General features: G+C 50.8%; 51 protein-coding genes, 1 tRNA gene and 1 other RNA gene. 48 read left to right on the top strand and 5 right to left on the bottom strand.

Annotated elements, in window-relative coordinates; all coding sequences use genetic code 11:
- Positions 1–92: 92 nt before the first annotated feature.
- The 35 genes from OLM33_05575 (at position 93) to OLM33_05745 (ending at position 36,019) form a co-directional block, all read left to right on the top strand.
- Positions 93–383 (top strand): RNA-binding S4 domain-containing protein, encoded by a 291-nt coding sequence (locus tag OLM33_05575; GenBank protein MCW1713140.1) that lies wholly within the window; start codon positions 93–95, stop codon positions 381–383.
- A 26-nt stretch (positions 384–409) separates the two neighbouring features.
- The gene (gene eno, locus OLM33_05580; GenBank protein MCW1713141.1) at positions 410–1,693 is read left to right on the top strand and encodes a phosphopyruvate hydratase; all 1,284 of its coding nucleotides are present in this window, start codon (positions 410–412) and stop codon (positions 1,691–1,693) included.
- Between the two features lie 94 nt (positions 1,694–1,787).
- Complete coding sequence (locus OLM33_05585) at positions 1,788–2,420, top strand: redox-sensing transcriptional repressor Rex (protein ID MCW1713142.1); 633 nt, start codon at positions 1,788–1,790, stop codon at positions 2,418–2,420.
- 109 nt (positions 2,421–2,529) lie between these two features.
- A complete protein-coding gene (yajC, locus tag OLM33_05590; GenBank protein MCW1713143.1) occupies positions 2,530–2,946 on the top strand; it encodes a preprotein translocase subunit YajC in 417 nt (138 codons plus the stop codon).
- 88 nt (positions 2,947–3,034) lie between these two features.
- Positions 3,035–4,417 (top strand): protein translocase subunit SecD, encoded by a 1,383-nt coding sequence (gene secD / locus OLM33_05595; GenBank protein ID MCW1713144.1) that lies wholly within the window; start codon positions 3,035–3,037, stop codon positions 4,415–4,417.
- Between the two features lie 16 nt (positions 4,418–4,433).
- Positions 4,434–5,315 carry a protein translocase subunit SecF gene (secF, locus tag OLM33_05600; protein ID MCW1713145.1) on the top strand — a complete coding sequence of 294 codons (882 nt, stop codon included), beginning with the start codon at positions 4,434–4,436 and terminating at the stop codon, positions 5,313–5,315.
- A gap of 126 nt (positions 5,316–5,441) precedes the next feature.
- Positions 5,442–5,813 carry a LapA family protein gene (locus OLM33_05605; GenBank protein ID MCW1713146.1) on the top strand — a complete coding sequence of 124 codons (372 nt, stop codon included), beginning with the start codon at positions 5,442–5,444 and terminating at the stop codon, positions 5,811–5,813.
- Position 5,814: 1 nt separating this feature from the next.
- Entirely contained in the window at positions 5,815–7,473 is a 1,659-nt protein-coding gene (locus tag OLM33_05610; protein MCW1713147.1) for a DHH family phosphoesterase, read from the top strand.
- A 29-nt stretch (positions 7,474–7,502) separates the two neighbouring features.
- A complete protein-coding gene (locus OLM33_05615) occupies positions 7,503–9,815 on the top strand; it encodes a bifunctional (p)ppGpp synthetase/guanosine-3',5'-bis(diphosphate) 3'-pyrophosphohydrolase (GenBank protein ID MCW1713148.1) in 2,313 nt (770 codons plus the stop codon).
- A gap of 6 nt (positions 9,816–9,821) precedes the next feature.
- On the top strand, positions 9,822–10,265 hold the full coding sequence (gene dtd / locus OLM33_05620; protein ID MCW1713149.1) for a D-aminoacyl-tRNA deacylase: 444 nt from the start codon (positions 9,822–9,824) through the stop codon (positions 10,263–10,265).
- A 7-nt stretch (positions 10,266–10,272) separates the two neighbouring features.
- Complete coding sequence (locus OLM33_05625) at positions 10,273–10,902, top strand: MBL fold metallo-hydrolase (protein ID MCW1713150.1); 630 nt, start codon at positions 10,273–10,275, stop codon at positions 10,900–10,902.
- Positions 10,903–10,908: 6 nt separating this feature from the next.
- Entirely contained in the window at positions 10,909–11,559 is a 651-nt protein-coding gene (gene radC, locus OLM33_05630; GenBank protein ID MCW1713151.1) for a DNA repair protein RadC, read from the top strand.
- 75 nt (positions 11,560–11,634) lie between these two features.
- Complete coding sequence (locus tag OLM33_05635) at positions 11,635–12,690, top strand: rod shape-determining protein (GenBank protein ID MCW1713152.1); 1,056 nt, start codon at positions 11,635–11,637, stop codon at positions 12,688–12,690.
- A gap of 46 nt (positions 12,691–12,736) precedes the next feature.
- Positions 12,737–13,522: a rod shape-determining protein MreC gene (locus OLM33_05640; protein ID MCW1713153.1), complete on the top strand. Its 786-nt coding sequence runs from the start codon at positions 12,737–12,739 to the stop codon at positions 13,520–13,522.
- The gene (locus OLM33_05645; protein ID MCW1713154.1) at positions 13,519–13,986 is read left to right on the top strand and encodes a hypothetical protein; all 468 of its coding nucleotides are present in this window, start codon (positions 13,519–13,521) and stop codon (positions 13,984–13,986) included. The genes OLM33_05640 and OLM33_05645 overlap by 4 nt, the downstream gene beginning before the upstream one ends.
- On the top strand, positions 13,979–15,751 hold the full coding sequence (gene mrdA / locus OLM33_05650; protein ID MCW1713155.1) for a penicillin-binding protein 2: 1,773 nt from the start codon (positions 13,979–13,981) through the stop codon (positions 15,749–15,751). Before OLM33_05645 ends, mrdA begins: the two co-directional genes overlap by 8 nt.
- Positions 15,752–15,765: 14 nt before the next feature.
- On the top strand, positions 15,766–16,434 hold the full coding sequence (gene minC / locus OLM33_05655) for a septum site-determining protein MinC (protein MCW1713156.1): 669 nt from the start codon (positions 15,766–15,768) through the stop codon (positions 16,432–16,434).
- Between the two features lie 12 nt (positions 16,435–16,446).
- The gene (minD, locus tag OLM33_05660) at positions 16,447–17,244 is read left to right on the top strand and encodes a septum site-determining protein MinD (GenBank protein ID MCW1713157.1); all 798 of its coding nucleotides are present in this window, start codon (positions 16,447–16,449) and stop codon (positions 17,242–17,244) included.
- Positions 17,245–17,256: 12 nt separating this feature from the next.
- Positions 17,257–17,538: a cell division topological specificity factor MinE gene (gene minE / locus OLM33_05665; GenBank protein ID MCW1713158.1), complete on the top strand. Its 282-nt coding sequence runs from the start codon at positions 17,257–17,259 to the stop codon at positions 17,536–17,538.
- Entirely contained in the window at positions 17,531–18,643 is a 1,113-nt protein-coding gene (gene rodA / locus OLM33_05670) for a rod shape-determining protein RodA (protein ID MCW1713159.1), read from the top strand. Before minE ends, rodA begins: the two co-directional genes overlap by 8 nt.
- Before the next feature lie 105 nt (positions 18,644–18,748).
- Positions 18,749–20,533: a TIGR03960 family B12-binding radical SAM protein gene (locus OLM33_05675; protein MCW1713160.1), complete on the top strand. Its 1,785-nt coding sequence runs from the start codon at positions 18,749–18,751 to the stop codon at positions 20,531–20,533.
- A complete protein-coding gene (locus tag OLM33_05680) occupies positions 20,526–21,143 on the top strand; it encodes a TIGR03936 family radical SAM-associated protein (GenBank protein ID MCW1713161.1) in 618 nt (205 codons plus the stop codon). The genes OLM33_05675 and OLM33_05680 overlap by 8 nt, the downstream gene beginning before the upstream one ends.
- A gap of 3 nt (positions 21,144–21,146) precedes the next feature.
- A complete protein-coding gene (locus OLM33_05685; GenBank protein ID MCW1713162.1) occupies positions 21,147–22,655 on the top strand; it encodes an Rne/Rng family ribonuclease in 1,509 nt (502 codons plus the stop codon).
- Complete coding sequence (gene smc, locus OLM33_05690) at positions 22,630–26,049, top strand: chromosome segregation protein SMC (protein MCW1713163.1); 3,420 nt, start codon at positions 22,630–22,632, stop codon at positions 26,047–26,049. The genes OLM33_05685 and smc overlap by 26 nt, the downstream gene beginning before the upstream one ends.
- The gene (locus OLM33_05695; GenBank protein ID MCW1713164.1) at positions 26,049–26,777 is read left to right on the top strand and encodes a methyltransferase; all 729 of its coding nucleotides are present in this window, start codon (positions 26,049–26,051) and stop codon (positions 26,775–26,777) included. Before smc ends, OLM33_05695 begins: the two co-directional genes overlap by 1 nt.
- 1 nt (position 26,778) lies before the next feature.
- Positions 26,779–27,615, top strand: a complete 837-nt coding sequence (gene rsmI, locus OLM33_05700; GenBank protein MCW1713165.1) for a 16S rRNA (cytidine(1402)-2'-O)-methyltransferase — start codon at positions 26,779–26,781, stop codon at positions 27,613–27,615.
- Positions 27,616–29,574: a methionine--tRNA ligase gene (metG, locus tag OLM33_05705; GenBank protein ID MCW1713166.1), complete on the top strand. Its 1,959-nt coding sequence runs from the start codon at positions 27,616–27,618 to the stop codon at positions 29,572–29,574.
- A 194-nt stretch (positions 29,575–29,768) separates the two neighbouring features.
- A complete protein-coding gene (locus OLM33_05710) occupies positions 29,769–30,590 on the top strand; it encodes a TatD family hydrolase (GenBank protein MCW1713167.1) in 822 nt (273 codons plus the stop codon).
- Positions 30,583–31,704 (top strand): tRNA guanosine(34) transglycosylase Tgt, encoded by a 1,122-nt coding sequence (tgt, locus tag OLM33_05715; protein MCW1713168.1) that lies wholly within the window; start codon positions 30,583–30,585, stop codon positions 31,702–31,704. Before OLM33_05710 ends, tgt begins: the two co-directional genes overlap by 8 nt.
- Positions 31,701–32,687: an L-threonylcarbamoyladenylate synthase gene (locus OLM33_05720; protein MCW1713169.1), complete on the top strand. Its 987-nt coding sequence runs from the start codon at positions 31,701–31,703 to the stop codon at positions 32,685–32,687. Before tgt ends, OLM33_05720 begins: the two co-directional genes overlap by 4 nt.
- A gap of 37 nt (positions 32,688–32,724) precedes the next feature.
- Positions 32,725–32,802 (top strand) — tRNA-Pro (locus OLM33_05725).
- A 109-nt stretch (positions 32,803–32,911) separates the two neighbouring features.
- The gene (gene smpB / locus OLM33_05730; GenBank protein MCW1713170.1) at positions 32,912–33,379 is read left to right on the top strand and encodes an SsrA-binding protein SmpB; all 468 of its coding nucleotides are present in this window, start codon (positions 32,912–32,914) and stop codon (positions 33,377–33,379) included.
- Positions 33,380–33,427: 48 nt separating this feature from the next.
- Positions 33,428–33,782: a transfer-messenger RNA gene (ssrA, locus tag OLM33_05735) on the top strand.
- A gap of 274 nt (positions 33,783–34,056) precedes the next feature.
- Entirely contained in the window at positions 34,057–35,682 is a 1,626-nt protein-coding gene (locus OLM33_05740; GenBank protein MCW1713171.1) for a sensor domain-containing diguanylate cyclase, read from the top strand.
- Positions 35,683–35,743: 61 nt separating this feature from the next.
- Entirely contained in the window at positions 35,744–36,019 is a 276-nt protein-coding gene (locus tag OLM33_05745; protein ID MCW1713172.1) for a hypothetical protein, read from the top strand.
- Between the two features lie 271 nt (positions 36,020–36,290).
- Here the strand turns inward: OLM33_05745 and OLM33_05750 are convergent, their stop codons facing one another.
- Positions 36,291–36,752 carry a RidA family protein gene (locus tag OLM33_05750; protein MCW1713173.1) on the bottom strand — a complete coding sequence of 154 codons (462 nt, stop codon included), beginning with the start codon at positions 36,750–36,752 and terminating at the stop codon, positions 36,291–36,293.
- Between the two features lie 336 nt (positions 36,753–37,088).
- On the opposite strand from OLM33_05750, the gene metA reads away from it, so the two are divergent.
- Complete coding sequence (metA, locus tag OLM33_05755; GenBank protein MCW1713174.1) at positions 37,089–38,036, top strand: homoserine O-succinyltransferase; 948 nt, start codon at positions 37,089–37,091, stop codon at positions 38,034–38,036.
- 123 nt (positions 38,037–38,159) lie between these two features.
- On the opposite strand, the gene OLM33_05760 is transcribed toward metA, so the two are convergent.
- Positions 38,160–38,864, bottom strand: coding sequence for a CDGSH iron-sulfur domain-containing protein (locus OLM33_05760; GenBank protein MCW1713175.1), 705 nt, complete (start codon positions 38,862–38,864; stop codon positions 38,160–38,162).
- Entirely contained in the window at positions 38,861–39,361 is a 501-nt protein-coding gene (locus OLM33_05765; GenBank protein MCW1713176.1) for a hypothetical protein, read from the bottom strand. Before OLM33_05765 ends, OLM33_05760 begins: the two co-directional genes overlap by 4 nt.
- 106 nt (positions 39,362–39,467) lie before the next feature.
- On the opposite strand from OLM33_05765, the gene miaB reads away from it, so the two are divergent.
- The 12 genes from miaB to OLM33_05825 all read left to right on the top strand — a co-directional run bounded on the left by miaB (position 39,468) and on the right by OLM33_05825 (position 55,360).
- Positions 39,468–40,781 carry a tRNA (N6-isopentenyl adenosine(37)-C2)-methylthiotransferase MiaB gene (gene miaB, locus OLM33_05770; protein MCW1713177.1) on the top strand — a complete coding sequence of 438 codons (1,314 nt, stop codon included), beginning with the start codon at positions 39,468–39,470 and terminating at the stop codon, positions 40,779–40,781.
- A 66-nt stretch (positions 40,782–40,847) separates the two neighbouring features.
- The gene (locus OLM33_05775; protein ID MCW1713178.1) at positions 40,848–41,507 is read left to right on the top strand and encodes a helix-hairpin-helix domain-containing protein; all 660 of its coding nucleotides are present in this window, start codon (positions 40,848–40,850) and stop codon (positions 41,505–41,507) included.
- Positions 41,497–42,927, top strand: a complete 1,431-nt coding sequence (locus tag OLM33_05780) for a ComEC/Rec2 family competence protein (protein MCW1713179.1) — start codon at positions 41,497–41,499, stop codon at positions 42,925–42,927. The genes OLM33_05775 and OLM33_05780 overlap by 11 nt, the downstream gene beginning before the upstream one ends.
- Before the next feature lie 95 nt (positions 42,928–43,022).
- On the top strand, positions 43,023–43,790 hold the full coding sequence (locus OLM33_05785; protein MCW1713180.1) for a type III pantothenate kinase: 768 nt from the start codon (positions 43,023–43,025) through the stop codon (positions 43,788–43,790).
- A complete protein-coding gene (locus tag OLM33_05790; protein ID MCW1713181.1) occupies positions 43,768–44,850 on the top strand; it encodes a tRNA-dihydrouridine synthase in 1,083 nt (360 codons plus the stop codon). The genes OLM33_05785 and OLM33_05790 overlap by 23 nt, the downstream gene beginning before the upstream one ends.
- Positions 44,851–44,871: 21 nt before the next feature.
- Positions 44,872–46,443, top strand: coding sequence for a lysine--tRNA ligase (lysS, locus tag OLM33_05795; protein ID MCW1713182.1), 1,572 nt, complete (start codon positions 44,872–44,874; stop codon positions 46,441–46,443).
- Between the two features lie 5 nt (positions 46,444–46,448).
- On the top strand, positions 46,449–48,473 hold the full coding sequence (ligA, locus tag OLM33_05800; GenBank protein MCW1713183.1) for an NAD-dependent DNA ligase LigA: 2,025 nt from the start codon (positions 46,449–46,451) through the stop codon (positions 48,471–48,473).
- 33 nt (positions 48,474–48,506) lie between these two features.
- The gene (locus tag OLM33_05805) at positions 48,507–48,836 is read left to right on the top strand and encodes an aspartyl/glutamyl-tRNA amidotransferase subunit C (GenBank protein MCW1713184.1); all 330 of its coding nucleotides are present in this window, start codon (positions 48,507–48,509) and stop codon (positions 48,834–48,836) included.
- Positions 48,837–48,840: 4 nt separating this feature from the next.
- On the top strand, positions 48,841–50,322 hold the full coding sequence (gene gatA, locus OLM33_05810; protein ID MCW1713185.1) for an Asp-tRNA(Asn)/Glu-tRNA(Gln) amidotransferase subunit GatA: 1,482 nt from the start codon (positions 48,841–48,843) through the stop codon (positions 50,320–50,322).
- Positions 50,319–51,773: an Asp-tRNA(Asn)/Glu-tRNA(Gln) amidotransferase subunit GatB gene (gene gatB / locus OLM33_05815; protein MCW1713186.1), complete on the top strand. Its 1,455-nt coding sequence runs from the start codon at positions 50,319–50,321 to the stop codon at positions 51,771–51,773. Before gatA ends, gatB begins: the two co-directional genes overlap by 4 nt.
- Positions 51,774–51,940: 167 nt before the next feature.
- Positions 51,941–54,028, top strand: a complete 2,088-nt coding sequence (fusA, locus tag OLM33_05820; GenBank protein ID MCW1713187.1) for an elongation factor G — start codon at positions 51,941–51,943, stop codon at positions 54,026–54,028.
- Positions 54,029–54,202: 174 nt separating this feature from the next.
- A complete protein-coding gene (locus tag OLM33_05825; GenBank protein ID MCW1713188.1) occupies positions 54,203–55,360 on the top strand; it encodes an MFS transporter in 1,158 nt (385 codons plus the stop codon).
- A 64-nt stretch (positions 55,361–55,424) separates the two neighbouring features.
- On the opposite strand, the gene gltA is transcribed toward OLM33_05825, so the two are convergent.
- Positions 55,425–56,834 (bottom strand): NADPH-dependent glutamate synthase, encoded by a 1,410-nt coding sequence (gene gltA / locus OLM33_05830; GenBank protein MCW1713189.1) that lies wholly within the window; start codon positions 56,832–56,834, stop codon positions 55,425–55,427.
- Positions 56,825–57,670: a sulfide/dihydroorotate dehydrogenase-like FAD/NAD-binding protein gene (locus tag OLM33_05835; protein ID MCW1713190.1), complete on the bottom strand. Its 846-nt coding sequence runs from the start codon at positions 57,668–57,670 to the stop codon at positions 56,825–56,827. Before OLM33_05835 ends, gltA begins: the two co-directional genes overlap by 10 nt.
- Position 57,671 lies beyond the last annotated feature (1 nt).

Genomic DNA, 57,671 nt, shown 5'->3' on the forward strand with positions numbered 1-57,671 from the left:
TAGTTTTGGGTTTCATTTCTGCAAGGTTTCTCCTCGTTTTATATAGATTTCTTGCAGATATTATATCTTATAATTACTCATAAATATAGTCTGTGACTGTATTATCCACGTTATTCAGTGACGACTATCTTAAGCTTTCAAGGCTGATAAAACGCAGGACTCTTGCACAGGAGATGGTGGAGATAGGTGCTGTCAGAATAAACGGCAGGACCTGCAAACCGGCTGCAGAGGTCAGGTCCGGCGACATTATTGAGATTGCCTACCCCGGCAGGATAGTGAAGGTAAAGGTGCTGATTTCGGACGAGGTGCAGCTCAAGAGGAACGCCCCGGCTTATGAAATGCTCGAAGAGAAAAAAGTTGACAGGGAAGAACGTCCCTGGTGAATTACCTAAGAAGGGGGTAAGCTTGTATGTCATACATAACCAACGTGCATGGCAGAGAAGTGCTGGATTCAAGAGGATTTCCCACAGTTGAGGTGGAGGTGACCCTTGATTCAGGCATCGTAGGAAAAGCGAGCGTCCCGTCAGGCGCCTCAACAGGAACATATGAGGCACATGAACTGAGAGACGGAGACAGCGGAAGATATATGGGCAAAGGAGTACTTAAGGCTGTACAGAATATAAAAGAGATAATATCTCCGGCATTGAAGGGGATGGATCCGCTAAAGCAGGATCATATTGACAAAGCCCTTATTGAACTGGACGGGACAATGCACAAAAAGAAACTGGGAGCCAATGCGATACTGGGAGTCTCTCTGGCCACGGCAAGAACAGCAGCTTACTCGAAAAACCTGCCGCTTTGGAGGTATCTCGGCGGACTCAACGCCAACCTCCTGCCTGTTCCTCTGATGAACGTGATCAACGGAGGGACCCACGCCAACAACAACCTCAATATTCAGGAATTTCTGATCATACCCCATGGCGCCCCATCTTTTACGGAAGCTCTGCGGATGGGTGCTGAGACCTACCATGCACTGAACCGCATCCTTGCCAAGTACAGCAAATCTACCGGTACAGGAGACGAGGGCGGCTTTGCATCAGACTTCAGGGATCAGGAAGAAGTTCTGGACTTTCTGCTCATGGCGATACGAAGCGCAGGTTATCAGCCCGGCAAGGAAATTTCGATAGGTCTTGACATAGCGGCAAACCAGTTCTACAACAAAGGCGCTTATCAGTTTCACGGCAGTGACTACAAGTATACTGCGAGCGAGCTTATTGACATTTACGAGCTGATATGTGAGAAGTATCCGATAATCTCGATAGAAGACGGACTTGCCGAAGATGACTGGCAGGGCTGGATAGACATGACCAAAAGATTGTCGAACAAGATACAACTGATCGGCGACGACATATTCGTCACTCATACAGACAGGCTCCAGCTTGGCATAGACAGGGGCGCGGCAAATGCTGTGCTTGTAAAGCCCAATCAGATAGGTACATTGACTGAGACCCTCAAGCTTGTTGAAATGGGCCGACGCGGCGGATACAGGACCATAGTATCCCACAGGTCGGGAGAGACTGCAGACAGTTTTATAGCGGATCTTGCTGTAGCCACGGGAGCCGGACAGATCAAAGCAGGAGCGCCGAGAGGCATAGAACGTCTCAGGAAGTACAACCGGCTGATACGAATAGAGGAATCTCTCGAAGGACGGTCGCATTTTGCCGGGACAGATTTCCCCATTTGTAGAAAATGACAGGGACAAAGGGAAAAGGCAGCAACAGGCAGGGACAGTTTCTGTTTTGATCATTCTATAATTTTTTACCAGCATAAACCAGGAGGTGCGTTGTATGAAGGTGGCAGAACCGACCGTCGAGAGGCTTATCCAGTATTATCGGCTGCTGATCCAGATGAAGGAAGAGGAACGGAAGGTCGTATCATCGCTTCAAATAGGTGAGATCCTTGGAATAAAGGCAAGCCAGGTGCGCAAGGACCTCTCATATTTTGGAGAGATCGGCAAAAGAGGTGTCGGGTATCATGTCAACCGCCTCTGCCTCCATATAGAAAATATACTCGCCTCTCCAAAGGTATGGAAAGTAGCTCTCGCCGGAGTAGGAAACCTTGGTACAGCGCTTATGGGACACGCTGCATTCCAAAGCTACAAGTTTGAAGTTGACGCTCTTTTCGACGTAGACCCAGAAAAGGTCGGGCACGAGATAATGGGTGTCCGCTGCTGGCATGTAGATGAGATAGCAAAGGTGATGGAAGAGCGTGGTATTGAAGTTCTGATCCTCGCAGTCCCGGCCTCCGCCGCCCAGAATTGTGTTGATAAGGCCGTGCTGTCCTCATCCCTTAAAGGGATACTTGCCTTTACGCCTGCAACAGTGGTCGTGCCGGAAAAGATCCTCTTTTACAGGGTGGACATTTTCGTGGAGCTTGAGAAACTCCTCTTCTTCCTTAAAGAAAGAGAAGAAAAGCATTAGTGCATTTTATTACACAAAGGGCTTAAGTCATGTTAAAATAACCAACGTTACTTTTGACCCAAAAATTCGATTTATATAAAAATAAAATATATGTTAAGGAGGAATTGATTTGGGCGGACAGCAGGGCGGACTTGTAGGCATGATGCTTCCTCTCGCAATGTTTGCGGCGATTTTTTATTTCATGATTATTCGTCCGCAGAAGAAAAAACAGAAGGCGCATGAAGAAATGCTCGCAAGCATCAGCAGAGGTTCTACGATTATCACGGCAGGCGGTTTTTTTGGAATAGTAAGAGAGATCCTTGATGACAGCTATATCATTGAGCTTGACGAGGGAGTAAAGGCAAGGATACTCAAGAGCTCTGTATCAATGAAGAAGACAGACGGTTCATCAGATGCCAGGCCAAAGAAAAAGAAAGTCAAAAAGGATGAGATCCCGGCTGAAACAGCTGAAGAGCCGGTAAAAGAGACCGCAGTGGTCGAGGCGGAAGCTGAAGAATCAAAAGATACAGAAAAGGAAGAGGCCTAGAATCTAGTCTCAAATGTAGCAGTATGTTTATACGGAGAGGACGACCAGCTTGTCCACTCCGTTTTCTTTGCAAGGAGGCGCTTTCTCTATGGTAAAAAGAGACAAATGGCGGTTGGGTTTTATTCTGACAGTGATACTCATTGCCGCATACATAGTTTTCCCCATACAGGGCAAAGTCCGTTTGGGACTGGACCTCAGGGGTGGTGTTCACATAGTTTTGCAGGCGAAAGGTACACCTGGAAATCCCGTAACGCCGGACAGCATCGATCGACTCCTTGCAGTGCTCAGGAGCCGTATCGACCAGTATGGGATCGCTGAACCTGTGATCCAGAAACAGGGAGATGACCGCATTGCGGTAGACCTGCCAGGCATAGAAGATCCGGAAGCGGCCCTTGACCTTATAGGAAGGACCGCTGTACTGGAGTTCAGGCAGGTACTTGGAGAATCTCCGAGAGTTCCCGCTGAACCTGTACGCTCTAACTATGACAGTGACGAACAGTTCCGGTCGGCGCAGGATCGCTGGCAGCAGGCAAAGAACGAGGTCGATGGATATGTCAAACAAATGGAGGAAGCTGTAAAAGCGAACCCGGACATAGTGGTCGGCAAGGGTGAAGACGGCGCAGCTTATCTTTTGGGCAAGGCTTATGTCACCGGCAAGGACCTTACTAAGGCTGACACGACTTTTGACCAGTTTGGCAAAGCAGCCGTATCCCTGAAATTCAACTCAGAAGGCGCCAAACTTTTTGATGAGGCAACTGCGGCCAATGTAGGCAAGCAGATCGCCATAGTGCTCGACGGGGTCGTGATATCCGCTCCTGTCGTCCAGCAGCGTATCTCCGGAGGAGAGGCACAGATAACTGGAAAGTTCTCGACTCCCGAAGCAAACAGGCTTGCCATAATGCTGAGGGCAGGTGCGCTTCCGGTAGCTGTTGAGATCCTTGAAAACAGATCTGTCGGTCCGACCCTCGGTGCAGACTCCATAAATGATGGTATACGCTCCGGACTTGTAGGTGCTGTCCTGGTGGTCATGTTTATGGTCATTTATTATGGTTTCCTGGGGCTGGCTGCCGATCTGGCTCTCTGTGTAGCCATGCTGCTTGTGATGGCAGGCCTCATCTTCCTCAGATCTACTCTTACTCTTCCGGGGATCGGCGGTATCATCCTGACTATAGGAATGGCTGTCGACGGCAACATTCTCATATATGAACGCATGAAAGAAGAGCTTGCATCCGGCAAAACTCAGATGGCAGCTCTTGACGCAGGTTTTAGGAAAGCTCTGGTCGTAATACTGGACTCTAATATCACTACTCTGATCGCAGCTGCCGTGCTCTTCTATTTCGGAAGCGGACCGATCAGGGGATTTGCAGTGACTCTGAGCATCGGTGTTATTTCAGCTGTTTTCTGCAATGTTATAGTTACCCGGTCGCTGCTCGGTGTTATGCTTTCACACCGGAAAATGAAAACGCTATAGGAAGGAGGCGCTGTTAATGGTTGCTTTTAATGCTTCGAAACTTAATTTGCCATTCATGAAATACAGGATGTACGCCATTCTGATCAGCCTCGTTTTTGTGGCCTTTTCCATTGGTCTGGTAGCTTTTAAGGGGCTTAATCTCAGTGTAGACTTTACCGGAGGCCTTGTTCTGCAGGTCGAATTCTCTTCTCCTGCGGAAGTTGCCGAAATACGTTCCAGCCTCAGCTCGATTGGGCAGGGGCAGGCGATAATCCAGGCTTATAACAAAAATGAGATCCTGATACGTTTCCAGGCTCAGGATGAAGAGGTCAGAAGAGAGGTGCTGGAGAAGCTCAAAAATGACTTCGGCGACCTTAAGATCCTCAAGATAGACAAAGTAGGGCCTGTTGTGGGCAAAGAACTCAGGGCTCAGGCAATTATTGCACTTTCGCTTGCCCTGGCCGGCATTCTTACTTACATGGCTTTCCGTTTTAAATTTCGCTTCGGGATAGCTGCTGTCGTTGCACTTCTGCATGACACGCTGATAATGCTGGGAATGTTCAGCTTCACCGGCAAGGAAGTGTCAGTCTCCTTCATTGCTGCCATACTCACGGTGGTGGGATATTCTCTCAACGATTCCATCGTTGTGCTCGACCGCGTAAGGGAGAACTGGGCTTCGGCAAAGACTAAAGGGATCCTTGAACTTGTGGACCTGTCAATAAACCAGACTCTGGCAAGGACTATAAACACATCTCTGACCACACTGCTGCCTGTACTGGCAATGTATTTATTCGGCGGAGAGGTGATCAGCAATTTTGCGTTTGCCTTCCTTGTCGGGATAGTCGTAGGGACCTATAGTTCGATATACATTGCGAGCTCTATCGTCGCCGAATGGTATCTGCGCTCTCCAAAATTTTAATATCATTTTTTGTTCTAAGGGGGGGGCTTACGCCCCTCTTTTTTTTGTCTTTTTATCATCATTTTGTTGTATTATAGATAATCAAACAGAAAGCATTCTGATCGCTTGCCTATGAGGAGGGGTTTTATGAAGAGCTATATACTAGCGATAACGGTTACCATGTTCCTGTCCGCACTTTTTGCTTTCCAGAACATTGGTGACGTCACAGTCAGGTTTCTTGTCTTTGAATGGGTCCTCCCGCAGGGGGTCTGGGAGGTCCTTATCTTCTGTGCCGGCGCTGCGATAATGTGGATATTCTCAATATTCTCCATGTTTGAGGTTAGAGGCAAATACAAGAAAGAGCTTAAAGCGAAAGATGAAAGGATAGCAGCCGTCGAAAAAGAAAAAAAGACTATACTTGAATCTGTGGCAGCAGCGAGAAGCCCTCTGCCCATAAGCGAGGATGCCGGCCTTACACATAATGCCGAGGAAAACACTTCGGGCGGAACGGTCGAGTAGTTTGGTAGTATTCTGTTCGAAAGATGAACTGAACATTTACAGACCGGGTCGGACAGCGGCAGACATAGCTGCGCGCCTTGACTGCTCTCTTTTCCAGGCTGCACTGCTGGAGATGAGGGGAGTGACTTCGGAGACAAGTGATTCTGTGATAAAAAGCTGGATATCTCCGGACATGGAGAGCATGCTGGACTCACTGGATCTAGGTGAGACCAATTCGCTCGCTGTTGGTGTGTTCCGCTCTTTGAACGAAAGATCTGACGTTGTCGTATACGGAGACTATGATGTCGACGGGATCTCAGCTACTGCTTTGGCTGTTGAAATGGCTCTGCACAGGAAGGCAAGCGTAAGGTATTTCATCCCGCACCGGTTCAATCAGGGGTACGGCCTTCACTCGGATGTAGCAACAACAATAGCGAAGAGAAAGTGTGACCTTGTGATCGTCGTTGACTGCGGGACCCAGGATGCCGAATCCGTCAGACTGATAAGAGACAGCGGCATTCCGGTAGTGATCCTCGACCACCATCTGGCTGAGGGAGAACTTGCCGTTTCGGACACAATGGTAAATCCCCAGATCGGCGGCGATATCACGGCCAAAAGGCTTTGTGCGGCCGGGGTCATTTGGTGCTGGGCATGGCAAAATGAACTTCTTCCCCGGGAAAGGCTGCGAAAACTACTTGACCTGGTCGCGCTGGCAACAATTGCCGATTGTGTATCGCTTGCTTCGCCCCTGAACAGAGTCCTTGTCCAGGGAGGCATGGATGTACTCAGGAGAGCTCCGAGACCAGGCCTTGCAATTCTTATGGAAAAGCTTGGCATTATTCCTTCCGCACTTGATCCGGAAGATCTTGCGATGAAGATCATACCATGCCTTAACGCGGCGGGCAGGCTCTACTTTGCAGATCTTGCAGTGAAAATACTGTTTAATGCCGAGGATCTTTCCGATAAGGTCGACAAGATAATAGAACTTAACAAAAAAAGAAGAGAACTCTCCTCAAAGATCCTCGAGCAGGTCGACGGGGAACAGGCAGAACCTTACCAGTATGTACTGACTGACAAAGACTGGTCCGTAGGTGTACTCAGCAGCGTGGCGAGCAGGATATGCAGCGAGAGGAACGCTCCTGTCGCTCTCGTGGCTGCTGTCGGCGACATAATGAGGGGTACCCTCAGGATGCCTGCCGGAGGTGATGCTGTCGGTATACTTAAGACACTTGCTCCCATGCTGAACACGTGGGGAGGTCACCGTCTCGCCGCAGGCTTCAGCGTGAAGACCGACAAATGGCAGGAAGTCAGGGATGAGATGGAAAGGATGCTCTCGAAGGTCAAGGTGTCAAGCGACAAGGAAGATCTTCTGTACTGGATCCCATCGGAACTTGACCTCAAGGCATGGTACGAAGCTGAAAAGCTTGGACCTTTCGGAATGGATAATCCATGTCCGAAGCTATATTCCCCGTACAGCGGCAGCGTAAAGATCATCCCGCTTGGCAAAAATGGAAAACATGTAAAGATCGATCTGGGCGAGTCAACGCTCCTCGGCTTTGGTGCGGCGGATATCGTAAAGGACAGGGAAGGCCTGATGGGGTGGGTATACAGACCGCGTGTGGATACATGGCGTAATGTGACATCCCTCCAGCTTGTGCTTGAAAAGATGGTTACAGCATAACTGCTGTTGAATGGCACGGTGGTACTTAAATGAGCGAAGAGAACAAACCGGGAATAATAAATGTGCGTTCTGCCCATATGTCGGGAATAAGCAGAAAAGAAGAGGGCGGACTGAGCGAAAAAAACTGCAGATCTCTTATGGAAGGGTACTGGGGACGCATACCCGAGTCTCAGCGTGTCTCAACGCTCAGGCTGACATGGCAGGACCTCTGGACTAAAATTTCAAGATACCTTTCCAGGGAAGATGTGATCGCCATAGGTGAGGCCTTTGTATTCGCTGCGGAGTCACATGGGGGTCAGATGAGGTACAGTGGTGATCCCTATGTCGTACACACCGTATCTGTTGCAGCGATACTGGCAGGGATGGAGATCGACCGTGAGACGATAATCGCTTCGCTGCTGCACGATGTCCTTGAAGATACACAGGTGACTACTGAAGAGCTTCGTGATAAATTCGGACAGGGCGTTGTCACCCTTGTAGACGGGGTAACCAAACTTGGCAAACTTCCTTTTAAGACATTTGAAGACTATCAGGCCGAAAACCTGAGAAAAATGTTTGTGGTCATGGCGAAGGACATCAGGGTCGTCCTTATCAAGCTGGCCGACCGTCTTCATAATATGAGGACCATCTCCTCCCATAAAAGGGAGAAACAGATCACGATCGCCAGGGAGACCCTTGAGATATATGCTCCCCTTGCGCACCGTCTTGGTATATACCAGGTAAAGAGGGAACTAGAGGATCTCTCTTTTCGTATCCTTGATCCCGAGATGTACTATGACATAAAACGCAGGGTGAGAAAAAAACTTCCAGAGCGTGAAATGATAATTAAAGAAGCTATGGATATCCTCTCCCAGAAAATTGAAGAAGATGGTCTTGAGGCCTCCATAAAGGGGCGGCCCAAACACTTTTACAGCATATATGAAAAAATGAGGAGAAAAAACCTTTCGCTTGACCAGCTTTACGATCTTCTGGCTCTAAGGGTCATAGTAAAAAACGTAGCTGACTGCTACCAGGTCCTTGGGATAGTACATACCATATGGAAACCTATTCCGGGCCAGTTTGATGATTATATAGCCAACCCAAAGAGCAACCTTTACCAATCCCTTCATACGACTGTGGTCGGTCCTGCCGGTGAGCCTCTGGAAGTGCAAATAAGGACATGGGAGATGCATTCTCTTGCCGAGTATGGGATAGCCGCCCACTGGAACTACAAAGAGGGCGGCCGGAGAGTGGACCATCTTGACGAAGGGCTCACATGGATAAGAAAAGCCCTTGAGGTAGTGCCTGAAGGTCAGGAAGAAGAGGGGGTAAGCTCCCAGTTTCTGGACAACCTGAAAACAGACGTCCTCTCAACAGAAGTATTTGTCTTTACTCCCAAAGGAAATGTGATATCAGTACCAAACGGATCCACTCCTATAGATTTTGCTTATGCCATCCACACTGAGATAGGGCATAAATGCGTTGGGGCTATGGTAAACGGGAGGATCGCCCCGATGGATCATGTGCTGCAAAACGGCGACATCGTACGAATACTGACTTCGCCTCAGGGCAAACCATCGCGCGATTGGCTCAAGATAGCAAAATCGACAAGGACCAGGAGCAAGATAAAGAGCTGGTTTCGCCAGCAGGACAGGCAGGAAAGAGAAGAAAAGGTAAGGAGGGGCAGGGACCTCCTTGAAAAAGAGGCTCTGAGAAGGAACCCCGGAGCGGAAAATCCGCTTGAATCGCTCTCTCCCCACCTAAGTCAGGTAGCCAGAGAGATGGGCTATCTCAACACTGAAGAACTCATTGTTTCTGTGGGGACAGGAAGCCATACAGCCGCCAGCATACTTGGCAGGATATCATCCGACACAAAACAGGCTCCGGAACCTATCCCGGCCCAGGCACCTGCTCAAAGGAGCGAAGCCGACTCTGAGATAGTTGTCGAGGGTGCCTCGGGCGTTCTTGTCTCGCTTGCCCAGTGCTGCCGTCCGGTTCCGGGCGACCAGATCATCGGATGTGTGACACAGAGCAGGGGTATAACGGTACATCGCAAAGATTGTGCTAACATAGACAAGGCCGACCCCAACAAGCTGATAGTTGTATCGTGGGGCAGACTAAAGGACCACCGATACACAGCGAGGATAAAGGTTGAGGGCATTGACAAGCCTACTCTCTTCGGAGAGATAGTTCAGGCCATAACGGCGATGGACGGAGTGCTTGTGGGTATAAGGGCAAACGTTGTGAACAATTCAAGAACAAGGGTAGCTGCCGATGTCCAGATAAAGGACCTGGAGCATCTTTACAGAATAATAGCGAGGCTCAATACCATATCGGGAGTAATAGAGATAACCAGGGGGTGATCATGTTTGAAGGCACTGCTGCAGCGCGTCGACAGGGCAAGCGTGACTGTCGGCGGCAATGTGACAGGGAGCATAGGGAAAGGTCTGTGCGTCTTTTTGGGTGTTGCCGAGGGTGATACCCAAAAGGACATCGCATGGCTTGCAGATAAAGTTGTTAATCTGAGGATATTCGATGACGAGTCAGGTAAAATGAACAGGTCAGTCATTGACGAAAAGGGAGAGATACTTATAGTATCCCAGTTTACGCTGTGCGGAGACTGCAAAAGAGGCAGGCGGCCGTCTTGGACTAATGCCGCTGAACCGACTGAAGCCAACAGGATGTATGAAAAATTCGTCGGAGAGATAGAGTCAAGGGGAGTAGTTGCAGCCACAGGAGTTTTCCAGGCTCTGATGAAGGTTGAGATATGCAATGACGGTCCCGTTACTCTGATGATAGACAGCAGGGAGTGAATGAAGCATGAAGATCAAAAGGTTTGCCCTGGGGGCTCTTTGGACAAACTGTTATGTCATCAGCGACGCAGGGGGCGAGGGTATAGTTGTCGATCCCGGAGGTCCTGCGGCTGAGGTCGAGAAGTATATCAGAGATAACGACATCAGGCTCCACTGGATAATTCTGACCCACGGACACGGCGACCATATAGGAGGCGTATCTGAACTCAGGAACCTCTCTGAAAACGGGATAGCGATACATACGGAAGATGCAGACTGTCTTGTCGACGCAAACAGGAACCTCTCTGCCTTCATGGGTGCCTCTGTAGAACTGACTTCAGCAGATAAAAAGCTGAGTGAAGGTGATATCCTGAAAGTCGGCAACATGAATGTCAGAGTCATCCATACGCCGGGACACACGTTGGGTGGGATCTGTCTCCATGTCACAGAAGGTGAGGAGGAAGTTCTGATATCCGGAGACACTCTATTTGCCCGCTCGATCGGAAGAAGCGATCTGCCCGGCGGAAATGAGGACGTGCTTATCGATTCGCTGAAAAAATTGTCTGATCTGCCGGAGAAGATCAGAGTCTTCCCCGGACATGGGCCAGAGACGACGATAGGCGCTGAAAAACTCTACAACCCATACTGGCCGAGATAGGCCGGAATGAAACTTAAAGATCTGCCTGAAGAGGAGAGACCGAGAGAGAAGCTTCTTGCCCACGGAGCAAATTCTCTTTCTGTGGTTGAACTCCTGGCTGTACTTCTGAGAACAGGAAGAAAGGGAGAAGATGTGCTTGAGTTCTCCGCCTCGATATTGAATGATTGGGGAGGACTTGAGGGGCTTTGCCGTGCGGGGGCCAGGGAGCTTATGACTGAAAAAGGTCTCAATTCATCAAAAGTGGCAACAGTGGCAGCAGTTATTGAACTGGGCAACAGGATCGCCTCCCTTGGAGGAAAAGAACGGGTCCGGTGGGAGACAAGGCTGGAAATGATAGCGAAAGAGGTCCGCTTCTGTGACAGGGAGATGATCTGGGCGCTCTTTCTGGATGCCGGAGGAAAGGTGCTGGAAGAAGAGAAGATATCCTACGGGGGTCAGAGCGGTGCCTATCTGGATATCCCTGTTTTCTACAGAAAGGCTGTCAGAATAAATGCATACGGCGTCGTACTGCTCCATAACCATCCTGACGGAAGCTGTTCTGCGAGCAGAGAAGACATAAACATAACCGATCATCTTAGAAAGGGTCTTGATTTTCTCGGTGTGGAGCTTTTGGGACATTACATTGCAGCGCGGGGGCGACTTACCCAAGTTCCATGATGCGGTCCGCGCTTTTAAATGAGATAATATACATGGATGTTTTTTTCAGGGAAATTTTTGAAAGCAGGTGGCAGGGTGTTGAAGTTCAGACCGAACTTGTTCAATTATGAAATTGGTATAGACATTGGTACAGTAAACACGGTCATTTTCATGAAGTCCAAAGGTGTGGTCGTCAATGAGCCTTCAGTCGTTGCTGTGAGGAACCTCGACAGAAAGGGCCAAAAAGAGATAATAGCCTTTGGTACGGATGCAAAAAAGATGATCGGGCGTACCCCGATAGGCATCAAAACCATCAGACCCCTTGCCAACGGAGTCATCGCCGACTTTGAGATGACAGAGCACATGATCAGGCATTACATGAAAAACCTGACAGGAACTGGGAAACTCTTTTCATACCCCAAAGTTGCGGTATGCGTTCCCGCATGTGTGACCGAGGTGGAAAAGAGGGCTGTCGTTGAAGTGACACTTGCTGCAGGAGCAAAGGAAGCGATAGTTGTAGAAGAGCCCCTTGCTGCTGCAGTGGGCATAGGGATAGCCATAAACGAACCCCAGGGCAACGTCGTTGTCAACATGGGCGGCGGGACCTGCGAGGTAGCGGTTATATCCCTGGGCGGAATAGTCGTCAACCACGCAGTTAGGGTGGCCGGAAACTCGCTCGATGAGGCAATAATATCTATGATGCGCCAGAATTACACCCTTGCCATAGGCGAGAGTACTGCTGAGGAGATAAAGATGGCGATCGGCTCAGCACTCCCTATGGAACAGGAACTGACGATGAACGTCAAAGGGCGGGACCTGGTAGATGGTCTTCCTAAGGTGGTCACATTAAGCTCTGTTGAGGTAAGAGAGGCACTGGAACCTGTCGTTGCTCAAATTGAAGACACGATCCGCTCCGCTGTGGAGCAGACGCCTCCGGAGCTTGTAAGGGATATAGTGGACCAGGGGATAGTTCTTTCAGGGGGCACCGCTCTCCTGAGAGGACTGAGCCTCCGTTTCTCAGATGCGCTCAACGTACCCGTCCACGTCGCTGAGCAGCCCCTTTTCTCTGTGGCGCTTGGATTGGGGAAGATACTGGAGACACCCACGGAGAAGACCAAGGTTTCAATAACGATAGACAGACAGGGCAGCTGAGCAAAATTGCACTGTCTTTTCAAGCAGTTTTGGAGGTGCTGTCAGAATGAATATTCTGGACAGGGAGCTTAAGCCATGGCTGCACGGTGCAGTATCTGTGCTGCTTGGTTTTTGTGTGCTTTGGGCAATGATAACTTTTCCTGAACTGCATTTCACTCTCGTGGACGGAGTAAACAACGCACTTTACTATCCTGAAAAACCCGCGATGGAGCTTAGGAATATAGTTAAATACAGCAGTAACTGGGTACTTGAGAGGTCAAGCCTCCAGGAGAAGGTGACCAGGCTTGAACTGGCCAACAGGGTCATGTCGGAAGAACTCCAAAAGGCCGGAATAAAAGTTTCCCCTCTTAAAGAGGGCAAAATCACCGCAAAGATCACGCTCCGTTATCCTGATGACTGGTGGCAGGGTTTCAGGATAGATAAGGGCAGCAGGGACGGCATCAAAGAGGGCGCGGCGGCAACGTCGGAGGGTTTTCTGATCGGCCGTGTCACAAGGGTAGCCCCGAACTACTCATGGGTGCACATGATAACATCTTCTTCATTCCTTATAGCGGCAGCAGTTGACGAGACCCGCGATCTCGGGGTAATAAACGGCGATGACAAGGGGAATCTCACTCTTCTATATGTCCCGGAGGAGAGGGGACTTAAAGTGGGGATGGGAGTCTCGACATCCCTGATGGGCAAGCATGTTCCTCCCGGTATCCCCATAGGAAGGATAATAGGTGCAAAGGAGAGCAAAGACGGTTTCAGGCCGGTGATGATACAGGCAGGCGCTCATCTTACCCAACTTTACAGCGTTGAAGTCTACACGGGCGAGGAGAAGAAAGAATGACCTGGCTGATTGTGATTTGGTTTTTACAGGATTTTGTCCAGGTCTTTCTGATGGGGTTTTTTATCGTTCCCAATATTTTTCTTATGATGCTGCTGTTGATGTCTCTTTTGCCGGCGACGAGGAAAGAGAGGCAGATCATCATTATCTGGGCGGCTTTTGCGGGAGGCCTGATATGGGATTTCAGGTGGACCAACCTTCCCGGACTCACAGCTGCCCTCAATGCAGGCCTTGTGGCTGCCTCATGCTGGGTATGGCAAAAAATTCCCGCACAGGGGAGGACATCGGTCTTTTTTGCAATTATCCTACTGGCCTCTGTACTTTTCTCGGGATCCGTCCATTTTGCATTGTGGACAGTGTCGAGCCAGGTGGCTCTAAGACAGTTTTTTGTACAGCAGCTTCTTGGGGTGCCCCTTGTGATATTATTCGCGCTCATCTATTGGAAGGTATCGGAGAGGAATGTCTGACAGACAGGCCCGTTTCAGCATTGACAGGAGGTTAAGGTTCCTCCAGTTCGTAATTTTGATAACAGTTGCGCTGCTTGTTATGAGCCTTTTTTTCTTCCAGGTGATCAAGGCGAACGAGTACGTCAGGCTTGCATCGCAAAACAGGCTCAGGATAATAAGGATGGCGCCGCCCAGGGGTACGATCACAGACTCAAAAGGCGCACCTCTGGCGGTGAACGTAAGGACTTTCAGCGTTAACGGATATCCTGTCGACCTGCAGAAGGAGGGGAACCTCAAGCTCGTTTCCTCCGTCCTGATGAGAAACGGCATACCGATAGACGAAGAGGAACTTAAAAAGCTGATCGAAAAACAGTATTCCGCGCCCTACAGGGCGATAACCGTGGCGTCCAACCTCACCTTTGCACAGGCCGCGGAACTTATAACAGACAGGAATTTCAGTGAAGCGCTCTTCCTGACTCCCGTATGGAAGAGGACATACCCGGCAGGGAATTTTACCGCGCACGTGGTCGGTTATGTCTCAGAAATAACGAAGGATGAGCTTGAGGCAAAAAAGGAGAGCCTGTACCGAGGCGGCGACATGATAGGCAAGAACGGGATCGAAGCCTGGTATGACGAGGACCTTCAGGGTTTACCGGGTGAGGAGGTAGTCGAAGTCGATGCCAGGGGAAGGAAACTGAGGGACATATCCTACAGCCCGCCGCAAAGAGGAAGCGACACGGTCCTCACTATCGACCTTGCCGCACAGCGTTACGCAGCCGAACTCATAGGTAACTTCCGGGGAGCGGTCGTAGCGATGGATGTCAACGACGGTTCAGTAAAATGCCTTTATTCATCTCCCAGCTACGATCCCAACCCTTTCACGTGGGGCATCTCCAACAAGGAGTGGGCGGCCCTGAACGACCACAAGGAGAGGCCCATGATGAACAGGGCAATATCGGGCGCTTATCCCCCGGCTTCGACGTTTAAGATCGTTACGGCTTCATCCGTACTGGAGAACAAGGTGGCAACTACGAGCACGACGGTCAGGTGCCCGGGATACTTTGAGCTTGGCGACAGACGGTTCAGGTGCTGGCAGAGATCGGGACACGGGACGGAAAATGTGATGAAGGCATTAAGGGATTCATGTGACGTCTACTTTTACCAGACAGCCACATGGCTCGGCATAGACAGGCTGATAAGGACTGCAGCCAAGTACGGTGTAGGAGAGAAGTCCGGAATAGACCTTATCGGAGAAATTTCGGGTACTATTGCGGGGCCTGAATGGAAAAAGGAGAGGGTAAAGGAGAACTGGTACGGAGGGGACACCGTGAACTATTCGATAGGGCAGGGTTACGTTCTTATGACTCCGATCCAGCTGCTCAGAGCCTATGCGGCGATAGCCAACGGAGGCAGGCTTCCCAAGCCAAGGATAAATTCGAAGGCTGTTCCTGAATATAGGAAACTTGAAGTGTCACCTGAAATAATAAAGATAATGCAGGAAGGTCTTCTTGAGGTCACGAGCACCGGTACGGGAAGGCGGGCAAGTTCATTTGGGATCCAGATCGCCGGCAAGACGGGAACGGCGCAGAATGCCCACGGTGAAGACCATGCCTGGTTTGCCGGGTATGCCCCTGCTAATGCCCCCCGTTATGCTGTAGTGGTCATTGCTGAAGCAGGCAAGGGCGGAGGAGCGGTCGCGGGTCCGATAGTAGGGAAGATGCTCAATTTTCTTATAAATGGAAATAAATATGTTGAACCGGTCCCGGTCAAGCCTAAAACGGAATAGGGGTGCATTGGGAAATGATGATCCATCTAAAGGGTATACAGACGGGGATATTGCGATGCGTAGTCCCCGAAGAGCTCAGCGAAAAAAAGATACTTGAAGAATTTGAGGAGCTCACAGTAAACGCAAAAAAATTGCTTGACGGAAGCAGTGTTGTGATGGACCTTCAGGGCAGAAATTTCGGTGCCGCGCTGGTCGCCAAGATATGGAAATACTTCATTGAGCCGACGGGATGTACGGTCATCAGCTGGGCTGTAACAGATCCTGAGACATCATCGGCCCTTTCGCGGCTGGGCCTTACAGTCGGGGAGACGAATAAAAGGCCGCGCCAGGAAAGATCTGCAGGCCGCAAGGTACCTGGGGCACTGTTATATACATCGACGCTCCGCGGAGGGCAGAAGATAGTCCACGAGGGAGATGTGATCATCACAGGTCATGTGAACGTCGGGTCAGAGGTATCAGCCGAAGGGCACATCATTGTTCTGGGAAAACTTCAGGGGCTGGCTCATGCCGGTTATAGGGGAGATGAGGCTGCCTCGGTCTCAGCGAGATCGTTCGAATCCGGGCAGGTAAGGATAGGACGCAAGGTGGGACTTATAGACAAGAGTTCGGACATATGGGGAAAATCAGTTGTGATAACCGTAAACAGGGACGAAGTGCTGCTCACTGAGTGGCCTGCGATATAGGGGGATGAAATAATGGACTGCAGGATAATAGTCATAACATCAGGCAAAGGCGGCGTCGGAAAGACGACGACGACCGCAAACCTCGCCGTTGCTCTTGCAAACGAGGGATACAGGGTAGTAGCTATAGACGGGGATGTTGGACTCAGAAACCTCGATGTGATAATGGGCCTTGAAAACAGGATAGTATATACCCTTGTGGATGTCATAGAGGGGACCTGCAGGCTCAATCAGGCCATGATAAGGGACAAGAGGACGGAAAATCTCTACATGATCCCGACAGCGCAGTCCAGAACAAAGGATGCGGTATCATCGGAGCAGATGCTGGAAATATGCGGACAGCTCAGAAACGAGTTTGATTTCGTCCTCATCGACAGTCCGGCAGGCATAGAGGCAGGGTTCAGGAACGCTGCTGCAGGTGCCGACGAAGCACTGGTGGTAACTACTCCCGAAGTCTCGGCGGTCAGGGATGCAGACCGGATCATAGGACTCCTGGAGTCTATGGAGAAGGCCCCGATAAGCCTGATCATAAACAGGATAAAACCTGAGATGGTAAAGCGGGGGGAGATGCTGGCCATCCAGGATGTACTTGACATACTCGCGGTAGACCTCATAGGCGCCGTACCTGATGACGAAAGCGTGGTCACTTCCTCCAACAAGGGAGAACCCCTGACATTTTCGAACGGTTCTCTGGCAACTAAGGCTTTTTTAAACATAGCAAAGAGGATCTGCGGCAATGAAGTTCCCTTTATGGACCTTTCAGGCAATCAGAAGGGATTTTTCTCTTCCCTCAGAAGAATTTTCGGCAACTAGGAGGCAAATGCGATGTTTAAATTCCTAACACGTCTCTTCCCGGGAGAAAAAAGCGGCGATGTTGCGAAGGAGAGACTCCAGCTTGTCCTGATACACGACCGCAACGACATTGCACCCGAGAAACTGGAGGCTCTTAAGGTGGACATGGTACGTCTCCTGAAAAAATACCTGGAGATCGACGAAACGGGTATAAAAATGAATCTTGAAAGGCGGAGCAGGTCAGTCGCACTGGTAGCTGACATACCGCTTAAGAGCTCTCAAAAGCAAGTAAGGGGAAGGAAGAAGAATGGCTGAAAAGAGCGGCAGCAGCTGGAGAGATATCAGGTCCAACATTGACCTGATAATGCTTATCGCAGCCACAGCCCTCTTTTTTCTGGGTATAGCCGCGATATACAGTGCCAGCCCGAACAAGGCCGTCACTTTCTCCTCTTATGCCGTACGTCAGCTGATGTGGGGGTCCATAAGCGCTGTCGTATATATCCTGATATTGAGGATCGGTTACCGGAAGTTTCTTGATCTTGCAGGACCGCTCTTCCTGCTTATGATATTCCTTCTTGTTGTTCTGCTTGCGGTGGGCTATACCACTAAAGGAGCCCAAAGCTGGTTCAACTTAGGCGTCATGCGTTTTCAGCCGTCCGAGACAGGAAAGGTGATACTTGCACTCGTGCTGGCACAGGTATGCTCGAAGATGCCGCCGACCGACATCAAGGGCATATCTGCTGCCATGGGACTCGCCGGGATGATGATAATACTGATACTTCTCCAGCCCGACCTTGGAAGCTCTCTGGTCTATTCGGTAATGCTCTTTGCGGTACTGACAGCGGCAGGTGCGCCGGTCAAATTTCTTTCCGGCATAGTAGTCTCAATGCTGGCTATGCTTCCCGCGGCCTGGGTGTTCCTCAAGCCTTACCAAAAGATGAGGCTTATGGTCTTTCTGGATCCTACCATTGACCCTCAGGGAGCAGGGTATAATGTTATCCAGTCAAGGATCGCGGTCGGATCTGGGGGGCTCTTTGGAAAAGGATTCCTTCACGGAACACAGGGCAAGCTCCATTTTTTGCCGGAACCGCACACGGATTTTATATTCAGTGTTTTTTCGGAAGAATTCGGCTTCATAGGGTGTTCGGTGGTGCTGCTTCTTTTTACCGTGCTGCTTTTGAGGATGCTCAACGCAGCATACTATACCCGTGATACGAGAGGAAAGCTGCTTGCTGCGGGAATAGTGGCGTGGATTTGGTTTCAGATAACAGAAAGCATCGGCATGAGCATGGGACTGCTGCCCATCACGGGGCTGCCTCTCCCCCTTTTCAGCTATGGAGGAAGTTCGCTGCTCGCAGTTGCGATCGCGCTGGCACTTGTACAAAGCGTTGTTATAGTATCGAGAGAGGGCAGATTTTAGTTTGAAATTACGCGGCCCGGACATTATACTGCCCGGAACCAGTAAAATTTAGAGAGCGGGAATATCCCTGATGAGAGGTTTTCCCGCATCAGGAGGATCTTCAGCATGCTGTCAGAAAATGGAACCGACCCTCGCAGAGCGATCCTTGCATCGGTCAAAAGACCGTCAAGGTACACGGGCGGAGAGTGGGGAAGCGGCCCGGTAAAAAGCTCGGATCAGGATCTGGTCAGAGTCTGCTATGCCTTTCCGGATGTATATGAGGTCGGGATGAGCTATCTGGGGTACCAGATACTCTACGGACTTACCAGGTCCCTTCCGTTTGCCGATGCGGAAAGGGTATATGCTCCGTGGCCCGATATGGAGGACTCGCTGAGATCATCCGGGACAAAGCTCTGGGCGCTTGAGAGCAGGAGGCCGGTGTCGGATTTCGATGTTCTGGGCTTCACGCTTCAGTATGAGCTGTCCTACACAAACATCCTGACAATTCTCGACCTTGCAGGTATTCCTTTCCGTTCCGAAAACAGGAGCGGCAAGGATCCGATAGTGATAGCCGGAGGACCGGGTGCACTGGCCCCCGAACCGATGGCGCCGTTCATCGATGCATTCTGCGTAGGAGACGGAGAAGTGCTTGTTCCCGATGTGCTGAGGGCGATCCATGGGATGAAGGACAAAAGCCGCGAGGAGAAAATATGGGCGTTATCAAGGATCGAAGGTGTCTACGTTCCAACGGTAAGGCAGAATAAGCCAATTATGAGAAGGATAGTCGAAAACCTTGACTCCGCCTTCTATAATACAGATATGATAGTGCCCAACACCGGGATAGTCCACGACAGGATAGCTGTACAGGTATTCAAGGGCTGTACCAGGGGATGCCGCTTCTGCCAGGCAGGGATGATAGACAGGCCTGTAAGGGAACGCAGCGCGGCATCAGTTGCGGATCAGGTCGAAAAACTGCTAAAAAACACCGGATGGGAAGAGGTCGGACTGCTCTCTCTGGCAACCTGCGACTGGAGCGAAATGGGAGAAATACTTAAAAAATTTGGTCCTATGCTGAAAAACAACCAGATAAAGCTAAGTCTTCCGAGCCTCAGGGTAGATGCGTTCTCCGTCAATATGGCGGCTGAACTGGAACCTATACGCAAGGGCGGACTCACTTTCGCGCCCGAGGCCGGCACTCAGCGTCTCAGAAATGTGATAAACAAGGGAGTAACTGACGATGACATCGAATTGGCACTGGAGGCAACTTTCTCTCATGGCTGGGACAGGGTCAAGCTCTACTTTATGATGGGACTTCCGACGGAGCGGGAAGATGACCTCGCCGGAATACACGAGATCTGCAACAGGGCAGTCTCCATAGCGAAAAAACATAAGAGAAGGGGAGATGTCAGCGTCTCCCTTGCGGGTTTTGTTCCAAAGGCACACACTCCCTTTCAGTGGGAAGCCCAGCTTGACCGCCAGACCCTCAAAGAAAGGGGCAGGTGGGTCAAGAACAACATCAGGAACCGCAAGGTCTCCATATCTTACCACGAGCCCGAACAGACCTACATAGAGGGCGTCTTTGCCAGGGGGGACTCAAGACTGGCGGATGCCGTGGAAGAAGCCTGGAAAAGGGGAGAGCGCTTCGACGGATGGTCCGAGTATTTTAATTTTGAAAGATGGATGGGGGTCTTCAATGATCTCGGGATAGATCCGGACTCATACGCATGCAGGGAAAGAGGCATCGATGAGATCCTTCCATGGGATCATATCGATCCCGGTGTTTCAAGGTCCTTCCTTCTGGAAGAGAGACATAGGTCCCTTGCAGGGGATGTGACACGGGACTGCCGGGAAAGCTGCAATGCATGCGGCTGGCAGGGGAGGACATCTGTGAAGGGTTGCTCAAATGGCTAGGATAAGGATAATATTCGAAAAAAAAGGATGGATCACTTTTCTGAACCATCAGGACCTGCCGGTCCTCTTTTCAAGAGCAGCAAGGAGAGCAGGGCTCTTGCAGGAATTTACGGAAGGCTTTTCTCCGCATCCCAGGATCAGCCTTGGCCCTGCACTGGCTGCCGGAGTAGAAGGATCGGATGAGCCGGCTGATTTCTGGTTCAGCTTCTGGGATGAGGGCTATGTTGAAAGATGGAACGAAAAGTTGCCCGAAGGGATCCGCATAGTTGACCATGCCGAAGTTGAAGGACCTTCTCTGTCAAAACTGGCCTCGGCGGCCACATACAGGATCAGAGGTGCAGGCTTCGAACTTGAAAGCCGTGCCCTCAGCGTGCTTCGGAGCGAGGCTGAGAGGACCGGTATACTGTACGGGGATGCCCAGGACAAAGATTCCGTGATCCTCACTGTAGGGGATCTTGAACACTGCGGCGCCGGCAATCTTGTAAGGAGCCTCAGGGATGAGGGTATATGCGAAGGATGGAAAGATCTCTACATTGTCCGCGAATGCGTAGGCACATGGGATGTCGCTTCAGGCACCGTAAGGCCTCTCATTCGATGCCGGGAGGTATGAACGATGACATCAGCCGAACCTGCAAAAAAAATAGTTGCGAATCTTATCGACCCTGAAGAGATCAGGATAGCGATCCTTGACGAGAGGGGAAAGCTTTACGATTTTTTCGTCGAAAGGATGCTTGAACATCAGCGGACCGGCGAGATATACAAGGCCAGGGTGGACAGCGTACTTCCGGGCATGCACTCAGCATTTCTGAACCTTGGAGACGGAAGGAACGGTTTTCTATATCTTGACGACGTCCACGGTACTGAGGTCAAGCCCGGCATTGAAATGCTTGTGCAGGTCGTAAAAAATGCCAGGAAGGGCAAAGGAGCTCGGGTATCTCCGAGGATCTCGCTTGCAGGCAGGTACATGGTCCTCATCCCCGGAGGACATGAGACCGGTGTATCCAAAAGGATAGAGGATAACGACCAGAGGGCGCGCCTAAGGTCGATATCAAAGGAGATACGTCCTGAAGGCTTTGGGATAATAATAAGGACGGTTGCCGAAGGATGCGACATCGAAAGCCTCGAAAACGATGTGCGAAATCTGCTCTCACAGTGGGAGACGATAAAGCACAATGCAGGACAGAACGCTGCCCCATGCCTCATACACAGGGACCTTGGCCTGCTTGAGCGGGTACTGAGGGATGAGCTTACGGAAGAGATAGACGAAATAGTTGTCGATACTGAAGAAGACAAGGTAAATATCAGGTCTTTCACGGATCGATTCTTTCCCGGCAAAAACGTAGAGGTGAATCTCTATAGGGGCAAGATGCCGATATTTGACGTCTACAACATTGAAAACCAACTTTTGGAGCTCCAGGACAGAAAGGTCTGGCTCTCTTCCGGAGCATATCTTGTCATAGACCAGACTGAGGCTCTTACCGTAATTGACGTCAACACCGGCAAATTCGTAGGGTCGAAAAACCTCAATGACACAATATTCCAGACCAACATGGAAGCGGCGGATGAGATCGCCAGACAGCTGAGGCTACGAGCTATAGGCGGGATCATAGTCGTTGATTTCATCGATATGGATTCAAAGGAGGAGAACCAGGAGCTTATACGCCAGCTTCAGGAGCTTTTCAAAAACGACAGGTGCAAGGCAAGGGTATATGGAGTTACAGGCCTGGGACTGGTAGAGATAACCAGGAAGAGGGCAAGGACCGATATCAGAGCGGCTCTGAGCCACGGGTGCCCCTTCTGCGGAGGCCTTGGCTGGGTGCCTCGCGAAGAGAGCATAGCTCTTCAGATAAAGAGGTTTATAAGAAAAATTACGATGTCTTCAAGGTCCGAGGCGCTCCTGATCGAAGCATATTCATCCATTGCCGAATATATCGCGGAGACATTCCTGGCATCCTGGGAAGAGGAATTCGATAAAAAATTATTTATCAGAGGCTGTCCCGAGTTCTCGTGGGGAAAGTTCCGGCTTGACGCGCAGGGCAGCCTGACGCAGATCGAACACAGAATAAACGCTCTTCAGAAGAGAGAGGGCTGGACAATTGTACATAAGTCGTCTTCAGCTTAAGGGCTTCAAAAGTTTTGGGGGATCCCACGACCTTATACTCTCATCGGGATTCACCGCAATAGTAGGGCCTAACGGAAGCGGAAAGAGCAACATACTTGACGCGCTGAGATGGTCTTTGGGAGACAGCCACGCCGGCAGACTGCGCATATCAAGACAGAGCGACCTCCTCTTCCAGGGCTCTATAAGCCTTCCTGCCGCAAAAGAGGCGGAGGTGCTCCTGCAGCTTAGGGAGGACGCAAGGTCCTGTTCGGTAAAACGGAGGGTCACAGCGCCTGACGGCAACACAATACTCTTTGTAGACAATGCGAGGAAGACACTCCTTGAACTGGATGAGACAAAAAGGGACTGGAAGCTCGAAGGAGACAGATTCGCCTTTATTGGCCAGGGAGAGGTTGCGGAGGTCATACAGCAGAGGCCCCTGGCAAGGAGGATGCGCCTTGAATCGCTCTTCGGGATCGATGTTTACAGGAAGAGGCGTATGGAGGCATCCGACAGGCTCGTCACAGTCAGGGAGGAGTACGATCAGCTCAGGAATGTCATGGCAGAGCTCCAGTCCCGTCGTGAGGAGATCGCGCCGGAGGTCAGAAGGGCTTCAGAACTGAGAGAGATCCTGGATAAGATCGAAGAGGAGAGAAAACTTCTATACTGGCTCAGGAGGCGCAGGTCAGAGGTCCTGATAGGAGAGACCGAAGAGAGCCTAGAGAGCGTAAAAAAGGAACAGGCGGTCGTTCTGGGATGGTCATCAATGTGGGAAAAAGCTCTGGAAGAAATTGAAAAGAGCATTGCTATGCTGTCAAGGGAAAGACAGCAGCAGACCTGGGAACTCGAACAGAGCAAGAGGAACTTCGATTCGCTCATAAAAGCCGGATATGCTTCCGCTTCAAACCTTAAAGCCTCTAAAGAGAGGCTTGACCAGGCTTCCGAGGAACGAAGGAAAGCAAAAGAACACGCGGAGGCTCTTATAGAGGAGCAGAAAAAGACCCAGGAAGAGAATAAAAAGGCACGGGAAGAACTCGAAAAAGGGCAGAAGGCCCTTGAAAACGCAGACAGGAAATGGCAGGCATACAACCTCCGCCTGAAGGAAGAAAAAGAGCAGCGTGAGGCATGGAACAACGAAAAGGGCCGTCTCGAGGCAGAACTGCAGCAGATCAGGGCAAAGCTCTCATTCTTAGGTAAAGACATTCTTGAAATCAAAAATAAAAAGACAGAGACGTCAGATCCCGGCAAAAATATAGATTCCGAGATAAAGAAACTGGAAAAGGAGAGGGACCGGCTCCTGAAGGAACAGGAAGAGACAGCCTCGGTCCACGGAGGCCTTTATGCAAAGGTGCAGACTCTGGCGGCAGAGCTTCAGCGCGCAAGGAGAGAAGCCTCAAACGCCCGCTCAAAGCTGAACGAGGTCACCGAAGCAATGCAGGCGGATCTGTACCCGCGTCCCGTCCAGTATCTTCTTTCGGCCGCCAGGCTGAACAGGCTTGACGCATCGCCTCACGCGGTAGTCGATGTATTCACCTGTGATCCAAAGTATTCAACGGCACTCGAAGCCTATCTCGGCGGACGACAGTTCCAGCTTCTGGTCGAAGACCTTGAGGAAGCGGGACGCTGTATCGATAAATTAAAGGTCAACGCCATTGGCAGGGCTACATTTCTCCCGCTCGAAAGGTGCCGTCCCAGGTACCCGGACAAGCAGTTCAGGCTTCCTAAAGAGGGGATAACAGGCTGGGCAATGGACCTGGTAAAAGTAGACGATCATTGGCTGCCCGGAATTGAACAGATAATGGGCGATCTGCTGATCGTTGAGAACTACGCAGTAGGACAGGACCTTGTGAGGGCAGGTTTCAAAGGACCGGTGGCAACGCTTGAGGGAGATGTTTTTCAGCCTGGAGGCACAGTTTCCGGCGGAAGGTCACAAAAATCAGGCAAAACTATCGAGATGAAGGCCCAGATAGTTAAACTTGAGCAGGATGCGGCAAGCTTTACATCGGCTGCGGAAGAGCTTGCTAAGAAGTTCAAGGACGCAGAGGGCGAGGAACTTAGGGTTTCCGAGCAGAAGGAAGACTACACTAGGAAGATAAGGGAATTTGACGGAAGGATAGCCTTGCTTGCCGATGAAAAGGCCTCATTCTCAAAAGAGCAGAAGAGGATAGAGGGAGAGCGCGGAAGGATCCTTGAAGCGATAGCTGAAGCGGGCAAACAGTGGAATTCTGTGCTCGGATCCCTTGCGGAGCTCGAGAAAAAATGGGACAGCCCCTCGAAAATTGAGGACGATCACCTGATCATAGAAGAGCGTGAGAGGCTCCGTGCGGAGGCTGCTGTACTTGCCGAGAGGCTCAGCTCGAAGTTCGCGCTGATGGAAAGGGTCAGCAACGAACTCAGGACCGAGGAAAGGAAGATGCGCAGCCTGGACGAAGAGATGTCAGAGCTTGACCTGAGGTGTGTCCGGGAGAGGGCAAACCTTTCAAGGACCGGCAAGAACTGTCTTGATATTTTTGAGAGACGCAGGGTCCTGACGGCAGAGATAGAAAATCATATCAGCGGTTTTTCAAAACTGGAAACAAAACGTGATCTCATGAGGAAAAGGGCAGAACTGTCCAACATCCGTTCGAGAGAAGCCCTCGAGAGGATATCATCCTTTGAGCTAAAGAAGAGTGAGACTCAGAGGGAGCTTGATGAACTTATAAACACATGGGAAGACCAGTATCCGTATTCCGGAGGAGAAGCTCTGCCCGACGGCGAGGATATCGAAGACCTCAGAAGGAGCATTCGCGACGGGGACAGGAAGATAAAGGCCTTTGGGGAAGTCGACATGGGAGTACTCTCGGAGGACAGAAATCTCAGGGACAGACTTGCTTTCATGGGTGAGCACCTTGATGATGTCAGAGCCGGTGCTGCTGAACTGGAAAAACTTATCTCCGATGCGGACAGGCAGGCATACAAGGTGTTCTCCGACGCGCTTCAAGAGGTAGACACAAGGTTCTGCTCTCTCTTCCAGAGACTCTTCGGGGGCGGAGAGGCCCACCTGGAGATGATAGAGGGCGAGACGATATGGGATACAGGTGTCGATGTGGTCGCAAGACCTCCCGGAAAGCACCCTCAGAGCATAAACCAGCTCTCCGGAGGGGAACAGTCCCTTGCAGCCATCTCTCTGCTCTTTGCCTCCATGGAAGTAGCCGACTGTCCTCTTGCAGTGCTTGACGAAGTCGATGCTGCGCTTGACGAGGTCAATCTAAGAAGGTTCTCAGAGCTCGCCAAGGAATATGCAAAAAACAGGCAGGTACTTGCGATGACCCACAGGCGCGTAACTATGGAGAGGGCGGATGTCCTCTACGGAGTGACATTGTCAGAACCGGGGCTTTCACAGGTGATCGGCGTAAGGCTTGAGGACTGGGCGTGATGACAGAAGTTAGCGAGGATCTCCTCAGGGGAGTGCTGAAGATAAAGCAGCCCGGTGAAAAGGAGGGCCCCAGGGTCAATCTTGACACCATTCTCCTTGCCCATTACGCAAGGCCCAAAAAACGGGAGAAGATACTGGAGATCGGCTGCGCTCACGGGGCGGTCTCACTGATCCTTGCAAAGAGGGGACACAGCATAGAGGGTGTGGACATACAGCCGCACCTGGTCGAGATGGCAGCAGAAAACGCCGCGGCCAACGGTCTGGAAGCGAGCGCAAGATTCTACACAGGCGACATAAGGCTGCACAGGACGATCTGGGAAGCCCAGAGCTACGACCGCATAGTGGTCAACCCACCCTACTTCGGACCGGAAAGCGGGGACCGAAGCCCCTCGAAGGCCATCGCGACGGCAATGAACGGTTCTGAATGCACGCTTGACGATCTTGTCCGGGCCTGCCGCTATCTTCTGAAAAACAGGGGATACCTTGATATCGTGATATACGCGGGAAGAGCTGCCGAGCTCTTTGCCCTGCTTGACAAAAACAACATAGCCCCAAAAAGGATGAAGGCGGTCCACCCAAAACCCGGAGCGGAGGCCTCCGTGGTCCTCGTGGAAGCGATAAGGGCCTCAAAGCACGGACTCAGAATAGAAGCTCCCCTCTTCGTGCTTGACGATGAGGGGAAAGAGACACCGCAGCTGCAGGAAGCCTACATGATAGGAGGAGACTAAAATGCCACTGACAGTGGTCCCGACGCCGATAGGGAACCTTGAGGACATGACCCTGAGGGGACTCAGGATCCTCCGCGAGGCTGACCTCATAGCATGTGAGGATACAAGGCATACTCTGAAGCTCCTCAACCACTACTCCATAAGTAAGCCCCTCATCTCCTACCATAAGTTCAATGAAAAAGAGAGGCTTGCCCCCCTTTTGAAGAGGATAGAAGACGGGGAGAGGGTAGCGCTTGTTTCTGACGCAGGTACCCCGGGCATATCAGACCCGGGGATGATACTAATAAAAGCCGTTATCGAAAGGGGACTTCCTTTGGATGTCCTTCCGGGGCCAAACGCGCTCCTTCCGGCTATCCTTCTCTCTGGGATGGGGATGGACTCATTCACCTTCGTTGGCTTCCTGGAAGGTAAAAAAGAAGAAAAAAAGTTCAGGCTTGAAGAGCTTAGGCAGAATAGACAGACCCTCGTTTTCTACATTGCTCCTCACAGGCTTTTGAAAGAACTTGAATTGATGGGCGGTGTACTGGGAGACAGGCCTGCCGCGCTTGTCAAGGAGATAAGTAAGGTGCACCAAGAATGCATAAGGGGGACCCTTTTATCATTCTGTGATCTGCTGACGGAGGATAAAATACGCGGGGAATTTGTCTGCGTGGTAGGAGGAGCCGAAGAGATCGCACCCGTAATGGAGGATCCTGCATGGATGGACGAGGTTCTCATGATGTGCAAAGCGGGCGAATCGACAAAAAATGTTGCAAACTTGCTCTCAATAAAGTATTGTATCCCACGAAACAGAATAAAACGGTACATTCTTGAGAACTGTACCGGGGAGGTAGTATAAATGTCCAAAGAGAATTTTTACATCACCACGCCGATCTACTACGTCAACGACGTGCCCCATATCGGGCATGCCTATACGACGATAGCCGCTGATGTCCTCGCCCGCTGGCACAAGTCCGGGGGAGAGAAGACCTGGTTCCTGACAGGGACGGACGAACACGGACAGAAGATCCAGACTGTTGCGCAAAAGAAAGGCATAACCCCGAAGGAACTCTGCGACGAGGTCGTGCAGAATTTTCAGAGGCTCTGGGGTGTCCTGAATATATCGAACGACGATTTTATCCGTACAACAGAGCCAAGGCACGAAAAGGTCGTTCAGGAAATATTCAGGAGACTTATGGCCAATGGGGACATATACAAAGGAGAGTATGAGGGATGGTACTGTGTTCCCTGCGAGACCTACGTGCCCGAGGCGCAGATGGGTGAGAGCAATACATGCCCCGACTGCCACAGGCAGCTGACAAAGATGACAGAGGAGACATATTTCTTCAAACTTTCAAAGTATGCGGAACCGCTCCTCAAATACTATGAAGAGAATCCTGATGCCATTATGCCCAGGTCGAGGTACAACGAGATAATCAGCTTTATTAAGAGCGGACTCCGTGACCAGTCGGTATCCCGTACTACGCTTGACTGGGGCATCCCCCTTCCCGGAGATGAGAAACATGTCATTTATGTCTGGTTCGATGCGCTGATCAACTACCTTTCAGCCCTTAACTTCCCTGAGCAGGGGGGCCTTTGGCAGACTTACTGGCCTTCAGTCCGCCACCTCGTAGGGAAGGACATCATAAGGTTCCACTGTGTCATATGGCCTGCGATGCTTCTGGCCCTTGGACTGAACCCGCCGGTGAGGGTTTTTGCCCATGGCTGGTGGACGGTCGAAGGTGAGAAGATGTCGAAGTCGATAGGAAACGTAGTGGATCCCTTTGAGATGGCAGACCTTTATGGGGTAGACGCATTCCGCTATTTCGTGCTCCGCGAAGTCCCGTTCGGCCACGACGGGGACTTCTCAGAGCTTGCCATGGTAAACAGGATCAACTCCGATCTTGCCAACGACCTCGGAAACCTCTTGAGCAGGAGCCTCCAGATGATCGAAAAATTCCGCGGCGGCGACCTGCCCATGAGCTTCAGGAGCGAAGATATCGACAGGGAAATTGAAGACCTTGCCAACAAAACGGTCAGTGAGATGGAGTCCTGCATGGACCGTTTCGCCTTTGACGATGCACTCAAGGCTCTGTGGACCTTCATAAGCCGCTCAAACAAGTACATAGATGAGACCCAGCCCTGGAAACTTGGCAAGGAAGGGGAGATAGAGCGTCTTGATGCAGTCCTGAGGACCCTGTGGGAGTCGCTTCGCCTCTCTGCAGTCCTTGCGGCGCCCTTCATGCCGGAGACGTCTGCCCGTATATGGGGGCAGCTCGGCCTTACCGGAAGCCCTATCGAGGAAGGGAGAGCATCATGGAGCTGGTGCGGGACCGCTTCGCAGGTCAAGATAAACAAGGGAGCAATACTCTTCCCGCGCATTGACATTGAAAAATGGAAAAAGGAAAAAGAGGCCCGTGACATTGAAAAACGCGCGGCGGCTGATCCGGCGGCATTCTACAATTTTGACGACCACGAACCCGAAGTTGGTATAGATGATTTCAGCAAACTTGAGTTCAGGGTAGCGCTGGTCGAAAAGGTCGACATAGTGCCCAAGGCTGATAAGCTCTATATACTGAGCCTTGATCTGGGTTATGAAAAGCGTACCATAGTTTCAAGCATCAGGGAGTTCTACAAACCCGAGGAGCTTGAAGGCAAAAAGATAGTGGTGCTGTGCAACCTCAAGCCCGCAAAATTCCGTGGAGTCCCCAGCAACGGGATGCTGCTTGCCGCGGAGAGCCCGGATACCAGAAAGGAATCCCTGACGCTTCTGACGGTAATGGATGACTTCATACCGATAGGGAGCAGGATCCACTAGACGATCCGGTTTTAGACCGTAACGAAAAACATAGAGACCGGCCGTTCTCCCTTCTGAAGCTCCTTTAGCCCTTCAGGGGGAGAGCGTTGCTTTATAGGTGATCGCATGCTTTGCAGAAGGGGGATCCGATCAGATCCCATAAACTGCGGGATCTGCCTTTGTCGGACTCTGACAGATATGAAAGGGAATAAGCCATGTTTCTTGTAGATACGCATTGCCATCTTAACAAAGAATATTATCCCGACGGTCTTTCCAAAGTCTTTGAGAATGCCCTCAAGTGCGATGTGAGGCGTCTGCTTTTTGCTTCGGCAGACCTGGCTTCCACCAGAGAGGCTGTGGCCCTGGCTGAAAAACATGAAGGGATGCCGGAAATATGGGCACTTGCAGGGGTACATCCCCATGAGGCTTCATCCGTTTCAGGAGGTATCCCGAAAGAGCTTGAAGAACTTGCCGGCAGCAAAAAAGTTTCGGCGGTCGGAGAGATAGGCCTGGACTTCTACTATGATAATTCTCCAAGGGATATCCAGAGGGAGGTATTCCGTTCTCAGATATGCCTTGCAAAAAAGTTAAACAAACCTGTTGTCATACACGTAAGGGATGCTGCAGACAGATCGTCGGGAGACGCAAATTCCGAAACGCTGGCTATACTGAGTGAGGAATCTGCTGAAACCGTCGGAGGGGTCATCCATTGTTTCTCAGGTGATGCGCAAAATGCCATGGACGCGCTTGACCTTGGTTTCTGCATCTCATTTGCCGGACCGGTCACTTATCCAAAGAACAAAGCACTTCGTGAGATAGCGATGGACATCGTCCCCATCGACAGGATACTTTGCGAGACAGATTCACCATACCTTGCCCCGCAGCAGTTAAGGGGCAGAACGAACGAGCCGTGTTATGTGCGTGCTGTATATGAGATGATATCGATGCTCAAGGGAATGCCGCTTGAGGATTTTGCCGCAGCTGTAAAAGAGAACGGGGAGAGGCTGTTCGGCTGGGAAGGGGTATCCAATGTTTGAGTACAGGCTGATCGCGCAATGTCCAGAGACAGGAGCCCGCGCGGGAGAGCTGATCACCCCCCACGGTGTGATAGAGACCCCTGTCTTCATGCCGGTAGGCACGCAGGCGACTGTAAAAGCGATGACGCCGCCCGAACTTGAAGAAATAGGAGCCCAGATCATTCTGGGCAACACATACCACCTCTACATGCGCCCGGGTGCCGATATCGTAGAAGAGGCAGGCGGGCTGCATAAGTTTATGCAGTGGCATCATCCCATACTTACCGACAGCGGGGGATTCCAGGTATTCTCCCTTTCCGAACTGAGAAAGATCACGGATGAGGGCGTCGAGTTCAGGTCCCACCTTGACGGCAGCAAACACTTCATGCGTCCGGAAGACTCGATGGACATACAGCAGAAGCTCGGAAGCGACATCGCAATGGCTTTTGATGAATGTGTCGTCTGGCCGACCACTGAAGAGTATTCAAGGGCGGCTATGGAGAGGACTATCAGCTGGGCCAGGAGGTGCAAAGACCACCATTCAAGGGAAGATCAGGCCCTCTTCGGCATCGTGCAGGGTTCAATGTTTGAGGACCAGCGCATAGAGTGCATAAGAAGACTGGAAGATATCAGCTTTCCGGGTTATGGGATAGGGGGCCTCTCGGTTGGAGAGTCTCATGAAGAGATGTACAGGATACTTGATGCACTGTGTCCGGAGATGCCTTTGAACAAGCCCCGGTATCTCATGGGCGTCGGCCACCCGGCAAACCTTGTTGAGGGCGTGGCACGCGGAATTGACATGTTTGACTGCGTCCTGCCGACAAGGAACGGAAGGAACGGCGGAGTCCTGACCAGCTTTGGCAAAATGAACCTGAAGAACAGTGTTTTTGCAAGGGACTTCACACCGATCGACCCCTCATGCGGTTGTTATACCTGCAGAAATTTTACAAGGGCATACATCAGGCACCTCTACACCGCGGGAGAGATACTGGCCTCCCGGTTATGCAGCTGGCACAACCTTTATTTCCTGGTGAATCTGATGAAAGATGCCAGGCAGGCGATAATTGAGGGCCGCTATCCCCGGTTCAGGCAGGATTTCTTCAGTAAGTACAACGAAGGCCCGATCCGGCAATGATGAGCAGAATGGAAGAGAGACCGGAAGAACGGAAAGCCGGGATCAATGATGAAATGCTTACGGAGATACGGCTCGCTGCCCAAATGATACTCTCAGGAGAACTTGTGGGGTTCCCAACCGAGACGGTCTACGGACTCGGAGCCAACGCACTTGACATGGAAGCTGTGAAAAAAATATATGCGGCGAAGGGGCGTCCCTCTGACAACCCTCTTATAATCCATGTCTGTGACATAAAAATGGCAGAGTCGGTAGTTGAGCTGAACTGGAGAGCAAGGTTTCTGATGGACACATTCTGGCCCGGCCCCCTCTCACTTGTACTGAAAGCAAAAGGGACCATCCCCCATGTGACCCGGGGAGGCCTTGATACAGCTGCAGTAAGGATGCCTGACAACGCGATAGCACTTGAGCTCATCCGTGCCGCCGGAGTACCGATCGCTGCTCCGAGTGCAAACAGGAGCGGCAGGCCAAGCCCCACAGATGCGGCCACGGTGAGAGAGGACATCGGAGATGCCGTCTTGATGGTCCTTGACGGCGGACCTACAAAGGTAGGGCTTGAATCAACAGTCCTTGATGTAAGCGGAGAGTCTCCGATGCTTTTGAGACCGGGAGGCATATCCAAGGAGGATATAGAGGGGGCCCTTCACATACCCGTCCTCCTTCCCACCGACGGAGATCCCCTCAAACGCTCTCCCGGAACACGCTACAGGCACTATGCGCCAAAGATACCGCTGATCATGACAGACGATCCCTGTGACACCGAAGCCGGAGGCAAAAAATGGGCCTGGATAGGAACATCAGAACCAACAGGGTCCCCCTTCATAAAGATAATATTCAAAGACACAGAGGAATATGCCAAAGAACTTTTCCGTGTTCTCAGGTTAATTGAAAAAAGCGGAGCAGAGATAATTATTGCTCAGATACCTGACGAAACCGGTATTGGTCGGGCCTTGAAAGACCGTCTGGTCCGCGCCTCGGGTATTTGACGAGGTTCGTTTACAATGCTATAATTTGCGCTGCTTCCGGGGCGTAGCGCAGTCTGGTTAGCGCGCCTGGTTCGGGACCAGGAGGTCGGAAGTTCAAATCTTCTCGCCCCGACCATCTCGAAATAATGCCCCCGGCAAATGCCGGGGGTTTTGTTTTTTAGGTGTTTTTCCATATTTGACTAATGCTGTTCATTCTGGTATAGTCTCCACGTGAGGTGATTTCTGTGCCTGAGGATAAGACCGTCGCTCAAAACCGTAAAGCGCGGCATGAGTACTTCATAGTAGAATCTTTTGAAGCCGGACTGGTCCTTTCGGGAACAGAGATCAAATCAGTAAGGGAAGGCCAGGTAAACCTCAAGGACGGATTCGCCAGAGTAGAGAACGGAGAGTTATGGCTTTACAACGTTCACATATCACCCTACGAAAAGGGAAGCTACTACAACAAAGAACCTTTGAGGCCGAGGAAACTTCTCGTCCATAAGTCTGAGATCAGGAAACTTCTGGCAAAAACAAGAGAAAAAGGTCTTACGCTCGTGCCTCTGAAGATATACATCAAGCAGGGAAGATGGGCGAAGTGCGAAATCGCCGTAGCAAAAGGCAAACAGCTCCATGACAAAAGAGATACTGCAGCAGAGAAGGATGCCAACCGCGAAATGGAGCGGGCTATCCGCAACAGGTCGCGCGAAGGCTGATCATCTGCAGTATTGAAAGCGAGCCCGGATAATCCGGCTCGTACATAAGGGGACGTATGGTTTCGACAGCAGGTTGGAGGATCGGGAGGAGCGGGTCGAGGATGGGGAATCCTCGTTAATCCGGCTCCAAAACAATAATCGTCAATAACGATTACGCACTCGCTGCTTAAGTAAGCGGCGCGCTCTCTAAAGCTTCCGTCATCGGGCTTTAGAAGAGTGTCACAAAGATGGCTGGGACATCTTCAGCGCTTTCTGGGAGAGGTTCGAGACTCTAGGGAAGGCTGGGAAATGCGGATCCTGTCTTTGGGAGCCGCAGATCCGAGATCAAATCAGAGACTACACTCGTAGTGCCTCCCAGATCGGCCCCTGTTGGACCGGAGTTCGAATCTCCGCGTCTCCACCAATAACTCAACAGACCCTGTAATGGGTCTGTTTTTTTGTGTGAGTTTGATGATCCAAAATAACCGCAGGGATGGGTGATATGTATTTATTGCAATCATTTATAATTGGCATGATCAAACAGAAACTTCGGTAATTTTCAAAGTCCGGCTGACAAGAAACGACCATACCAATGTTCATGACAGTCTTGTGTAGAAAGCTGATAAATATTAACAAAATGAATAAACGCAGCAAAGCATGATCATCAAAATCTTTTTTTTGAAAGCAGGATGCCGGGCATGCCTAAAACATTCAAAACAGACAATTACTTTTTTTCTCTGCTAATTATATTTATTTTAACTATGACCATACTTGTCCTTTCATTATCTGTGTACAAGCAGAAGGACGTTGTCAACGATAAAAATTTTTTGGAACAAAACCAGGCTGCACTTGTTAAAATAGGCAGAGACCTCACTATAAGCGAATTAGAACAAATAGTGACCGATATCAAATACTTGAACACCAGTCCGTTATTTTTGGAATATTTAAATAATGGCATGGATAAAAATAATGTTGAAAACGAGTGGGAGGTATTTTCTCGCACCAAGATGAAATACGATCAACTGCGTTATTTGGACAGCGAGGGAAATGAATTACTGCGGGTAAATTTTAATAACGGACGACCTGAAATAATCCCGGAAGACCGACTCCAGAATAAAAAAGACAGATACTATTTTACCGAGACTATCAAACTTGGCCCCGGGGAAATATATATGTCAAAATTTGATTTAAACATTGAGGGCAATTTAATAGAACAGCCGGAAAAACCGATGATACGCTTCGGTGTTCCAGTCTTTGATAAAAAAAATGTCAAAAGAGGCGTATTTGTTGCGAATTATTTAGGTGAAAAAATCAGGCACAAGCTTATTAATTTAGCTGACAGCACTACCGGAAACCTTCAGCTTATAAACAAGGATGGCTATTGGCTTGCGGGCCAGGATAAAGAAAAAGAATGGGGATTTATGTACCCGGGGAGAGAAAAACACACCTTTAAAAATTTATTCCCGTCAGAATGGGAACGTATAACCAAAGAAAAGAAAGGGCATTTTTTTACCCAAAATGGATCCTTCACATTCGATACGATCAATCCTAAAGAAGAGCTTCAAAAAATGTTGAGAAATGAAGGCGATACATTATCAGAAATCAACGTGTCTGATATTCAGTGGACCATAGTGTGCCATATGTCAGACAAAATATTTTATTACGCAAATGACAAAAACACTTTTATATTAAGCATCAAAAAAACACTGCAGACTCCATTGATCACCATAAGTTTCATTCTGCTGTCACTCCTTTTTTCCGTCATATCAGTACTATATCTGTCGGGAAATAATAAGATCAAAATAATGGCTACCTATGATGCAATGACCGGTTGTCTGAACAGAGCAACAGGAATGCGGATGCTTGAAGATCTTATTCGGCAAAAGAACGATATTATTATCTGTTTTATTGACATTAACGGATTAAAGGAAATAAATGATGTGCTTGGTCATGAACAGGGAGATGCACTGATCCTAAACTCTGTAAAAATTATAAAGGAGAATATCAGGGAAGAAGATCTGTTGATAAGACTTGGCGGTGATGAATTTTTAATATGTTTCGTCAATATGGACATTGATCAGGTCAATAAAACATGGCTCAGGGTATTGGATAAAATTAAGCTTGCAAACGAAGAAGATAAACCATACATAATCAGTCTGAGTCACGGTATCGCTGAAATTAAAAAGTCTGACCGCAATATGCTCGATGAATTGATAAGAGAGGCCGACATTATGATGTACGAAGAAAAAAGATCGATCAAGTCACCAGATTTCAGTGTGATCAAGAAAAAATTAATATTAGGCCAGTCTGATAATGTGATATAAAACGACGATGTTTTCTGCTTAAAACTAATGTCGATCAAAAGCCGGAAAAGGTGAAGGATCAATGGACGGATGCAAGATCTTTTCGATAATAGTTGGCTTGATCTATATGGCGGTATTGGGAGTCACGGTCAATTTTAGAGAAGCCGGGAAGGCCGTTGTTCTCGATCTCATTATTGCGCTTGTCTTTGGCGGGGCCTGGCTCTTTGGGAAGAGATTCTTTAAAGCGGAAGAGGATGCAGGGGCAAAGGTATGGGCTGTTGTAGTTGTGATCGCTCTTGCCCTTTTTACGATCGTTATGCTCAATATTTTCTCGTCCCAGGGCCGCTTCAGCTTTTGACCAAATATAGCCGGGCAGGGAAAGTTCCCTCCACAGGATCCATTTACTCTGCGCTTAGATATTTATTAACAGGAAAGAGACCCTGCATAGGTCTCTTTCTTGTTTCTGAAAATGACAAACCTGACAAAATAATTTATCTTTTACTCAGCTAATGCCTCTCTTACTGCCGCTTCGGCAAGCAGTGTCGTCGTGTCGAAGAGGGGGATCTTTGTCTGTTCCTGTTTTACCAGCAGCGGGATCTCCGTGCACCCCAGGATAACGCCTCCCGTTTTTATCTGATCTCCGCGATGAGTTCTATTTCAACGCAGATGCCGAGCGGCAGAGAGGGTGCCGAGACAGCGCACCTTGCATGCCTGCCCTTTTCGCCGAAAAGTTCAACAAGGAGCTCGGAGGCTCCGTCAATTACATATGGCTGCTCCGTGAAATCAGGAGTACTGTTCACGAACCCGTGAATGCTTACTATCCTTTCGATCCGGTCAAGATCACCAACTGCATTTTTCAGGACAGAAATAAGGTTTACAGCAGTTGCCCTTGCAGCCTCTTTGGCTTTCTCCTTTGAAATGCCGTCTCCGACCTTGCCGATATAGTCGATGTACTTTCCTTTTATGCTTGGTCCCTGTCCCGAAACATATACCAGATTTCCTGCCCTCACAAAAGGAACATAACTGCCGATCGGCCTGATGTCGGTAAAAAGCTCTATTCCCAGTTCCTTCAATCTTTCTTCAGATGTCATCCCAATCACCTTTTTAATAAGAAATATTTACCGTTACATCCAATTGTAACGAGGCACCGAGCTGATGTAAACAAATTAAAAAGAATTCTTGACTTTTTGACGCTGAGTCATTAGAATTTCCGGAAACTTATCAAAGGAGGAAGCGCAATGAATAAAAAAAGCGGCAATAACACGTTGATGTGCTGCATGATGATGCGCAGGAGTGCCTTTGGAGTTTATTACGGCAGTTCGCGGTCCTGATTTGGCGCGAGATCCGATAAAAACTACTAAGGCAGTCCATTTAACGTATGGGCTGCCTTTTTTATTAGCATCAAATAACTGAAAGGGGGCATACAAATGCCTATTAAGATACCGGACAGTCTCCCTGCGACACAGACGCTTCTGAATGAAAATATTTTCGTTATGGATGAACTCCGTGCGGCCAAACAGGACATAAGGCCGCTTCAGGTAGCACTGCTCAATCTCATGCCTACCAAGATAGAAACGGAGACGCAGTTCGCGCGGCTGCTTGGCAACACCCCTCTCCAGGTGGAGCTCACGCTTCTGCAGACTGCGACTTATGAGGCAAAAAACACCAGTCGGGAGCATCTTCTCTCCTTTTATCAGACATTTGACCAGGTCTGCGGGAGGAAGTTTGACGGACTTGTCATAACCGGAGCTCCGGTGGAACTGTTGGAATTTGAGGATGTCGAATACTGGGACGAACTGTGCAGGATAATGGAGTGGAGCAAGACCCATGTATACAGCACCCTCCATATATGCTGGGGTGCACAGGCAGCACTCTACTACCACTATGGAATCAAAAAGTACCCGCTTCCCCAAAAACTATTCGGAGTCTTCCCTCATGAGGTGGAGTACAGGAATTCCATGCTCTTCAGGGGTTTTGACGACATTTTCATGGCTCCGCATTCACGCCATACAACGATCTGCAGGGAGGATGTCGAATCTGTGCCAGAACTGCAGATCCTTGCATCTTCGGAGGAGGCGGGGGTCTACGTCGTAAAGACAGAACAGGGGAAACAGATATTTATAACAGGGCATTCGGAATATGATGCAGGAACGCTTGAAAAGGAGTATCTGAGGGATAAAAACGCAGGACTGCCCATAGAGGTGCCTAAGAACTACTACCCTTGCGATGACGACACACGCAGGCCGGTCGTAAGCTGGAAGAGCAGCGCCAACCTTCTCTTTATGAACTGGCTCAACTACTTTGTATATCAGACCACTCCATTTGAGCTTGACGCCATTGGCACGGAAAGAGAAAGTGAATGGTTGAAGCAATAATTATATTGAGAGGGTAAAAAGAGGCCGTTTCTGTAAATTCTTCCTATTCAAAGTTTACAGTAACGGCCTTATATTATTCTAAGATTTTAGAGATTTTAGATTTTAACTATATATAAGTTGATTTTAGCTGCATGTGCTGCACTTATCCTTAAAATTGGCCTCTACATGAGTGCCGTCGCAAAATGGCTTGATCTTTGATTTCCCGCATCTGCAGAGCACTATCCGGTTTCTTTGCTCGTATTCGGTACCGTCCGCGGAGATCAGAGGTATGCCTCCTTTGACGTATAACCCACCGCTGACGTAATTTTCGGGATCCTGGGTTATATCTATTGAGGGTCCAAGCTCCGGTTCTATGCATGAGCCGTCCTTCGCAAGGGCCGTAAGTCTCCCTGCGGGGCATTCAGAGGCGGACTTGACTGCCTCGCAAATAATTTTTTCGGAGTTGTCGTCGCATGAGGCGAGATACCACGCGTCTCCCTTTTCCCTGTAGCAAAATCTGGCACCGGCGCATCTTCCGTCGTCAAGGAGGTCGACGTTCCTGCCTTTAATGAGCTCAGATCTTTCCCTGTAGGGTTTTTTTGAGGCAGTTTCGGTCCCGTCAAAACCGGTCTCTGAATGGCTGCCGTCGCAGAAGGGATGCTTTTTTGAAGCTCCGCACCGGCATAGGGCGTAAGCTTCCTCATGTGCTATCTCTCCGCCATCCTCCCATACATATTTTGCATCCTTTGACTTGTCCTCCTCAGGCCGGATTATCTTTTCCGAGAGGTCAACATTGCCTGTTACGACATATGGGCCGTTTTTTATGATCCTGATCTTTTTTTCGTTCATTTCTGTTCTTCCGCCTTATCCTCGCGAAGTATTTCGGTAATAAGGACCTCAGCCGCCGATATCATCTCTTCCTCCGCAGCGATATTTGATTCCAGAGTCAGGGTGCCTTTATTGCCCGCTTTGACAGAGATGCTGAAGCCCGTTACCGGATGGTGTTCCAGTATGGATCTCTGACCGGTGACAGAGAGGGTCCTGTATGATGCCCCCGATCCAATCGGGCCGTCATCGGCGGAAATGGTCTTGTCGGGGGGGGACCATCCCTTGTCTCCCGACCCCTCCATCCATACCGCGTGGAAAGGCACGCCAAATGTATTTCTGTAGCTGCGTTCAAGCCAGAAGCCCCTCTTCCCCGAGACCGTATCGAATTCCGTCTTTCTAAGCTCACCGTTTATCCACCCACGTATCTCAGGAAGGGCATCTCTCATCTGGGCTGAAGAAATTGAGATACTTAGGATGATCATTGACACAGCAAGTGAAAATATTGTCGTTTTTTTCATGAAGCACACCTCCGATGCCCTAATATTATACAGCGCAAAGTGGAAAGATTGTCCCTCAGGGCATATAATGCCTAGGGTGAACAAACAGGATAAAGGGGATAAAAGTTTGAAAAGCTTTGCAATAAGGGTATTTGGTTGTCAGATGAACTCCTATGACGGTGACAGGATAAGGACTTCCATGATCCATCTGGGCTGGACAGAGAGCCCAGAGGAAGAGGCTGACGTGGTGGTCCTCGTAACTTGCAGCATAAGGGAAAAGGCCGAACAGAAAGTCGTAAGTGAGATAGGGCGCTATAACCTCAGGTACAGGAATACAGGATCTCCTGCGGTAGTGCTCGTAGGCTGCATGGCACAGAGGATAGGGCTTCAGGTCGCAAAAAAATTCCAATGTGTCAGGCTCGTTTCCGGCCCGAGACACCTGGGACTGGTCCCTCAGGGAATACAGGATGTCCTGGCCGACGGCGCACAGAGATTTTTCATGGATGAAGACCCCAGGGCGCTTGAAGACCTGGAAGTGGTACCGACTGAACGGATCAATCCATACAAAGCCTACGTAACGATAACCTACGGGTGTGACAGGTTCTGTACCTACTGCATAGTCCCCTATGTCAGGGGCAGGCTCCAGTCCCGCGACCACAGTGAGATAATCAGGGAGTGCTGTGAACTGGCAGCATCTGGAGTGTCGGAGATAACTCTCCTCGGACAGAATGTCGATGCCTACGGAAAGGATAAAAAAGGTGAGTACGGTTTCGCCTCTCTTTTAAAAGATGTTTCCGGAACAGAGGGCATCAGGCGACTCCGCTTTGCCACATCTCATCCCAGGGATTTTGACGAAGACATACTTGAGGTAATGAAGTCAACTCCGTCGATATGCCGTGCAGTCAACCTCCCTGTCCAGTCGGGAAGCGACAGGATACTTAAGGAAATGAACAGGGGATATACCAGGGACCAGTACATCGGCCTCGTACAAAAGATATGCTCGGAGCTTCCGGGCGTCTGTCTTACAACAGACCTTATAGTAGGCTTTCCAAATGAAACAGAAGATGATTTCAAGGATTCATATGACCTGCTAAATCAACTCAGGTTCGACATAGTACATACTGCGGCCTACTCACCCAGAGAAGGCACAAAGGCAGCAGCTATGGAAGGCCAGATAGACAACAGAGTGAAAGCTGACAGGCTAAACAGGGTCAATGCCCTGCAGTCCCGTCTTGCCCGTGAAATAAACGAAAAGTATGTAGGCAGTGAAGTCGAAATATTGGTAGACGGGACTGCACCAAGGGGAGAGAACGCGCTTCAGGGCAGGACAAAGACTGACAAAGTTGTCATCGTCAAAGGTCCTCGTGAAATGATGGGGAAGTATATCCGTGTTAAAATCGTCAGGGCCAGCCACTGGTCCCTGGAAGGAGAAATCATATAGAAAAGGGGTCTTCTGATGTATGGAGAGGGCGGGAACAGACGAAACTATTTATTTATATTCCTGGGGTTGCTCTGTTTTATAGGAGCGACTATACTTCTTCACTCCTTCAAAGGACGCTTCGGGCAGGATACAGCAGGGAAGATGACTGTTGAAATGATGCCTGTCATGGAGGACACCATAGATGTTTCCGCTTCGGAACAGCAAGCATCGTCATTACAGGCGGTCTATGGAGAGACGGCAAGCTCTGATGCAGAAAAAAAAGAGTGGGTGATCTACATAACCGGCTCTGTCAAAAAACCGGGCGTCTACAGGATACCTGAGGGAGCGAGGGTATATCAGGCCCTTGAGGCGGCAGGCGGCTTTACTCCCGAAGCCGACCGGGATGCCGTCAACCTTGCGGCGATGCTGCAGGACGGCGCCCATATCAAATTTCCTGCCGTGGGAGAGGAAGTTCCGCAACAGGTGCCGACCGCTCCCGCTGCGCCAATTTCGGGAACAGAGGGAAACTCAGACACACAAACATCTCAGGAGCTTATAAACATCAATACTGCTATGAAAGAAGATCTGGAAAAACTCCCCGGAGTCGGTCCGAAAACTGCTCAGCTGATAATCGACCATAGGGAGAAAAACGGGGCTTACAAAAGAAAAGAGGATCTTCTGCTCATCAAAGGCATAGGGCCCGCAAAGTTTGATGCAGTCAAGAATTTAGTGACAGTTGCGCAATAAAAGAAACGGCCCTCTCTCATACGCACCTGCATTCGCTGCGTTGCTCGGCATATCTTTTTCGCTGCTGGCATACTCATCCGGACACTCACTTCTTATATCTGTCATGATATCAGTGCTTACGGTCTCTTCGTGGATATTTTTCGGGACTTCCGACCCTACGGAGGGCTGGGGAACGGAATTTATCTTCGTAATTATTGTAACAGCCGCAGTCTCATTATCGCTGAACCTGAGGATGTCATGCGAACCGGCCGTTCCTTCAACGATACGCTCTGAAGGCAAGGTGCTCCTCAACAGGGCATGGGGACGAAGACGGGCCCTGCTGATCTCGACATCATACGGGAAGATGGCGGCCTATATGCACCGCTCTTCAGCGCCGGCGGAGGGATCCGGGGTGAGGGTGAGAGCTGCACTCTTTGATTTCAGGAGGGCTGATGCAGGGGGAGGCTTCGATGAATACCTTTTTTGGAGATCGAAGGGAGCCGTAAAAAGGATGATCCCCCTTGAGCTTGAAGTGACCTCTCCTCCTGCCGGCATCCACAAATGGAGAAACTTTCTGGAGACAAAAATTGAGGACGGTCTTCCTGATCTAATGTCTGGATACATGCTGGCGCTCACCCTTGGGATAAGGGACAAAAAGCTGACCGAGCGTCACAGGGAGGCCGGAACGGTCCATCTCCTGGCGGTCTCAGGTTTTCATGTTGGAATACTCGCCGCGATGGCGGGGTTTTTTCTTAAAAGAGGGAAGATCAAGATCCTGACGATATCTGTGCTTATATGGTCTTATCTTGCACTTGCGGGGTTTCCGCCAGGTGGGATAAGGGCGGGGATAATGCTGCAGGTATATCTGCTGGGATTATTTTTGGGCAAACCTTCCCGGCCGTTCAACAGCGTAAGCGTGGCAGGCATCATAATGCTTATCTGCGACCCATGGACATTTCATGACATAGGATGGCGGCTTTCGATGCTCGCGGCACTCTCGGTCTGTGCTTCTGTCGGCATAGCCAGGCAGAATTGGGCCGGAGCTCTTCTCGGATCTGCTGCGGTCTGGTTCGTTACGGCTCCCGTCATTGCCTCGGCCTTTGGAGAAGTTCCTGTTGTGGGGCTGATGATCAACATAGCGGCAATACCTCTGTTTACGGTCATATTTCCTCTGGTCTTTTTCTTTTCTCTCCCTGCCTTCTTCGGGCTGCCTTTAAGCCATGAGATAGCATCAATGTGCGAATATTTGCTTGAGAGCTGGGACATCCTGTCCGGAAAGCTCGTTGAACTTATGCCGTTAAGCGTAGTTTCGACACTGCCTCTTGCCGCCTTTGCATCGTTCATTTTCTTTGCCTCTGCTTTATACGCTTCAGGGGCAACTCTTAAAAAGATCCCGCTCCCTGCCCTTATGTTTTCTCTTCTGGTCCTCTTATTCGCCTGATTGTTGTAAAATAAGGAGAATCTTTGCTCAAATGAATGATATTTCAGTTGGTCAGGCTGATCGCAGCCAAAAATAACCTGTCGGAGGAATGATATATGCTTCTCGTGCTCGACGTGGGAAACACAAATATAGTAATGGGCATATTTGAAGGCGAAGATCTTATCAAACATTGGAGGCTGACTTCTAAGAAGCAGACGGCAGACGAGGTGGGATTCATGACCCTTGGTCTTCTGGGTGCGTCGGGGATTTCGAAAGACAGCATAAAGGCCTCAGTATATGCAAGTGTTGTCCCTTCACTTGACGAGATGTTCATGGATGGGATAAACAACTACATCGGAGTTCCCTGCCTTAAGGTGACGGCCGAGCTTGACACGGGCCTTGAGGTGAGACTGAAGAATCCTGCCGGCCTGGGAGCTGACAGGCTTCTCAACGCAGTCGCGGGAGTTCAGAAGTATGGAGCGCCTCTTGTGGTGGTCGACCTTGGAACTGCGATAACCCTGGATGTGATATCCGCTGACGGAGCATACATAGGGGGTACGATAGCCCCTGGGATGGAACTTGGCATGGAATCCCTCTTTTCACGTACCGCAAAGCTGCCCCAGATAGCCCTTGAGGCACCGGTACACTACATAGGGGGAGACACTACAGAGGCTATTCAGTCGGGAATAGTTTACGGTACGGTCGGCCTTGTCGATACCCTGCTCAGGGGAGTTTTCAAGGAACTGGGCGGACCATGCAGGGTCGTCGCGACAGGCGGACACGCCGAGATACTAGCCATGCACTCCGAGATGGTCAGAGAGGTCGACCAGTGGCTTACGATAGAGGGTCTCAGGATAATATATGAACGAAACAGATTTGAATAAGGAAGAGACATTCTCTCCGCTCCTGCCGGGATATCCGCAGAAAATCGGCGGAGTTTCCGTTGAGAATCCAATATGGCTCGCCCCTTTGGCAGGCATTACTTTTGCATCGGTGAGGAAATTTTACAGAAAACTTGGAGCCGGACTTGTCCACACTGAAATGGTCAGCGCTCTCGGACTGTGCCACAAAGGCAGAAAGACAAAGGAACTCCTCTGTGGGTCAGACGAAGAAAGGCCCGTTGTACTTCAGCTTTTTGGCTCAAGACCTGAAGACATAGAAAGGGGCGCGGTAACTGCCCTTGAAATAAGAAAATTTGAGGCCCTGCAGATAAACATGGCTTGTCCGATGCCCAAGGTGACAAAAAGAGGCAGCGGATCAAAGCTTATGGGAGACCCAAAGGCCTCGGGGGAGATTATCCGGACCATGAAAAAGACAGGCCTGCCGGTCTGGGCGAAGATCAGGGTAATGCCCGCCGGAAGCGGCCTGACCACGTGCGAATACTGTGACCTCCTTTTTGGTTCGGGTGCCGATTTCATATTCATCCATGGTAGGACTCCCGCGCAAAGATATGAGGGAAAATCCTCTCGTGATGCTATAGAAGAGGCTGCCAGGCTTTTCCCGGGAATGATCGGCGGCAGCGGCGACTGCTATGAGCCGGAGGATTTTCTGGATCATCTTAACAGGGGCTGTGCAGCGGTGCTCGCCGGGAGGGGTATACTTAGAGATGTTTTCATGATCCCCAAAACTCTGAGGGTGCTGGGCGGAGAGATCCCCCCCCAATATTGCGAACCCTCACTGGATTTCCAGTCAGAGCTCCTTCTCGAACTGGGCCGCAGCATTTATAATACCGAGGGGCAAACGCAGGCTTTGATGATCTCAAGAAGGATGCTTGCCGCACTATTTAAAGGTTTCTCGGGGGCGGCGCAGCTGAGAAGGCACGGAGCCCTTGCCCGTACATGGCAGGAGATGGAAGTTCTGCTCGAAAGCTGGCAGGATAACAGAAATCTCCCGGAGCTCGAACATACAAAGGATAATTTTCCAAGGGGAGTCATTGGCGGATGAGAACATCCCCGAAGTATTCCAATGGGAAGATCTTATAAAAAGAAAGACAATACGACAGAGGAAGTGATCCAATTGGCGGACGAGACAAGAAAAGAAGAACAGCAGCAAAAGAATATCACGCCTGAAGAGGAGATATTTCGCCAGCGCAAAGACAAACTGATGAGACTGCGCCAGGAAGAGGGATATGACCCGTTCCAGCAGGACCATTGGGAAGTAAAGCATACATTGTCTTATATAAAGGAAAAATACTCTTTCCTTAAGGATGAGGAGTGGTCCGAAGACGAGATCCGGACCGCCGGCAGGGTCATGATCCTCAGACGCCACGGCAAGACGGCATTTGCCACCTTCGAGGATGAGCATGACAGGCTGCAGCTCTGCTTCCAGTTTGACCTTCTAGGCGAGACCGACTACACCTTCTTCAAAAAATGGGTCGATGCGGGGGATTTTCTCGGGATAATAGGTGTGCCCTTCCGAACACAGCGTGGAGAGCTTACCATTGCGGTCAAAAAATTCTGTCTCCTCTCAAAGGCCCTCAGGCCGATGCCGGAAAAGTGGCACGGATTGAAGGATATGGAAGTCCGGTACCGCCAGCGCTACATAGACATGATAGCGAATCCCGAGGTAAGGGATACATTCCGCAAGAGGACAAAGATAATACAGACATTCCGCAGGGTCCTTGACGACCACGGTTCGCTTGAGGTCCAGACCCCGATCCTCTCAACGATCGCCGGAGGAGCGAACGCCAGGCCCTTTATAACTCATCACAATACGCTTGACATAGACATGTACCTGAGAATAGCGACTGAGCTTTACCTCAAGAGGCTTGTGGTGGGAATGCTCGGGAGGGTCTACGAGATCGGGCAGCAGTTCCGTAACGAGGGAATGGATATGAAGCATAACCCCGAGTTCACCTCTCTTGAGGTCTACTGGCCCTATGCCAATTACAATGACATGATGGACCTTGCAGAGGAAATAATCGTAGCATGTGCTGATGAGCTGGGAGGAAGGATCATCAACTACCAGGGCACTGAGATAAATCTCAACCCTCCCTTCCGCAGGGCAACAATGACTGAACTGGTGACCGAACATACTGGGATAGACTTCAGTACTGTCACGGACGAAGAGGCGCGCAGACAGGCTGCGATCCGCGGGCTTGAAGTGAAGCCCTCTGACACCAGATTTGACATACTGCCGGTCTTCTTCGAAGAGTACGTGGAGGAGGAACTTATCCAGCCGACATTCGTGCTTGGACATCCTACGGTCATTTCACCTCTTTCCAAGAGGAACAAGGAGAACCCGGACATCACGGACAGGTTTGAGCTGTTCATCAACGCATGGGAATTCGCGAACGCTTTCAGTGAGCTGAATGATCCCCTTGACCAGAGGGAACGCTTCATGGATCAGGAAAAGAAGAAGGATGAGGGCGACGAAGAGTCTCACCCCTTCGACGAAGATTTCGTCAACGCTCTCGAATACGGCCTGCCTCCGACAGGCGGCATGGGTATTGGGATAGACAGGACAGTAATGCTGCTGACCAACTCAAAGAGCATAAGGGACGTCATACTCTTCCCTACGATGAAGCCGAAGGACTGACATAGATGGCAGTACCCGAAAGCCTTAAAACCAGGGTATCTGAGCTTCGCGCGGAGCTGAAGCGCCATGCGGAGCTCTACTATGTTCAGGACAGCCCTGTAATATCGGATTTCGACTATGACAGGCTTTTAAGGGAACTTGCTGAAATAGAGGAAAAACACCCTGAGCTTCGTACTGCGGATTCACCTACCCACCGCATCGGCGGATCTCCAAGGGAGGGCTTCGTCAAGGTGGAGCACAGCGAGCCGATGATGAGCCTGGATAACGCGCTGTGCAGGGAGGAGCTCCGCTCCTTCTACATTAAGACGGCCCTGGCGCTTGGCATGGAGAGTATACAGGTGCTGTGTGAACCGAAGATAGACGGGCTCGCGGTATCACTTATCTACGAAGACGGGGTTTTTCTAAGCGGCGCTACCCGCGGAGACGGGCGTATTGGAGAAGACATCACCGCCAACCTCAGGACCGTCAAAAACCTGCCGCTCAGACTCGAAGAGACTGTGGCTGGAAGGCTTGAGGTCCGGGGCGAGGTCTGTATGGACAAAAAGGGATTCGCAGCGCTCAATGCCGCAAGGGAAGAGGCAGGCGAGCCCCTTTTCGCCAATCCCCGGAATGCAGCCGCAGGAAGCATAAGGCAGCTGGACCCAAAAGTTACAGCAGCAAGAAAATTGAAGATATTTCTCTATCAGATAGTCGATCCCAAAAAACACGGGATAGAAAGCCAGAAAGAGATGCTTGAGACAATATGCAGACTGGGACTTCCTGTCCAGGGCTCGGAACGCCTCTGCTCGAGCCTTGCTGAGACAGAGGCTTATCTTGATGAATGGACCGAAAAAAGGTTCGGACATAGGATAGATACGGATGGGGTAGTGATCAAGCTTAACGATATAGCAATGAGGGAGAGGCTGGGAGCGACTTCAAAGGCTCCAAGATGGGCCATAGCCTTCAAGTTTCCCCCTGAAGAAAAGGTGACCAGAATAGTAGATATCGAAGTCACCGTGGGACGTACAGGCACGCTCACCCCGACAGCTGTGCTCGATCCGGTGCACCTCTCCGGCACAGTTGTGAAAAGGGCCATACTGCACAATCAGGACGAGATAGACCGAAAGGACATCCGTATCGGTGACTGCGTTCTGGTCCACAAGGCAGGAGAGATAATTCCCGAAGTCATAAGGGTCGAAAAAGAGATGCGGCCCGAAGGCACTGTCCCCTTCAAAATACCGGATGCATGTCCTGTCTGCGGGTCGAAGGCTGTAAGGCTCAGCGGGGAAGCCGCGATAAAATGCTCGAACAAATCATGTCCCGCTCAGATAAAAGAGGGGATATCCCACTTTGCGTCAAGGGCGGCAATGGATATCCGGGGTCTGGGTGAGAAGATAGTGGCTCTGCTTGTAGATAAGGGCATTGTCTCGGATCTCGCTGATCTTTACACGTTGAGAACCGAGGATCTGGTGCCTCTGGAGAGGATGGGCGAGAAATCAGCCCGTAACATCACCGAGGCCATAGATAAGTCGAAAAAACGTCCCCTCGGAGCCCTCATAAATGCACTGGGCATAAGGAACGTGGGGGAGAGGACTGCAAATGACCTGGCGGAGAAGTTCCTTTCTCTTAGGCTGCTTGCGGAAACTGCGGTCATCAGGACATCCGAACTTGAATCGATGGAGGGCATAGGCCCTGTGATAGCTGAGTCGCTCAGGGTATTTTTTTCGGAGCCCCACAATGCCCGCGTGATAGAGAGGCTGAGGGAGGCAGGAGTCAACATGGAGTCTGAAAAGCCCGCCCGCTCCGCTCAGGAGCTTCCCTGGAACGGACTTAAGTTTGTCCTTACCGGAGAGCTCTCTTCGATGACCAGGTCCGAGGCATCAGAGAAGATCCGGGGCCTTGGCGGAGAGACCTCCGACAGCGTCAGTAAAAAAACAAACTTTGTGATCGCAGGCGACCGCGCCGGCAGCAAGCTTTTAAAGGCTCGTTCGCTGGGTATACAGATACTTGAAGAAGAAGATTTTATCAAAAGACTGAGCGAAGCACTGTAGGAAAATGCTTCCCGCAGCTTGGAGGGATCAGGAATGATAAAGAAAATGGTTATGGATGAGGAAAGGCTCAGAGAAGTCCTGGGCTTTTCCTGTATCGGCCTTCCCGAGGAGGAGTACGCAGAGGTACTTGACAGGGTCAACGCGGTACTGAGGATGTGCGACGAGATGCAGGAGCTCGACAGCTCGAACGTCAGTCCTTTCGAGTGGGACGTTATAAAGGCTCCCGCAAGAAGGAAAGACAGCCCTGTAGCCTGGAACGGGAGGGAGCGCCTGCTTGACCGGGCTCCCGTAAGAGAGGGCGACTTTTTCCGCGTCCCAAGGATCATTGCCAGAGACGACATCGAACCGGAAGAGGAGGAGTAAGGGGATGGAATTCCATAAACTCTCTGTCCTCGAGATCGCAGAAGGTGTAAAAAATGGGATATGGAGGGCCTCAGAGATCCTGTCAGCGCATCTTGAGCGGATCAGGAAGTTCGACGGCAGGATAAACTCGGTGGTCACGCTCTCCGAAGAGAGCGCACGGAAAGAAGCCGAAGCGGTCGACAGAGCAGTTGCCGAAGGCAGGGATCCGGGACCTCTTGCGGGTGTCCCCTTTCTTGTAAAGGACAATTTCTGCACAGAGGGCATAAGGACCACATGCTGCAGCAAGATGCTTGAAGACTGGATACCGGATTACGATGCGACCGCTGTCAAAAGGATGAAGGAGGCGGGAGCCGTCCTTATAGGCAAGACCAACATGGACGAATTCGCCATGGGAAGCACGACTGAGAGCTCGATATTCGGACCTACCCTCAATCCGAGGGATCACAGCAGGGTGCCCGGAGGCAGTTCGGGAGGAAGCGCCGCCGCGGTGGCTGCGGGGTTTGCACCGATAGCTCTGGGAAGCGACACCGGAGGATCCGTAAGGCAGCCCTCAGCATTCTGCGGAGTCCAGGGGATGAAGCCATCCTACGGACAGATCAGCAGATACGGCATAGTCGCCTACGCATCGTCCCTGGATCAGGTCGGGCCTATAACGAGAAACATGAAAGACATGGCTGCCGCGATAGACGTTTTGACCGGAGCAGATGCAAACGACACGACATGTGACGCTTACGTGAGGCCATCCTTCTCGGATGCCGCACTTTCAGGGATAAAGGGAAAGAAGGTCGCTGTGCTTACCGGCTTTGATTCTGAGAGCATAGACAGACCGCTTGTGGAGGCCATCGACAGAGCTGCCGAACACTGCAGATCCGCGGGGGCGGAGATAGTTCGGGCCGCGCTTCCCATCACCATGAAGCATGCTGTTGCCTGCTACTACATGGTTGCCCTCGGAGACGCCAGCTCAAAACTGGCCTGTTTCGACGGCATGCGCTACGGTCACCACGCCGATGGGAAGAGTCTCTTCGAAATGTACAAAAGGAGCCGCAACCAGGGATTCGGCAGGGAGGTACGCAAGCGCATACTTATAGGCACCTGCATACTTACGAGGGGCTACTATGAGAACTACTATGTGCCGGCAACAAAGGTGAGGCAGATGATAGCCGACGAATACGCGGAGCTCTTCAGAAACGTGGACGCACTGATCTGTCCCATATCTCCGGCCCTTCCCTACAGAAAGGGGCTTGTTGAGGAAGATCCCGTGCGCATCTATCTGGGAGATGCCTTCTCCTCTGCGGCCAACCTGGCGGGACTTCCGAGCGTAAGCCTCAACGTAGGCTTCACGGAAGAGGGACTGCCGACCAACGTACAGCTTATGGGCCCTCGGTTCGGAGACGCCGGTCTGCTTGCGCTGGCACTGGCGATAGAAAACGAAGCCGGTTCTCCGGCTATTGCTGAGATCGAAAAGAAAGGGGGCTGCGGAGAATGAGGGAGCCCGTAATAGGACTTGAGATACACCTTCAACTGAAGACGAAGACCAAACTCTTCTGCAGCTGTTCCAGTGACTACATAGGAGCAACTCCCAACACTAACGTCTGTCCGGTATGCCTTGCGATCCCCGGCACACTCCCCATACTCAACGACCGTGCCGTGGAACTGGCGGTAAGGATAGGGCTGGGACTTCACTGTTCGATAAACGACAATACCCGGTTCCACAGAAAACACTATTTCTACGCCGACCTTCCGAAGGCATACCAGATAACTCAATATGAGCATCCGATAGCCGTCAGGGGATATGTGGACATCTTTACAGGGGGAAAAGAGAAGAGGATCAGGGTACACCATCTCCATCTTGAAGAGGACGCGGGCAAACTGGTCCATCCCACTTCCGACGGACGGCTCACCGGAGCCTCATACTCCCTAGTCGACTACAACCGCGGCGGTATGCCCCTTTCGGAGATAGTATCTGAGCCGGACATGAATTCAGCCGAAGAGGTATTGGCATACATAATGCAGATCAGGCAGCTGGCTCGCTACCTGGAGGTATCTGACGGAGAGATGGAGTCGGGGTCACTCAGAGTGGATGTCAATGTATCGCTCAGAAATGGCGACGGGAGCCTCGGGACGAGGGTGGAGATCAAGAACGTGAACTCTCTCAGGTCAATCGAGCGCGCTCTTGAGTACGAGATAGCGAGGCAGAACAAGGTCCTTGACGAAGGAGGGCGTCTTGTCCAGGAGACCCGTCTCTGGGATGACGTCGCAGGCGTAACGAGGTCTATGCGGAGCAAAGAGGGGGAGCGTGACTATAGGTATTATGTGGAGATGGATCTTGCTCCGATCTCAGCCGGTCCTGAATACGTTGAGGAGATAAAAAAGAGCCTTCCTGAGATGCCGCGGGAAAAACGCGAAAGGTTCATCAGCGATTATTCACTCTCTCAAGAGGAGGCCGGGCAGCTTACGGAACAAAAGGAGACTGCCGACTACTTTGAAGGATGCGTCTCCGCCGGCGCCCCGGCCGCTAAATGCGCGAACTGGATGCGCATGGAGGTGCAGCGGCTGCTCCGTGAGAAGGACCTGCTGATAGAGAACTTCCCCGTTCATGCTTCGGAGCTCGGGAAACTTATTATCAGAGTGGAAAAGAAGGAACTTTCCAACACCCAGGCCAAGGATGTTCTTGCGGTCATGGCCGAAAAGGGGCTGCCCATCAATGAAGCGATCAAGGCATGCGGAGTCTCCGGAGGCAAGGTCACGGGCCTTGCTCTTGAAGAGATCATCAAAAAGGTCTTCGCAGGCGAACCTGAGGCTGTGAAAACAGTGCGGGCAGGAAATGACAGGAAGGGCGCAAAGGTGAAATTCCTCCAGGGGCTTGTAATGAGAGAGACCAGAGGATCAGCAGACCCTGCTGAGGTGGCTTCTCTTGTGAATTCTATGCTTGAATAAGCGTTCGGGGGTGAAGGGGCAGTTCTCTTCACCTCTTTATTTATACAGGCAAAGATTGACTTAAAGGTGCCTCAAAGGTTATCATCAATAGGTTGTGATGAATTATGGAGCACCCTGTAACCATGAAAAAACATATTCAGCTTCATCAGTCAGAAGGAGTGAAATAAATGGGGACACGTAAACCTGAGGATATTCGCAGCATTGCTCTGATTTCGCACGGAGGAGCAGGAAAGACATCGCTTAACGAGGCATTTCTTTACGATGCCGGCCTTATTTCAAGGATGGGCAGGATCGAAGACAAGAACACAGTCTCAGACTTTGATTCAGAGGAACAGAAGCGCGGAATTTCAATAAGTACTTCTCTTGCGACTGTTCCATACAAAAATAAAACCATTTATGTCCTCGACACCCCGGGCTTTGCAGACTTCGTCGGAGAGCAGCGCTGCGCGATGAGAGTCTCAGACGGCGCACTCGTCCTTGTAAACGCCACTGCCGGCGTAGAGGTCCAGACTCAGAGCGTGTGGGCTTTTGCAGAGAATTTTGAAACCCCCGCTATCTTTTTCATTAGCAAGCTTGACCGCGAAAACGCCGATTTTGACAGCGTGGTCAGCGATATACAGGAAAACATCTCCGACAGGGCGGTACCGCTCTATCTTCCTATAGGGAGCGAGCTTAACTTCAAAGGGCTGGTAAACGTACTTACCGGAAAATCATATATGTACAAGGGCGACGGAAGCAAGGACTTTACGGAAGGCGATGTTCCTGCCGACATGGCCGACGCAGTTTCCTCAGCCCGCGAAACACTGGTTGAGAGGGCAGTTGAAGCGGACGATGAGATGATGATGCGCTACCTTGATGGGGAGGAGATCTCAGTTGATGAACTGCAGGGAGTCCTTCGCAAAGCCGTCTGCTCCAGGTCCATATTCCCGATAATTCCCGGATCAGGTACGGGCAACATCGGAGTTTATCAGGTTATGGACATGGTAGCCGACTACATGCCATCGCCGAAGGACATGCTCAACAGGGCCGCACTTAGGGGAGAAGAGGCCGTTAAGATCGCTCCCGATGAAAAGGGACCTTTCCTTGGCTTTGTATTCAAGGTAATGGTCGACCCCTACGTGGGCAAGCTCTCCTTCGTGAAGGTCTTCTCTGGGACCCTCACAAGCGACCAGACGGTTTTCAATGTTACGGAGGGCGAAGAGGAGAGGATCAGCTCCTTCCGCTTTATGAAAGGCAAGGAGAGCACCGAGGAAAAAGAGATCGTGCTTGGTGACATAGTTGCCATTCCGAAGCTTGAAAGCACGACAGCCGGAGATACGCTCGGAACTAAGGGCGAAGTGCTGAAATTCCGCCCGATACAGTTCCCGCAGCCTGTTTACAGTGTTGCGGTGCTGCCCAAGAGCCGCGCTGACGAAGACAAGCTCGGTACTGCCATCGCCAAGACCCTCAAGGAAGACAGGACACTTTCATTTGTCAAGAACCCGGAGACGAACGACGCAGTCCTCTCGGGAATGGGAGATATGCACCTGGACATAATGCTCTCAAAAATCAAGGAACGCTATAAGGTAGACCTTGAGACCCGCACTCCGAAAGTCCCGTACAGGGAGACCATAAAGAAGACCGCCCGCGCACAGGGAAAGCACAAGAAGCAGTCAGGCGGACGCGGCCAGTACGGAGATGTATGGTTTGAGCTTGCCCCGCTTGAGAAGAACTCAGGAATTGAGTTCATAGACAGGGTGGTCGGCGGAGTGGTCCCGAAAAACTACATCCCCGCGGCTGAAAAGGGACTCAGGGAAGCCGCTCAGAGAGGTTTCCTGGCCGGATACCCGACAACAGACTTCTCATGCGCCATATACGACGGTTCATACCACGACGTTGACTCTTCGGAAATGGCATTCAAGATAGCTGCGTCCCTAGCCTTCAAGAAGGCCATGGCGGATGCGATGCCTGTCCTGATGGAACCGGTAATGAACGTCGAGGTTAAGGTCCCCGAGGAATGCCTCGGAGACGTTATGGGGGACTTTAACAGCCGTCGCGGCCGCATCATGGGTATCGACAGCGAAGGCAAGCTTCAGATCGTAAAGGCCCAGTGTCCTCTGTCTGAAATGTTCCGCTATGCCATAATCCTCCGTTCGATGACGTCAGGAAGAGGCACCTTCACGATGGAATATTCACATTATGAAGAAGTCCCGGGTGAAATAGCAAGAAAGGTCATTGAGGCTGCCGAGAAGGAGCGCGTGGAAGAGGAAGAGTAAGGACCTACTGGGCATAGTCCCGTCAGAAAAAATATGCGCGGGATCCGTGACGTTTCAGAAGCGTCCCCGGATCCCGCTCTTTTATGTTGACCCTCCCGGAAATCTCTTTTATTATTTCCGGTAACAGGGTTTTGGAGATCAGAAGCAACAGTAACAACGGGGGATGCATCGTAAATGAAAATATCAAAGCAGGTACTGCTGGTATTTCTGGCATATTATGGGATAAACTGCCTCTCAAACGTATATTTTGTATTCGGCCCCTTCTACGGTGCTTCAGGAGCGTCGCCCAGGGCGGTCGGGCTCTTCCTCAGCATATTTTACATGGCTATGATAATATGCAGGCCGCTTGGAAGCTGGACGATGGAGAGGCTTGGGATTCGTAGGGCCCTTATGTGGAGTTCGCTTCTTTCTGCGGTGACAGCCGCCGGCATATCGCTTTCACTTTCACAGCCCACCCTGCTCCTATTCTTCAGGGCGATATCCGGTATAAGCGCAAGCATCTTCATCGTAGCTACGGTAGCCTACCAGTCTATGATAATGGACGCGAAATCCAGGGGGATCGGCTTTGCTCTATTCACGACCGGTTCTATGCTGCCGATGGCTACAGTAGTCCCTCTTTCGGAATTTTTGCTGAAAAGGAGCCATACAGATCTTTATCTATGGCTGCCTGTCGCAGTGGCGCTGATCTGTCTTGCGATAAGCGTCAGAATAAGGGATATTTCAGGAGAGACAGACGAAAAACCGGTATGGGGCACCTACTGGAACATGCTCTGCCGCCCCGGGGTGAAGCCGCTTTACCTGACGGCATTTCTTATGTCCCTTGCGGACGGGGCGACTCTCTGTGCCGCGGCGCTGGCAGAAGACAGGGGAGTCCCGGTCTCGTGGTTCATGATCTCAGTCGCAGTAGCTGCTGTGATAATAAGGACGGTCGGGTTCAGGACTATGGATACGATCCCCAGGATCCTTCTTGCCGCTCCCGCCGCAGGGCTGATGGGCCTCTCAATGTTGGGGCTTTCCTTCAGTTCCAGCTGGGTATCATTCGTTCTATTCGGTCTTCTCTTCGGCCTTGGCATAGGAGCGGGCTTTCCCACCGACCTCTCGATCATAGGCGACCTGCTCTCAATAGAGTATCACCCGAAGGCTACCGGTTCTCTTCTTCTTGCGATAGATCTGGGCTGGGTCATCACACCGCTGATCTTCGGTTTTATCTCTCCCCTTTTTGGAGCTGCAGGAGCCTTCAGGCTGATAGGCATGTTCGTGCTTGTCACATCTTCCGCCGTACAGTTTTTATGCTGGATGCCGCTCTGGAAGTGCCCAAAGCAGCAGATATAAGAAAATGCCGGACCTCCTTTTCGGAGTGTCCGGCATTTTCTACAAAGGAGATACTATCCTATCCTTACTTTGATTTTTTCTCAGTGATGTACTTGTCGATAGCCTCGGCAGCATCTTTGCCGGCACCCATAGCAAGGATGACGGTGGCAGCTCCGGTCACTATGTCTCCGCCGGCGTAGACTCCTGGCACCGATGTGGCGCCGGTCTTCGGGTCTGCTTCGATGTATCCCCACTTGTTGAGCTTCATCTCGGGGAACGTTGAGAGAAGGACCTTGTTCGATCCCTGTCCGATAGCCTCGATAGCACAGTCAGCTTCGATGAAGAAATCGCTTCCCTCGACCGGTACGGGACGCCTGCGTCCGGAGGCGTCAGGCTCTCCAAGCTCCATCTGTATGCACTTAACTCCACAAAGCTGGCCTTCGCCGTTATTTACATACTCTGTGGGGTTCGTCAGCCACTTGAAGATGATCCCCTCTTCGACCGCGTGGTGATACTCTTCTATACGTGCAGGCAGTTCCTTAAGGGAACGCCTGTATACGATCGTGACTTCGTCGGCACCTAGCCTCTTTGCCGAGCGGGCCGCATCCATGGCAACGTTTCCTCCGCCTATCACTACGACCTTTCTGAACTTTTTGGTCGGGGTGTCGAAATTGGGAAACTCATAGCCGTGCATGAGGTTGATCCTTGTAAGGTATTCGCTGGCCGAGTAGACACCGTTGAGCGTTGTGCCCGGAACGCCCTGGAAGTGCGGTGCGCCTGCTCCGACTGCGATATAGCATGCGTCGAACTCTTCCATGATCTCCTGCATTGTAATGTTCTTCCCGACGACTGCGTTGCACTCGATCTTAACACCAAGATCCTGCATCGCTTCGATCTCCATCTTTACTATGCTCTTTGGAAGACGGAATTCGGGGATCCCATAGATGAGGACTCCTCCGGCCGCATGGAGTGCTTCAAAAATAGTAACTTCATAGCCCTTCTTGGCGAGATCGCCAGCTACGGTGAGGCCGGAGGGACCGGAGCCGACCACGGCTACTTTGCCTTTGGCCGAGACGGGAGCGTTTGCTGTTTTTGCCTTTTCCTGTGCGTACTTCCAGTCCGCGACCAGACGCTCAAGTTTTCCAATGGCGACGGGCTCAAAACCGGGCATCTTACCTACGGTGCAAAGCTCCTCGCACTGTGTCTCCTGCGGACATACGCGCCCGCAGACGGCAGGAAGGTTCGTATACTTGTCCAGAACCTCGGCCGCCCCTGCCATATCTCCGTCCCTGATACATTTGATGAACCCTGGGATGTCTATTGCTACAGGACATCCTGCCACACATGGTTTCGTCTTGCACTGAAGGCAACGTTCTGATTCCTTCATGCCTTCCTTGACCGAGTAGCCGAGGCATACCTCTCCGAAATTGCTTCTGCGTACCCCCGGATCCTGTTCCTTTATCGGGGTCTTCCACTTGGAAAATGTTACTGCCATGACGGTCCACCTACTTCAGCTTCAAATTTGTCCATGGAGATCTTTTCTTCGTCCTTATACTGGCGCAGACGGCTCATGAATTCGTCCCAGTTGACCTTGTGCCCGTCGAACTCAGGTCCGTCAACACATGCGAAGAAGATCTTGTTGTCTACGGTCACGCGGCAGCATCCGCACATTCCTGTGCCGTCTACCATCAGTGGGTTGAGGGATACTATTATGGGAAGACCCAGTTCCTTTGCCGCCTTTGTACCGAACTTCATCATTATCGAAGGTCCTATGCACCAGCAGCGATCGATCTTCTCGCCGCGCTCGACCACCATTTTCATGGCCTCTGTAACGACGCCCTTCATGCCCTCTGAACCGTCATCGGTGGTGATGATGAGTTCGTCGGAGTATTCAGCGCATTCTTCCTTCATTATCACCAGTTCGGAGGTACGTCCGCCAAGGATCGTTATGACCTTGTTCCCGGCCATTTTGAGTTCCTTGATGATAGGGTAGAGCGCGGCGATGCCGACCCCGCCGCCGATCATGAGGACTGTTCCGTATTTTTCTACCTCGCTGGGTGTCCCGAGCGGACCGGAGATGTCTTTGATACAGTCGCCGACGTTGAGGCATGACATTGCAGCCGTAGTCTTGCCGACTACCTGGAATATGAGGCGGATAAGCCCCTTTTCCTTGTCATAGTCAGCTATCGTGAGAGGGATCCTCTCTCCGTGGTCGTCAACGCGAAGAACGACGAACTGGCCGGCCTTAGCGTGCTTTGCAATACGCGCGGCCTCTACCCAGATGTCAAATTCTTTGGGTGCGATCTTTTGTTTAGAAACGATTTTGAACATA

The sequence above is a fragment of the Synergistaceae bacterium DZ-S4 genome (assembly GCA_025943965.1).
Taxonomy (GTDB): Bacteria; Synergistota; Synergistia; order Synergistales; family Synergistaceae; genus Caenicola; species Caenicola nitritireducens.

Coding starts and splice junctions, on each gene's coding strand:
- eno (MCW1713141.1), top strand. CDS start 410: ATGTCATACATAACCAACGTGCATGGCAGAGAAGTGCTGGATTCAAGA.
- OLM33_05585 (MCW1713142.1), top strand. CDS start 1,788: ATGAAGGTGGCAGAACCGACCGTCGAGAGGCTTATCCAGTATTATCGG.
- secD (MCW1713144.1), top strand. CDS start 3,035: ATGGTAAAAAGAGACAAATGGCGGTTGGGTTTTATTCTGACAGTGATA.
- secF (MCW1713145.1), top strand. CDS start 4,434: ATGGTTGCTTTTAATGCTTCGAAACTTAATTTGCCATTCATGAAATAC.
- OLM33_05605 (MCW1713146.1), top strand. CDS start 5,442: ATGAAGAGCTATATACTAGCGATAACGGTTACCATGTTCCTGTCCGCA.
- OLM33_05615 (MCW1713148.1), top strand. CDS start 7,503: ATGAGCGAAGAGAACAAACCGGGAATAATAAATGTGCGTTCTGCCCAT.
- OLM33_05625 (MCW1713150.1), top strand. CDS start 10,273: ATGAAGATCAAAAGGTTTGCCCTGGGGGCTCTTTGGACAAACTGTTAT.
- radC (MCW1713151.1), top strand. CDS start 10,909: ATGAAACTTAAAGATCTGCCTGAAGAGGAGAGACCGAGAGAGAAGCTT.
- OLM33_05640 (MCW1713153.1), top strand. CDS start 12,737: ATGAATATTCTGGACAGGGAGCTTAAGCCATGGCTGCACGGTGCAGTA.
- OLM33_05645 (MCW1713154.1), top strand. CDS start 13,519: ATGACCTGGCTGATTGTGATTTGGTTTTTACAGGATTTTGTCCAGGTC.
- mrdA (MCW1713155.1), top strand. CDS start 13,979: ATGTCTGACAGACAGGCCCGTTTCAGCATTGACAGGAGGTTAAGGTTC.
- minC (MCW1713156.1), top strand. CDS start 15,766: ATGATGATCCATCTAAAGGGTATACAGACGGGGATATTGCGATGCGTA.
- minD (MCW1713157.1), top strand. CDS start 16,447: ATGGACTGCAGGATAATAGTCATAACATCAGGCAAAGGCGGCGTCGGA.
- minE (MCW1713158.1), top strand. CDS start 17,257: ATGTTTAAATTCCTAACACGTCTCTTCCCGGGAGAAAAAAGCGGCGAT.
- rodA (MCW1713159.1), top strand. CDS start 17,531: ATGGCTGAAAAGAGCGGCAGCAGCTGGAGAGATATCAGGTCCAACATT.
- OLM33_05675 (MCW1713160.1), top strand. CDS start 18,749: ATGCTGTCAGAAAATGGAACCGACCCTCGCAGAGCGATCCTTGCATCG.
- OLM33_05680 (MCW1713161.1), top strand. CDS start 20,526: ATGGCTAGGATAAGGATAATATTCGAAAAAAAAGGATGGATCACTTTT.
- OLM33_05685 (MCW1713162.1), top strand. CDS start 21,147: ATGACATCAGCCGAACCTGCAAAAAAAATAGTTGCGAATCTTATCGAC.
- OLM33_05695 (MCW1713164.1), top strand. CDS start 26,049: ATGACAGAAGTTAGCGAGGATCTCCTCAGGGGAGTGCTGAAGATAAAG.
- rsmI (MCW1713165.1), top strand. CDS start 26,779: ATGCCACTGACAGTGGTCCCGACGCCGATAGGGAACCTTGAGGACATG.
- metG (MCW1713166.1), top strand. CDS start 27,616: ATGTCCAAAGAGAATTTTTACATCACCACGCCGATCTACTACGTCAAC.
- OLM33_05710 (MCW1713167.1), top strand. CDS start 29,769: ATGTTTCTTGTAGATACGCATTGCCATCTTAACAAAGAATATTATCCC.
- tgt (MCW1713168.1), top strand. CDS start 30,583: ATGTTTGAGTACAGGCTGATCGCGCAATGTCCAGAGACAGGAGCCCGC.
- OLM33_05720 (MCW1713169.1), top strand. CDS start 31,701: ATGATGAGCAGAATGGAAGAGAGACCGGAAGAACGGAAAGCCGGGATC.
- OLM33_05740 (MCW1713171.1), top strand. CDS start 34,057: ATGCCTAAAACATTCAAAACAGACAATTACTTTTTTTCTCTGCTAATT.
- OLM33_05745 (MCW1713172.1), top strand. CDS start 35,744: ATGGACGGATGCAAGATCTTTTCGATAATAGTTGGCTTGATCTATATG.
- OLM33_05750 (MCW1713173.1), bottom strand. CDS start 36,752: ATGACATCTGAAGAAAGATTGAAGGAACTGGGAATAGAGCTTTTTACC.
- metA (MCW1713174.1), top strand. CDS start 37,089: ATGCCTATTAAGATACCGGACAGTCTCCCTGCGACACAGACGCTTCTG.
- OLM33_05760 (MCW1713175.1), bottom strand. CDS start 38,864: ATGAACGAAAAAAAGATCAGGATCATAAAAAACGGCCCATATGTCGTA.
- OLM33_05765 (MCW1713176.1), bottom strand. CDS start 39,361: ATGAAAAAAACGACAATATTTTCACTTGCTGTGTCAATGATCATCCTA.
- OLM33_05785 (MCW1713180.1), top strand. CDS start 43,023: ATGCTTCTCGTGCTCGACGTGGGAAACACAAATATAGTAATGGGCATA.
- OLM33_05790 (MCW1713181.1), top strand. CDS start 43,768: ATGAACGAAACAGATTTGAATAAGGAAGAGACATTCTCTCCGCTCCTG.
- lysS (MCW1713182.1), top strand. CDS start 44,872: ATGGGAAGATCTTATAAAAAGAAAGACAATACGACAGAGGAAGTGATC.
- ligA (MCW1713183.1), top strand. CDS start 46,449: ATGGCAGTACCCGAAAGCCTTAAAACCAGGGTATCTGAGCTTCGCGCG.
- OLM33_05805 (MCW1713184.1), top strand. CDS start 48,507: ATGATAAAGAAAATGGTTATGGATGAGGAAAGGCTCAGAGAAGTCCTG.
- gatA (MCW1713185.1), top strand. CDS start 48,841: ATGGAATTCCATAAACTCTCTGTCCTCGAGATCGCAGAAGGTGTAAAA.
- gatB (MCW1713186.1), top strand. CDS start 50,319: ATGAGGGAGCCCGTAATAGGACTTGAGATACACCTTCAACTGAAGACG.
- fusA (MCW1713187.1), top strand. CDS start 51,941: ATGGGGACACGTAAACCTGAGGATATTCGCAGCATTGCTCTGATTTCG.
- OLM33_05825 (MCW1713188.1), top strand. CDS start 54,203: ATGAAAATATCAAAGCAGGTACTGCTGGTATTTCTGGCATATTATGGG.
- gltA (MCW1713189.1), bottom strand. CDS start 56,834: ATGGCAGTAACATTTTCCAAGTGGAAGACCCCGATAAAGGAACAGGAT.
- OLM33_05835 (MCW1713190.1), bottom strand. CDS start 57,670: ATGTTCAAAATCGTTTCTAAACAAAAGATCGCACCCAAAGAATTTGAC.